The following is a 57,671-nucleotide window of genomic DNA, read 5'->3' on the forward strand; positions in this document are numbered from 1 at the left end:
ATTTTTACGCCTACACCATCCTCACTACGCATTTCTTCTGCCTGCCACACTCTTTTATCGAAACCCTTCAGGCCACCATGCAGTGTGTTTGGGCCGTTGTTTTGGGCAAGGGTGTACTCCTGCCCGTCGAGGCTAAATTTTCCACCGGCAATGCGGTTACCATAGCGGCCTATTATGGCACCGAAATAGGGCACATCATCCTGCAGGTAGCCCGACAGGGAATCGAAGCCCAGCACCACATCTTCCATCTTTCCATTTTTGTCTGGCAGGATGAGTGAGGTTACAATGCCGCCATAGTTTGTAATTTTTGCAACAACTCCATGACTGTTGGTCAGCACGTATAAATCTACCGGAGTACCTTCTTTAGTAGTGCCAAAATCTACTTTTTCAATTTTCATATTTCTATGTTCTGTTATGCCTTGTGTTTACGCTTTTCCTGCTGGGGATTGCCGGTGCAGCACCAGCCCGCAACCAGCCTGCCCACCATCTGTAAGCTGCTTAGCCTCTTTTTCCTGCAGCTTTAGTCTTGTAATTTACTGCAGCTGTACTGATGTGTGGTTGATCCTTTCAACCGAAAGGACAAAAAAATGAAAGACCATTTTTTAAAGACCGGCATCAATAAACGAAACAAATCTGTTTCATCAAATCCCTCACCTGCTTTTCTTAAATACCTCCTTACTGCTTTCTCTACAGCCGTTTTTATGTGTACATTTCTGCATGAGTATCTCATGATGCCTTTATCAAGTCACCAGCTTTTAGTTTAACCAGCAATACCTTAAAGTAAGGCTGAAGAATCATTTACCTGGCAAACCTATGAAAACTGAAAAGGAAAAAATGTTAAGCGGGGCACTTTACAATGCACTGGACCCCCAGCTTATGGAAGAGCGCCGCAAGGCCAGGCTTCTTTTTAAGCAACTGAACGACACCCGTGACGATGAAGAAGAACTTAGGCTACGGATCCTGAAAGACCTGATTGGTAAAGCTGGTGAAGGTTTGTGGATAGAGCCTCCTTTTTACTGCGACTATGGCAGCAACATTACTGTTGGCGACAAGGTCTTCTTCAACTTTAACTGTGTGGTGCTGGATGTAATGCCTGTAACCATTGGCAGCCATGTGCTCTTTGGCCCGAATGTGCAGATATATACTGCCACCCATCCCATGGACTGGGAGGAACGTGCCGGGGGCCTGGAATCTGCCAAACCTATCACCATAGGCTCTAATGTATGGGTTGGCGGTAGCTGCATTATTTGTCCCGGCGTATCTATTGGCGACAGATCAGTGATTGGGGCAGGCTCTGTCGTGACAAAATCCATCCCTGAAGATGTATTTGCAGCAGGAAACCCCTGCCGTGTAATACGCTCCCTTAAGCAATAGACTAATGGAGGGCTACAGTTCCAGTACCCTCCTGATCTCTGGAGTATAGGCAGGCAGGGGTCCTCTGGATGAAGCTACAAAAGCACCCAGACGATTGGCAATATCGGCTGCCACCAGCGCATCTCCTTTCTTGAGGTAGTGATATACAAAAGCAGCACTAAAAGAATCGCCGGCGCCTACAGTATCTACTACTTTGGCCGGGTAGCCATTTACAAAGTAAAGCTCAAGGCCCTCCAGAATATAGCAGCCTTTTGCCCCGGCAGTTACTACAATTACCTCCAGGTTATACTCAAGGGCCATCCTGGCACAGAAATCCTGCAACTCCAGCGATTTATCAAAGAACATCCCGGACAATACCTCCACCTCTTCATCATTTAGCTTCAGCATGCTGCAGTGCTGTAGCGATTCATGAATAAGTTCTTTGTTGAAGCAGTCTTTCCGCAGGTTTATATCATAAAACACCTGCTTAAAGCTGTTATTCTCCAGTAACTGCTTTAGTGTATTGCGCGATTCTTCATTGCGCTGCGCCAGCGTACCATAATAAAGCACATCAAAACCTGCTTTTGCCACTGCTTTCGCATTGCCGTTCAGCGCTATATAATCATAGGCAACATCTCTCACAATGGTATAATCGGGCTGTCCGTTCTGGAAGACTACCGGCACCGTACCGGTAGAGTATTCATCTTTTACCTGAACAAATTCTGTATTAACACCCAGATCCTCTATCTGCCGCAGGGCCTCAGAGCCGAGCGCATCTTTACCAACTGCAGAGAAAATGTATGACTGCACCCCCAGCTGGGCCAGGTGGGCTGCAAAGTTCAAAGGGGCTCCACCCAGGTAGGGCTCTCCTTCGATGATATCGAACAGGATCTCACCAAACGATAATACTTTCATATGTTCAGGTATTTAATGCCGCTGCGCTATTCGCACAAAATAAAATTAGCCCCGTGTATATTTTAAATATACCTCACTACCTTTCGCTACACATCTGTACACATAACATACCTTTTTATACCTCAGCCGCTTTGGTTTTCTGCCCCAGTTCCTCCAGCGATACCCCTTTGGTTTCTGGCATTAACAACCACACAAACAGCAGTTGTAACACCATCATTACGGTAAATATCATAAAGGTGTTGCCTCCGCCCAGTGTAGCTGTAATGTATGGAAATATATTGGCGATAACTGCAGCCATAATCCAGTGGGTAAAGCTGCCCAACGCCATACCCGAAGCCCGAACCTTATTAGGAAAAATTTCTGAGATAAACACCCAGATCACGGCTCCTTGTGAAAAGGCAAAAAAAGCAATGTAGATAAACAGGTATACAGCTACCATGGTTCCATCTGCACTTTGGCTCAGCTCACCGCCCTGCATGTAAAAGAACCGGGCAACCATTGCCAGTGTAAAAATAAGCCCGAATGAACCCACCAGCATAAGCTTTCTCCTGCCAAAACGATCAATGATATTTACCGCCAGCAGTGTAAATATTAAGTTAACGAGGCCTACACCTGCTGAAGATAGCAGTGCTGAATCTCTGCCCAGGCCAGCCATTTCAAAAATACGGGGCGCATAATAAATAATAGCATTGATGCCTGATACCTGGTTAAAAAAGGCAAACAAGACCGCCAGCATTACCGGAATCCGGTATTTGGGTGAAAAAAGATTGCTTTTATCTACCTGCCGAAGGTCAGACTCCTTAGAATCCATAATTGCCTTGAGCTCTGTATCGGCCATGGCAGGATTTATCTGCCGGAGCACCTTTCGAGCCTCTTCGATGGCTCCCTTCTTCACCACCAGCCAGCGCGGGCTCTTTGGTACCAGCAGTACCAGCAGCACAAATACCAGGGCCGGTACTGCTTCTACCCCCAGCATCCAGCGCCATGCCCCCTCTCCCACATTCTGCAAGAGGTAGTTCGAGAGGTACGCAATCAGGATGCCCAGTACTATGTTAAACTGGAACATTGCCACCATTTTACCACGGTCTTTGGCCGGGGATACTTCGCTGATGTAAATGGGTGCGGCAATGGAAGAAGCACCAACCCCAATGCCACCAATAAACCTGAAGAAAAGAAAGAGGTACCAGTTTGTGGAAACAGCCGAACCCAGGGCAGATACCAGGTAAAGCACGCCAATCCAGAAAAGCGTATTTTTTCGGCCTATGGCATCTGAGGGTATTCCGCCCAGCAGGGCACCCAGCACTGTACCATATAAAGCAACGGCTACTGTAAAACCAAGCCATGCCTCACTCAGCTGCCACACCTCCTGTATGGCCTGCTCGGCCCCGGATATAACTGCTGTATCGAAGCCAAATAAAAACCCGCCAAGGGCCACAGTAAGAGACCAAAAAAAGACTTTTCTGTTTTTCATGCTAAAAGTTTGCTATGAATATAAAAATTTAGAGGTTCGAACACACACTGTGCCGCTAAACCTTTTGAGCGCATACTTGAATATTGCTTTCGCAAGCTGCAATTACCAGGGCGGTGCTGCAGTGCCAAGGGTGAAGTTTAAACACGCCCGGAAGCAAAAAAAACAGAATTGTGTAACGGTAGAAGTAATGCTTGGCGCTAAAGGAGGCTTAAGCATTCCTGCAAAGTCAAATGTTTCAAACCCGCTAAACCACAAGAGTAAAAGCCGAGAGCCAGGTGCAGCAATTATTCCATAACTATTTAAGCCTGCCGTAAGGCCTGGTTGCATTGGCTATAAAAAGAAAAGGGAGCTTACGCTCCCCTTTACTGCAAAATATATGGGCTTGTACTTATTGAACGCTTACGGTAGTTTGCTGTCCGTGCATACCACTCATCATGTTTTCAATGCCTGTTACGCCCAATCCCTGGGCCACACGCATGCCTAATTCAATATCAGCCCTGAAGAAGTGGCAAAGCTGACGATTGATGATCTCTGCACGCTTTGGACCTGTGATACCGCTCATGGCACCAACAATGTTGCTTACTGTTTCAAGACGTTGCTCTTCGGTCATTACCTCGCGGAACAGTTTGCCAGGCTGCGAATAGTGATCATCTTCACCCGGTGCATTGCGGTCGTACCAGTCTGCAATAATGCTGTCGAGCTCCTGTGCAGGCTCTTTGTATGAAGGATCAGGCTTGATGTTATCGAAGCTGTTCGGGAAGTAGTTAGGATTGCGGCCACCATTGCCATCCACACGCATGGCACCGTCGCGCTGGTAGTTGTTTACTGCAAACGGACAGCGGTTTACCGGAATCTGTTCGTAGTTGGCACCCAGGCGGTAGCGGTGTGCATCAGGGTAAGAAAGCAGGCGCCCCTGCAGCATTTTATCAGGCGAGTAACCAATGCCATCTACTACGTGGGCAGGTGCAAAGGCCGACTGCTCTACATCAGCAAAGTAGTTATCAGGGTTCTGGTTCAGTTCCAGCACACCAACGTCATGCAGCGGATAATCGCCATGAGGCCATACTTTGGTCAGGTCGAAGGGATTGATGTGGTAGGTTTTTGCCTCAGCCTCTGGCATAATCTGCACCTTTACATTCCACTTAGGGAATTCGCCGCGGTCGATGGCTTCAAGCAGGTCGCGCTGGGCATGATCCATATCTTTGCTCTTCATTTCTGCTGCTTCGGCATCGGTAAAGTTTTTAATGCCCTGTGCAGTCTTGAAGTGGAATTTCACCCAGAAACGCTCACCATCTTTATTGATGAACGACATGGTGTGGCTACCATAGCCATTCATGTGGCGGTAGCTGAAAGGAGTACCACGGCCACTCATCAGGATCATTACCTGGTGCAGCGACTCGGGGTTCAGCGACCAGAAATCCCACACCATGGTGGCTGATTTCAGGTTGGTGTAAGGGTCCCGCTTCTGGGTATGAATGAAGTCGGGGAATTTTTTAGGATCTTTGATGAAGAAAATAGGTGTGTTATTACCTACCAGGTCAAAGTTACCATCTTCGGTATAGAACTTAACGGCAAAGCCGCGGGGGTCCCTTTCGGAATCAGCAGAGCCCTTTTCGCCACCTACAGTCGAAAATCGCAGGAATACCCTGGTTTGCTTGCCAATTTCATTGAATAGTTTTGCACGGGTATATTTGCTGATATCATGGGTAACGGTAAACGTACCAAAAGCACCTGAACCCTTGGCATGCACCACCCGCTCCGGAATACGCTCGCGGTTAAAGTGCGCCAGTTTCTCATGCAGGATGTAGTCTTGCAGCAACAGAGGACCTCTAGGGCCTGCAGATTGGGTGTTTTCATGCTCGACATAGGGTCGGCCGGATGCTGTGGTAAGCTTTTTGTTTTCCATAGTCTTTGGCTTTAATTGTTGAACAAACTTAAAAATGATGGCTCCATAATGAAAATTGATTATTTTTATATCTTCATAAGCAACATCTATATATGTATATCAGTATTGTTCAGCTTGAATATGTACTTGCTTTAAGTACCTATGGCAGCTTTGTAGCAGCAGCCGAGCACTGCCATGTTACCCAGCCTACCCTGAGCATGCAGCTGAAAAAGCTGGAAGAAGAGCTGGGGGTGCTGCTTTTCGACCGTTCCAAACAACCCCTGATGCCTACCGATGTGGGGGCCCGTATTGTAGAGCAGGCCCGTGTTGTTTTGCATGAAGTTAGTAAAATAGGGGAAATTGTGCATGAGTCGAAAGGCATCATCAAGGGGGAGCTAAACATTGGCATCATCCCTACTTTATCGCCCTTTTTGCTCCCGCTTTTCATAGGGGAATTTAACAGAAAATACCCGGGCATTCAGCTGCATATACAAGATCTGCAGACCGAAGAAATCCTTGGTAAGATCAAGAAAGACCAGCTCGATGTTGGAATTCTGGTAACACCTACCCGCGATCCGGCAGTACAGGAAAAGCCAGTGTTTTACGAAGAGTTCTATGCCTATCTCGACGAATCGCTGGTAAAGGAAAGAAAGGGCAATTCCATAGAAATGGAAGAAATGCTGCAGAACCGGCTGTGGATGCTGGAAGAAGGCAACTGTTTCCGCAACCAGACTTTCAACCTCTGTGGCCTTAACCAGCTGCAGTTTAAAGACCTGAAGTTCCGCTACGAGAGCGGCAACCTGCATACCCTCATCAAAATGGTAGACCGTGAGGGTGGCATTACCCTTATTCCGCAGCTAGCTTCTTTTGACTTGCATGAAAAAAGAAGGGAGCAGTTGCGCTTTATAGGCCGTAACCACCCGGTGCGTGAGGTAAGCCTTGTGTACTCCAGGAAGTTTGCCAAAATTGGCCTGATCAGAAAGCTGGAAGAGGAGATACTTAAGAATTTACCCCAGGAGGTGCTGGGCAACTCAGCTGATAATATCGTGGAGATATATGCTGTAAAATAGTAAGCAACACCCTGAAATGAAAAGAGCCGGCAGCCTTTACAGGCCCCGGCTCTTGTATGTTTAAGCCTTGAATTAACGCAGGAAAGTTTTTCTCAACTGGAGGTTAAGCCCCAGGGTGTAGGGACGCAGACCAAATGGTTCCCTCGATTTAAAAGTAGAGCCCATGTAGTAGTTTACCATGGGTGTTGCCGAAACTTCATAACTGCCAAGTACTTTCAAATTGTAGCCAATGCCCAGGAGCACATTATAATTTAACTGCTCCAGCGGGTTATCATCTGCCGGAAACTCCACAGTTTCGAGCCATTCGCCGTTGCTGTACACTTTTGTACTGCCTTTTATCAGCAGGTTAAGCCCTCCCCCCACGCTGATGTTAAACCTGCGGAGGCTATTTTGCCAGAAGTAATAGTTTGCCCCTACCCGCCAGCTGCCATAAGCATAGTTGCTCACCAGCTGCCTGTCTGCAGTGGCTAAAACTGGCTTCAAGGCTATCTGTCCATCGGCAATTACCTCGCGTAAGAGTGTGTCTACCTCACCATTGGTATAGGTATAAGATACATTTTCTTTTAACTGCATAAAGCCCAAGCTGGTCTCCAGTTGCAAACGAGGGGTTACCGCCTTAGCCACACTAAAGCCAAACTCATAGCCCATACGGTCTTTTGCAGAACCGCCGCCATTGTTAAAGCTGGTGATCAGCACCTCGTCTTCCCCGTTAGGCTTATAAGTTTTGTAGGCATAACGGGGGGCAAAAAACACCGCTACAGACCAGGCTCCTTCCTGCTTTTTATCCTTGTTCACAACAGTGGCCTCCCCAAGCTGTGTTGCAGAATCAGCAACAGCAAGCACACTATCAGCAATAAAATAAGCAGTTGCTGTATCCAGCAGATAGCCCTGAGGCGCAATGACAGGCAACAGTTCAGCTGCTGGAGCAACATCAACTTTATTACCATCCAGGCTTTCCTCCTTAGCTACACTCATAGGTACCTGCTGCTGGTTTACAGAGGTATTCACTATCTGCACAGGCAAGCCTGCATCTCCTGCAGTTACTTCCTCCCTCTGCCCTGCAGGCGCCCCTGCTTTCAAAGTACTGATGGCTGCATCTATACTGCTTATCGATCCAGCCCCTGCCTTTTCGGTAACTTCTGCAGCTTTTTCAGCATCTTCAGTATTTTTAGCTTCTGTTTTATGCTGTTCTGCAGCAACAACACTCTGCTCTTCAGCAGGCTTTTGCTTATCGGTAGTGGCAGCGGCAGGCTGCAACACCAATCCCGCTTCAGCTTGCCGGTTATTTGCCATAGCAGGACTAGTGCTGGTGCCAGCCTCAGCAGCTTTGTCTGAGGAGGCAGTTTTGTCTCCAACTGTACTGCTCATAGCGGCTTTAACGGCATTTCTAGCATCAGCAGCTGCTGCATTAACCGCGGCACCTTTATACTGATTTGCGGCCTTTTCATCCGCTTTATCTGATCCTGTAGCAGGTTGGGCAGTCAAGGCCGGCTGTACCTGTGTTCTATTTTCTAAATGAGGCTGCCTGGCAACTACAGCATTAGTACCTGAAGCTGCTTCATTAGCTCCGGCTGTAGTGCGGATATCCCTTGCTCCATTAGCATTTTGCTGCGGCGCCACAGAAGTATTAGGCAGCAAGTCTCCTTCGGCAGCAATGTTGTTTTCCTGTACCTGGCCTATGTTCTCTTTGCTACCCGCTACCTGTACTGTTGCTGTTGCGGGGCTGTTCAGCACTTCTGATGATGGACCAGCAGCATGTAAATCAGCTTCATCCGGGGCAGGTTCAGGCAGTACCACCTCCGGCAGTTTAGCCACATCCGTTGCAGCTTGTTTCTCAAACAGGGTATTAGAGATCCGGCTTAGTGATGCCGGCTCATATACCATAAGACCGGAAAACACACCTACCAACAGCAGCCCCCCGGTCAACCACCAGCGGAGACGTATCCACCATGCCGGCCGGATATCAGGCTGAATCCTGCTCCAGGCTCCAGCCGGAGGCTCTTCCTCGAGCTCCAGCATTTTTCGCCGGATATCTTCCAGTTCTTTGTCGCTTAGCATTTTGCAGAGATTGAGTGTTTCTGGAGTATGTTTTTCAGGTAAGCCTTTGCCTTGGCCAGCTGCGATTTAGAGGTGCCCTCTGCAATCTGCAGCATATCAGCTATTTCGGCATGGTTGTAGCCCTCCATCACATAGAGGTTAAAAACCAGCTTATAGCCCTCGGGCAGCTGGTCAATAAAGGTCAGCAATTCTTTGCCGGAAAGGTCACTGACAATATCTTCTGAGGTAGGCGTCATTTCCTCTACGGCACTGTAGTCGACCTGCTTCTGATATTTGCGGTTTTTGTTGTAGTGGTTAATGGCTGTATTTACAAAGATGCGCCTTACCCAACCCTCAAAGGATCCCTCTCCTTTGTACTTGCTGATGTTGTTAAAAACCTTTACAAAAGCCTCGTGGAAAATATCTTCGGCCTCAAAACGTGATTTGGTGTAGCGCACACATACGGCCATCATGCGCCTGGAGTATAAATTGTAAAGTTTCTCCTGTGCCGATGGCTTTCCCTGCCTGCAGCCTTCAATGATTTCCTCTTCAGTAGGTTCTTTTGCTTTGGCTGCAGATTTACCTCCCAGCAGCCCCGACAGGATTAACCGAATAGCAGGGAGGGGCTGCCAAAGCTGTACCTCACCCAGGTATGCCTGTAGCAGGTAAACCAGGTGCAGCAATGACTGAGGCATGAACCCGCACTTTTTTATATGATGGGCAAGTACTAACATTTATCTGAGGCGCTCATGCCTGCAATTGTTTTATTTGATATTGATAGTTACTGTGGCTTCCAGCATGTTGGAACAATCAGTAGGGCAGTAACCATACGTTATAGTTTCCTGGCCTACAAAGTTTTTATCAGGGTAATACCTGAGCACTACATTATTTGGGTGGGAACCATGCCCCCAGATCACCTCATGATGTCCTGTACCCACATGAGAAGTTACCACCCCTATTCCATTACTTGAGCAGATCCTGTCATTTCTAAAAATCTGTACATCAACCCATTGATCATTAGTAGTTTCTGCAAAATCATCTGCTAAGGCATCTACACAGGTATTGGGATCCGGCAACTCATCAATGTATACCAGCACCTCCTCAGTTTTGCAGGTTTTTGCACTGCATACGGTATACGTAAACCTGTCTACTCCCGCAAATCCATCCTGAGGCAAATAATAGGTATCGGTACCATCCACAAAAAAGCTGCCATGCTGTGGCTGGTTAAATTTCACAGTTACCTCTACTTTTATGCTGTCATTTAACAGAGGATCGAGGTTGATTGAACTTGGACCATCGGGATATCGGTAGTCCCAGATTTCATCGGGCACTAGCCTGAATTCTTCAATAGTCCTGGGTACAACATCCTCGCCGGCAATATCACAACCTCCCAGCACTGCGGTACAGGCAATGGCCAGATGTAACTGGTTTTTTATCCTTCTAAAATAAGGGTTCATCTCTATGCTTGTTTCTACCGGTCAGACCAAAGCCAGGACAAAAGCGTTGCCTGGCTCCTAATTATTTTTCGGCAGAAACGGTTATCGGGTATCTGGTACAGCAATTCTTTAGGAAAAGCTACAAAACAAAGCTCATATTTCAATGCACAAAATTATAATATTCTGCATTTTATTTGCACCTGTTTTAGTCCCATTTCAACACTTACTGTCTGAAATCCATTATATTTTCTGTCCCGGCAACTGGCAGCTACACCAGATACAGATATTACTCACCGGGTAAAAAGAAAAAAAACTGCATACCAATGGCACACAGTTTTATCTTAAGAAAGGTGTTGAAATGATTCGGATTGATGTAGAACTCAGACTGGCTTATAGTACTCAAAGAAAGTATTATCCGGGTTGATTATTTTCAGCACCCAGCAATCAACACCAGCATAGTTCATGCGGCTTATCTGATATTTCAGGGCCAACTCTCCAGGAGTAACTTCCCAGTCAACATTCTGGCTTGTATCGCAGGCATTGTAGAAAAAGTCCCTCCAGTAGCTTTCCCTGAAGTGTAGTTCTCTTACACCATAGCTTTGCCTGATACTCACTTTCCCTAAAAGATATTCTGCAGAATAAGAGGTGCCGCAGCCAGTCATGGGGTGGCTTTCTGCAATTATCCAGGTGTAGCTGCCATCAGCCGCTATCTTGATACCAAAGCCGGTTTTGGGGTTCATGCTCCACGGGTCGCCTGCGCCACGGAACCATTGGCCGGCTGCCCTGTCATAGAACTTCTCATCGATGCTATAAGCCTTGGCTGCCATGCTGCGGCCATCCACCCACTCTCCGGCCAGCACCTCTATTGAAGGCACTTCAGGATCTGTAGTAGTCTGGTTTAGCTTTAACCTAAGCGGGTTCTGCTCAAAGCCATGAAAGCTGTTTGTGCTGGCCACATCTGCATTTAGCTGCGCGCCCTTGTCTGTAAAGGCCAGCAAGCCTAATCCCTGGCCAGCCCACATGCTGGTGTTTTGCATGTAGAGCTTTCCTGCTGTACCTACCGCTACGTTTGACTTCAGGTCATCAAAACCGGGCAGGGCTTTACCCCCGGCATAAGATACCTCTGCATACTCCAGCCTGTTTGCGCTACTGGCTGTATTGAACAGGATGCCTCCCCAGTAGCGGTAAGGATTATCTGAGCTGGTGGTAAAAATAGTTTTGTTACTGGCCGTACCTACGGCTGTTAAATAACCGTTTTCCACTACCTGCATCATTATGCCTTCCATGAATTTGAACGCAGCACCTTCAGCGATTTTCAGCCCTGATTCAACACTGATATCGCTGCTAACCAGGTAAGTAGAACCGTCGTTAAAATCGGGCCAGGTCACCTCCCCGCTTAGCTGCAAGGTACCGCCAGTTACTACACCATCGTAGCCGTTGTAGCCGGTAAAGTTAGATTCAGCATCGAGCTTGTGCAGCTGACGGGCCGGTACATACATAGCCGCAGAAGCATTGGTGTAAAAACTGTTATTGTTGAAAGCTTTGAGCTCCGACACACCCTGCACAAACATGCCGTAGCCCCCATTATCCACAAATTCAGAATTACTTACTTTTAGAGCCGCACCGGGTGCCGCAGTACCTAAAAGTGCTACCCCTGCTTTAACATCTATGCCGGGCATTTCTGAAAAGGGGCTGCTTCCGGCATGTGTTAACAGCACATGCTCCAGCTCGTTATAGGTACTGCTGCTGGAAATCAGGATACCTTTCCAGAATCCGCTGGCCCGGGTTTTTCCCATGAATATTATCTTATTATCTGCGGTTCCTCTGGCAACTAGAGCACCACCGTCCACTACTTTCAGGCTTTTGTCCTGCTCAAAGGCTACCACCACTCCGGGCTCCAGCACTAGCTTTGCACTTACTGTGATATCGCCGACTACAATGTAATCTGCTACTGCCGGATCCTCAAAGATGTTCTCCAGCACCACATCGTGGCTAACAGCTTCGCTCAGCATGATGGCTTCAGGGTCAGCCGTACCTCCGTCTGTACCAGTTGCTGTGGCGGTAATGCTTACTTCATCTGTATTAAACCAGATTTTATTGCTGATTTTAAGCTCCACCACATAAGTACCTGCAACATCAGGCGTAAACCTGGGGGCAGCAGTAGCAGCCTCATTCAAGCTGGCAGTACTGCCGGCAGGCCTGCTTTTGAGAATCCAGTAGTAGTCAAAGGTTTTCCCGTTACCATCGAGCGATGCAGACCCGTTTAGTGTTACCAGCGTGTTCACTGCAACTGTCTGGTCGGCACCAGCAACGGCTTTCAGTTTGTTTACAGGCGCAGGAATTGTTTCGTCTTCTTCGCAGGCTGCAATTCCTATCATCAGGAAGAGGAATGGCAGCAGCAGGTTGATGAGCTTTTTCATTTTCTTATTCGTTAATGGTTCTTATTGAATTTTAAGGACAAAAGTGTAGCAGTACAGCAAATGGTATTTTGCTGAAGCTGGTAATAGGTTGCTCTTTAAAATCTGCCCCTATTGGTACTAGTGAGCAGATAAGCAGGGCATGAAATAAGTTTTATTATTGTTGTGCAGCCAGTGTGCCTGCCATTTTACAGGCCAGCTTTTTGTGCTGATGTGCTTTTATGTTAGTGATCTATTACTGGCATAAACAGACGGGGCAATAGTGGCTGCGCCATTCAAACTTTGATCTTTGGGTTTTAAACTTTGTGCTTTGTTCATTTACCCGTCAGACCAGGCCTGTTCCAAAAGCGTTGCCTGACTTAAGAAATATTTTGAGATTTTTTTTAAGCTAGCCGAGCCTGCACCCTGCTTTACTGATACTCGTAAGTATTGGTGATTGCAGGCACATGCTCATAGCCTTCAACTTTATCAAAGCGCTGATAAGGAAGTCCGGACTCGTGGTAAGTGTAGGAGAACAGTTCTTTGGAACCAGCATTTCTGAAACCCGGATTATTCACAAACATTGTTACACCAGGCAGGTAAAGATCACTTTCTGCAGCAGGCCTGGGATTGATCTTATCATCATAATCTCCCCATGTGATGATGGATGGCTGCCCCAGGTCTTCAAATTTATCGCTTTGGGCATGGCGGATCGTTGCCTGAGACAGGTTCCCTTTTTCATCATAGTTATATTCAGAAACTGTTAACCAACCCCTGATGTAGTTGGGGTACCAGCTTGATTTTATTTTCTTCACCAATTTATCGCCACTGTATTCAAAGCGAAACCAATTGATCTCCAAACCATCCTGTGCGTAGGTTCTGGCAGCTGTAACTTTACCGCCTTCCCATTCATACACCAGGTAATGACCAGTTGCAAATTCCATCCTAACAGCCTGATTGCCCTCGTAGATCACCCTGTAATCATCATTGGCGTTATAGGAGTCATAAAAGTTTAAGCGTTTCTGTGCATCGTAACCCCATGCTGTCATTCCAACGCTGGTAAGCCTGGCATCTGCCGCAGGCGAATTAACCCAGGGGGGTACGCTGCCGCCATTGCCGGGAGTACCGCCGCCATTATTAGGTGGGGTTGTAGTACCACCTCCGTTGTTAGCATTGTCTTCGTCGTCTGTTGTACCGGGTTCGGGAGTCTCTGTTCTTACCGGCTCTACTTCTTCTTTCTCGCAGGAGGTAAAAATTACTGAAAAGCTAAGCACTGCTACTAAAAATAGATTTACAGTTTTCATGATTTTAGATAATAAGTGAGATTTACCAGGCAGACCAGGCATCTCTAAAAAGCGTTGCCTGGGATCTGAAAAAGTTTTAAATATTTTTTTAAGCACCCCGTAAACCCCTCCTGCACCCTATACCCGCTGTGCTAATGCTAAAACCCTACTACTCCAGCTAGTACACCTGCCATACACCCTCCCGTAGTGGCAAGGCATTCCATTCAGGCTGTTTTGATCACTGGTACCTAAGCCCCTAGAGCTTTTTTCCGGCATTTCATACTATATAAAGAGAGAACAGCACTGCTGCGTTTCTGCAAATTTTATTTCAGTAAACCTTGGGAAATCAGAAAACCTTTCATAGGTTTGTAGTGTACTAGTTACATAGTACACTAACATAGAGGCAGAGCAGCGAAAATTCCAGACTGGAAAATTCACAGAAACGGCACTGGCTTAGGATCAAAACAGATAAAACTTATTCCAACTACTAACAAAAAGATCATGGCACATTTTTTCAGGTACGTAGCAATGGCCATTATGGCTCTTTTAGCCCAGGCAGCATTTGCACAAGATGGCGGCCTTAGCGGCAACATCACTGATGATAAAGGTGAGGCTCTTCCTTTTGCCAGCGTTGCTGTTATGCAAATAACAGACTCTGCACTGGTAACCGGTGCAGTGGCAGATATGGATGGAAAATTCATGATCAAGTCTCCGGCAGAAGGCAGGTATTTCCTTAAGCTTAGTGCTGTTGGGTACAAAGGCAAAACCACTCCAGCCTTTACTGTATCAGGCCCTGCTTTTTCTAAAGATTTTGGCAGCTTAAGCCTGCTGGAAGATGTGGAAATGCTACAGGCCGTTTCCGTAGAAGCGCTGCGCCCAAAGGTAATTACCGAAGCCGATAAGATGATTGTTAGTGTGGAAGGTACGGCGCTGGCCGCCGGCAGCACTGCCATGGATGTTCTTGCAAAATCGCCGGGCGTATGGGTAGACCAGGATGGCAACATACAGCTTAATGGCAAGGGAGGCGTAAAAATAATGATTGATGGCCGCCCCACTTACCTTTCATCGAAAGAACTGCAAAACCTGTTACAGGGCATGTCAGCCGAAAACATCAAAGACATCGAGATTATCTCCAACCCATCTGCTAAGCACGATGCCGAGGGTACTGCCGGTGTGCTTAACATCAACCTGAAGAAAAACACCATCCGCGGCATGAATGGCAGTGTATATGCCGGTTACCAGTACAACAATCTGCATGGCTACAACGGTGGTGCCAAAATCAACTACAAAAACGAACGCTGGAACTCCTCCATCAGCTTGGATATGGCCGATCGTAACACCTTCCGCACACTGAATATGGTGCGTGAATTTAACCAGCCCGGTGACTATGCAAAGTTTGACCAGAAAACCTACGAAGACAGAACTGACTATACGCCTTCCATCAAACTGAACACCGACTACGACTTTAATGCAAACCACAGCGTGGGTGCCTCTGCCAGCCTATCGCAGCACGATACCTACCAGGGCCTTACCTCAGACATGGAGCTGATCCGTACAGATGCTAGCCAGAACATGAGGACAGTATCTGCGGCCCCGGTAGATGAAAAATCAAAAAGTACTACTGTTAACCTGCACTATGTTGGCAAGCTGGATACCCTGGGCACCCGTTTAACCGCCGATGTGGACTATGTACGCCTCTCCAGCATGACTACATCTGACTTTATAAACAGCTTTACCTATGCCTCTGATGCTCCTGCAGAAAAACAGGTGCTGGGCAACACCAACCCATCTTCCTACAACATATATGCGGCCAGGGTAGATTTCTCCAAAGCTATCTTCGGCAAGAGCAAGATAGAGGCCGGTGTAAAAGCAAGCCATGTGGTATCTGATAACGAGCTAAGCTTCTTTTCTCTCGAGGATAATACTAAACAGCCCATTGACAGCATGAGCAACCACTTCATCTACCGCGAAAACATACTGGCTGCCTATGGCAACTTCAGCACCAAGCTGGGCGATAAGTGGAGTGTGCAGGCAGGCCTGCGGGCAGAACAGACCTATTCCGAAGGCGAATCTGTAACCCTGGGCGAAACAATCAAAAGAAACTACCTGAACCTGTTTCCAAGCGTGTTTGTACAGCAAAAAGTAAGCGACAATTACCAGATCAGCTACAACTATAGCCGCCGCATCAGCAGGCCACGCTACGAATCACTGAACCCGTTCCTGGTATACCTCGATCCTTACACCATTGCACAAGGCAATCCTAACCTGCGCCCGGAGTATACTAACTCATTTGAGGTAACACAAACCTTTAAACAGACTTACAACCTGGTGCTTGGCTATTCTGTCTCAAAAGACTTCTTTACCGAAGTACCCATGCAGAATAACAGTACAAAAACTACCGTATTCGGACAGCAGAACATAGATCGCTTCCAGAACTTCAGGGCAACCCTGGTGGCTCCGGTAGAGGTAACGCCCAAATGGAGCATCTTCAACAACGTAATGCTGGCTTACCAGAGCTTCGAAACTTCTTTTAACGATCTGCAGCAGGTTAACGAAGCGCTCTTTTTTATGACACAGGTAAACAACACCATTAAACTACCCCTGGGCATTACTGCAGAGCTAAGCGGCATTTACCGTGGTCCGCTGGCACACGGCCTCTACCAGATCGATGGTGCCTGGTGGGTGAATGCAGGTGTTAAACGCTCCTTTATGGCCGATAAGCTGGATGTAAGCCTGAACGTATCCGATATTTTCAAATCACTAATAGAGACCGGCAGCGCAGACATTGGCGCAAACCGCAACAACTTTGACCAGTACAGGGGCACCCGCGGCTTAAAGCTTAACCTGCGCTACCGCTTCAGCAAAGGCGAAAAGTTTGAAAGCAAAAACAGAAACAGCAACCTCGAAGAACTGAACAGGGCTGGTGGCAACTAAAACCACCACCTTTTATACCCCTCGGGGGCTTGAAGATACTTTGATTTTGTATTACATTTATAGCGTACTAACATAGTAACACACCTTAATTTCGAACTTATGGTTGAGCTGCAAAATATCAACTTCCGGTATAAAAAGAATAAGCCCTTATTCAGGGAGCTTAACCTTAGCCTTACAAGTGGCTACATCTACGGACTGCTGGGTAAAAATGGTGCAGGCAAAACCACCCTGCTCAAGCATATGTCTGGCTTGTTATATCCACAAGAAGGCCAGGCCAGGGTGTTTGGGCACGATGTAAGCAAGCGGGAGCCGCAGATGCTGGACAATGTTTTTGTGGTGCCAGAAGAGTTTGAGCTGCCCGCACAGAGCATTGACACATTTGTGAAGTACAATGCTGTTTTTTACAGCAGGTTTAGCCGCGAGCAGCTGGACTTTTACCTGCAGGAGTTTGAGCTGGACCGCAATGAAAAGCTCTCCAGCATGTCGTACGGGCAGAAGAAAAAATTTCTGATTGCCTTTGGCCTCTCTACCAATGCCCGCCTGCTGATCCTGGATGAACCTACCAACGGCCTGGACATTCCATCCAAAAGCCAGTTCAGAAAAATCATGGCCTCCTCCCTGGACGAAGAAAAGATCATCGTGATCTCCACCCACCAGGTACGCGACCTGGAGAACCTGATTGATGTAGTGCTGGTACTGGAAAACGGCCGCATTATCTTCAACCACGGCATAGGAGAAATTTCAGAAAAACTGCGCTTTGAGCAGGACCTCAGAAAAGCAATGCCGGAGGATATCCTCTACAGCGAAGATGCAGCAGGCAGAAAAGCCGGTATCACCAAAAATACCTCCGGAATGGAATCAAGGGTAGACCTTGAGATACTTTTCAACGGAGTAGTAAAAAACCAGCAGGCAGTAGAAGCTCACTTAACTAACCCATCAGATTATGTACTCTAATTTATATAGCACCCCAAGGCAGTATAATTTTATATTACGCCAGCTGTCGTTGTTCAGGCAGAGCTGGTCGGTTGCCGCTGCCGCTATTTTCGGCCTGCTTTTCATAATATCAGTATTCATTGGTTACTTTAAATCCACGGGGCTGTACCAGCTTCCAGCTGGTCTTTACTATGGATTCCTGACACTGATCGGCCTGATCTTTACCAGCCAGATTTTCCAGGAGCTACATACCCCTAACCGCAGCTATGCTTTTCTTACGCTGCCGGTTTCCACCCTGGAGAAACTGATAGCTTCCTGGCTGCTGTCGTCGCCAATCTTTATCCTGGCATATACAGCCGCAACTTTTCTTATTTACCTGATCAGCACACTGGTTGCAGGCATGCCCGAGATGGCTTTAGAATACTTCACTGATGAATACTGGAGCACTATTGCCAATTACATGGTAATTCAGACCATATTCCTCTGGGGAGCCTGCTATTTCAGAAAAAATAATTTCCTGAAAACGGTGCTGGTGCTGGTAGTGCTGCCAATGGTAATAGGGTTATATGCACTGTTGCTCATCCTGCTATTCTTTGGTGGCGCAAGCAATATTAATATCAATCCGGATACTGTTACAATCAATGATACAGTGCTCCCCAACTTAGGCCTTTTTATGAAAATTTTATGGTACGCTGTGCTGGGCCCCTATATGCTGTTAACCACATATTTCACCTTAAAGGAGAGACAGCTATGATGGAGTTTAAGGAAAATCAGGCCATCTACCTGCAGATAGCCGACCAGTTCGTGGAGAACATTCTTCAGCGAAAATGGACAGTAGGAGAAAAGATACCCTCCATACGTGATACCGCCGTAGAGTTTGAGGTTAACCCCAACACCACCATGCGTACTTTTAACTACCTGCAGGATAAGGGGATCATCTTCAACAAACGGGGCCTGGGCTACTTTGTAGCAGACGATGGCTACGAAAAAACCCGGGCACTAAAAAAAGAGCAGTTCCTGGAAGAAGACCTGCCCGCCCTGTTCCGCAATATGGAAATGCTGGGCATTACCTTTTCCGATCTGCAAACCTATTATAGTAAGTATAACCAAAACGGACACGACAAATGAAAACCAGCAATAAACTACTGTTAGGCCTTCTGGCTGCAATCTTCCTGATCGTTACCATAGCGGTAGGGGTACTCAAATATTACCACCATTTGTCTGTAAGCTAAACAGATGCCTTACAGAGAGCAGCGGCATGCTGCAGCTGCAGCGAGGTATTGAACCTGACTTTTAGATCAACGCACACGTATTTGAAGCAGCCCGGGAAGCATCTCCCGGGCTGTTTTGCATTTACCCAACTCCTTAGAAGAGTCCGGAAGTATTTTATTTTTAAAGCAGTTTATAATCACACAAATCACAGGCAGCTGCCGAACCATAGAAGGTAAATTGAGTTAAACTTTCAGCATACGGCAGCTGTGCGTCAAATATTCCATTTGAAAAGCCGGTTTCGGTACAGCCAGACTGCACAAGCAGCACACCAACCAGTAACAAACTTCTGTCGCCCCTGACATTAACCATCATAGCGCTCCACTTAAAGCTGAACCTTTTTTTAACTATGGCAAACAAGCAAGAAGTCTCCCCCTCCAACAGAGGTTTTTCAATTGGAAAAGGGCCAATTAAAACAAGCAGAACAACTGCTGATGCACTCCGGAATTTATCGGTACCAGCAAGACCGCAGGTAGATGCCAGTGATGTAGTGGTACCCGATGGCTATACTGTTGAAGCGGTAATGGCTGGTTTTTCCTTTCCCACCGATATTGCCTTTGCCGATGACGGGACAATATTTGTGAGTGAAGGCGGCAGCTCATGGCCTACCCGCCCCTATATGCCTGCCAGGGTAGTAATAGTAAAGCCTAATGGCGAAACAGAAGCCATTACCATGAATATACAGGCAGGCCCACGCGGTATAACCTGGCGCGATGGCATGCTGTACATGTGCATCAAGGGAGGTTATCATATGCAGGTGGCCAGGTACAACCTTGAGACAGGTGAACTTAAAATACTAATAGACAAGCTGCCAAGTGGCGGTTGGCACGAACCGGGCGGGCCGCTCTTTGGCCCTGATGGACTTATGTATTTTGGTAACGGATCTGTATCTCAGCAGGGTGTTATATTGCCTGCAGGCTTTACCGTTGACATGGCCAAGCACCCCCTGGCACATGATGTGCCGGGGCAGGATGTTACCCTTACCGGCAACAACGTCTGGAGCCGCGACCCGCGCATGCCCTACCCCTTCCTGACCGAAACCGGGCCTTTTAAACCTTTTGGAACTCCTGCACAAAAAGGAGAAGTAATCAAAGGAGCGCTTTTTTGCAACTCTGCTGTGTGGCGCTCCAAACCCGATGGCACAGATATAGAGCTGCTTGCCTGGGGCATCCGCAACCCTTTTGGCATGGCTATCAACGAAGAAGGCGAGTTGTATGTATCAGACAATGACTTTGAAGAAAAAGGCGAGCGTGCCATTGCCAACGATCCGGACAGAATCTGGCACATTAAAAACGCCAGGCAACCATATGGAACCGTAAAAACACCCGACTGGTATGGCTTTCCCGATATCTGCGGCGATGGCCTGCCGGTAAACCACCCCAGCCACCTGCCTGCCAAAGGCAAAGCCGCCGAGCTGTTCCTGCAGGATCCGCCACCCTGGGCAGGTCCCGCAGCATTTCTTGAGCAGCCTCACTCCTGCATGTGCAGGATGGATTTTTCCAAATCAGACTTTTTTGGGCACAGGGGCGAATTGTTTGTAGCCGAATGGGGTACCATGGCGCCACTTAATTCTCCCCGTCCCGAAGATCTTGATCATGGCTTCAGGGTAATCAGGGTAGATGTAAAAAATGGAACAGGGGTCCCTTTTATGCATAATAAAAAAATGGGCCCTGCCTCTGCCTGGGGGACCGGCGGCATAGAGCGGCCTGTTTCCTGCAAATTCAGCCCCGACGGCAGGAGTTTGTATGTACTGGATTTTGGCCACGCCCGCCTTACCAAAGGGGGTATGTTTGCCTTTGCTCATACAGGTGTTTTATGGAAAATCAGCAAAAATGCGTAGTAGTCATGGAAAATAACTTATCAAAACAACCCATACTCATTGAACTGGACCTGGAATGCCGTGAGGAACATTATAGCCGGGCCGAGGCCTGGTTTAAGAATGTTCAGTTCACGCAGGCTTCCTTCCGGCAACTACTGGAAGATACAGTACCAAAAATAGAAGAGCCCCATATAAAGGATTACCTCAGCACCATGCTTGCCGAAGCCATAGAACACGAAAGCAAGGCAGAGGATCTATTCCGGATTATTGGCCGGAAACCTTCTGCGATAAGAACCACGCTGGGTGATTTTTTAGGTAAGAGCCGGGAGGTATGGGCAGATGTAATTGCACTTGCTGGTGGCGCCAAGGGGCCCTGGCAGGACCTGCAGCAGCTTTATGTTTCCAACCTCAACTCCATGAGTGCCTTTGCCGTTGCAGAGCAGCTGGGCCTGGCATTGGGCATTCCCAGGATTCTGGATGTTACCTTTGGTGTGGTAGCAGAAAAATCTACAAGTCAGCTCCTGCTGCAGGAATGTGCCCTGGAAATGTGCTCCAAGTCTATCCTGTACAAGCAACCTTTTTAAGCATACAGGAAATATTTCAAAGGCAGCAGGGCTTTGCTAGCAATCGCTGGTTAAGTGCATTTGGTAGCAAAGCCCTGCTGTACCTACTCCCCCTGCCTTACCGGCAAAAGAAATATTGCCCACTTTAGGCATACACTTAAGGACCATAAACATCCCGCCAAATGTTAACTTGGGGCCCAGGCCATTCCCTCTCACCCATTTGAATATTTCAGACATTTAGCTGTAGTTACCGGAGACGCTTCCAAAACCCTCCTGAAGCACAAAATATTTTTTTTTCAGCAGCCTGCTGGCAGCACCAACTATGCATTTATAATCATAAGTTTACCGGCAAATTCAGTAATATTATTTAGCCCAAAACACTGAACAACTAAAGACAATAGCGCGTTGAGGAGGAGAATAAGTGTGCAGATGATAAAAGACAAAGATCCTATCGCATCTCCAGTGAATATCAGGCTGGAAGAGCTAAATAAACTCCGGCAACAGGCCCGCGAACAACAGGAAGAGTTGCGTAAACTCCAGACTGAGCTTTTGCTGATTCTGGAGGAAAATGTGCTGGAAATGGAAAAGTATTTTGAGAAATCGGCAGAGGGCACTGTAACCGATCAGGAGCTGGAAACATTAAGCGTACGTGTGCTGCTGAACAAGCACATGGCCCGTTACTATAAACTTGCCTCCCAGCAACAACAGCTCATTAAAGAAAAGACTTTTTTACTGGGCAAAGCTTCTTCCGGCAGAGAATAAGGCCTATTCCTGCTTTTCAGAATTTTTATGATTTTATTATTAAAAGGCTAAAGCTGGGCTTCTCTCCTTTCTTTAAACTTGTTTTCAAGGATGCGCTGTATTCTTGCAGTTACCCCTGTCTGGAGGGGATTGATTTATCACAGGATTCGTAGAGGTCGGTATTTGGTGCTTTTCAGGCTAATGATCAGTTAATCGGTTATTCGAAAACCTCTCCCCTGTTAACTTCCATGTGCATGGATATAATGGCTGCACATATGGCTTGTTGCTGCTGTTCAGTCAGGCTGGATACGGTGCCCTCAACCTCCTCTTCACTGAAGAATTCACCCTTCAATCCAAGCTCCTTTAATAAAAGATCGTACCTGGAGGTAAGGCTACTGGAAGGAAAAACCCTGGTATTTATATCGTTAAGCGTTAAGGCTGCAAATACCAGCCTGTCTTTCAAAGACCCGCTGCTGTTCAGGCAAATGATAGCCCTTGCTAATTGATTACTTATTTCTATATGACACATCGGCTGTTCTCATTAATTGATAACTACCAACGTATTCGAGATAGAAAATAATATGTTACATCAGATTTTGTTCAAAAGTAAATGATCGGGCAGGCTGGCAGGAGGCGCAAAAAAATGCAAACGGTGTAAATCTCAAACAACACATAAAACCCTATATTACAGATATTTAAAAATAAACAAAACTATTTCTAAATCACTGGATTCCTGTAGAAACTCACCCCATCATATGCCTGCAGCCAGTGTGGCAAGCAGAAGTATTGCTGGCAAAAGCAAACCAAATATCAGTATTCTTAACTTCTTTTGTTTCTGCCTCATTGAGTCTCTCCATTGCGCAGCTTCTTTACTTACAGAAGCATCTCTGCCTGCATCTACATCCTTTACATTTGTATAAGGATTATCCTTCATAGATGGCCTGATGTGGCTTAACTTCCTGTTATGCCTGAAGGAATCATGCCCCTGCCTGGAAAAACCTACGCCGCCTGTCATATCTACTTTAGTTTAAGAGCAACATAATCATGCAGCTTTAAAGATGGAAGTATTGGCCGGGCCTTTGATGTAGCTGCTATTACTGCTGATGAATAAAACACCCCTCCCGCTTTTGAGTTAGTCATACCATAAAGGAATGGCTTGAGGAACAGATATAAATTTAGCACAAACAGCTTTACTCAAGTGATTTCCATTGATCTTTGTCGTCTGAAAAACAGATTTAAGTCATATTTTTTCTGCTTTTTAATGGCGGACTTTGCGGACACTAAACCATGTAGAATTGTATGACCAAAGCCATTTTCATAGCCACTGCAGAACCCTATAGCGGCAAGTCCATTATTGCGCTGGGCCTGGTAGATATGTTGCTGAGCAAAGCACAGAAAATAGGCTATTTTAAACCAATCATCAACCACGATCCTGCTGTTGCCAAAGATGTGCATATAGAAACGATCGTTAGTCACTTTGGCCTGCAGGTAGCCTATGAAGATACCTACGCTTACACCCGTCCGCAGGCACTGCGCCTGATAGAAGCAGGCAACCAGGGCGAAATCATAGATACCATTCTTAATAAGTTTAAGCAACTGGAGGAATACTACGATTTTACCGTGGTTGAGGGCAGCGACTTCCTGGGAGAGGGAACTGTATTTGAATTTGATGCTAACGTATCGATAGCCAAAAACCTGGCTGCCCCGGTGATCATTGTGGTTTCAGGAGAAAACAAAACCACTACACAAATCACCACCAACATTCTTACCATTATGCGCAACTTCCAGTCGCGCGATATACAGGTATTAACAGTGGTAGCCAACAAGGTTCATCCCGATCAGGTAGATGAGGTACGCAATGAACTGCTGCCCCAGCTGCGAGAACAGGTCAGCCTTGCGGTAATTCCCGACCGCCCCGCCCTAAAAAGCCCTACCATTAAGGAAGTGCAGCAGATTCTCGGCGCCAGGCTTATGTTTGGTGAACAGCAGCTTGCTAACCAGGCCGATCATTTTATTATGGGCGCCATGCAGGTACCTAACTTCCTGAACCACATCAAGCAAAATGTACTGATCATCACACCCGGCGACCGGAGCGATATCCTCATCAGTGCCCTGCAGGCAAGCCTTTCTGTTAACTACCCAAAAATATCGGGCATCGTGCTTACCGGCGGCTTTGTTCCCGACGAACCGGTGATCAGGCTTATTGAAGGCCTGCAGTCTGTGGTTCCGATCCTGTCTGTTAAATCGGGCTCCTTCCAGACTGCCACCCAGATTGGCAACATTAAATCCAGGATCACACCCGATAATACTAAAAAGATACAACTGGCCATCTCTACCTTTAAAAAGTATGTGGATGTGCCTGCCCTGGAACAAAGCATTGTTACCTACAAACCCGAGGGCATGACCCCTCATATGTTCCAGTACCAGCTGGTGAAGTGGGCAAAGAGCAAAAAGAAGCATATTGTACTGCCGGAAGGCAGTGATGAGCGGATCTTAAGAGCAGCTGCACGCCTCATAGCACAGGATATTGTTGACCTTACCCTGCTGGGCGATCCGGAAAAGATCATTCCAGCCATTAAGCAAATGGGCCTGAACCTGGATCCGGAGCGTATTCATATTGTAAACCCGCAGCAGTCGGAGCATTACGAAGCGTACGTAAACACCCTTTACGAGCTCAGGAAAGACAAGAATGTAGCCCTTGAAATGGCCCGCGACCTGATGACGGATGTATCTTACTTCGGTACCATGATGGTGTACAAGGGCCATGCCGATGGTATGGTATCCGGAGCGGTACACACCACCCAGCATACCATCAGGCCTGCCCTGCAGTTTGTGAAAACCAAGCCGGGCTTTTCCGTGGTATCATCGGTTTTCTTTATGTGCCTGCCCGACCGGGTATCGGTTTTTGGCGATTGTGCCGTAAACCCCAACCCTACCGCAGAACAGCTGGCCGAAATTGCCATCTCCTCTGCCGACAGCAGCAGCCGCTTTGGCATAGAGCCTAAGGTAGCCATGCTCTCCTACTCCTCGGGCTCCTCAGGCGAGGGTGCCGATGTGGAAAAGGTGCGCCGGGCAACTGAAATAGTAAAACAGAAACGCCCCGACCTGAAGGTAGAAGGCCCCATTCAGTACGATGCAGCCGTAGACCATCAGGTGGGCCGGCAGAAACTACCCAATTCAGAAGTGGCCGGCCAGGCAAGCGTGCTTATCTTCCCCGACCTCAACACAGGCAACAACACCTACAAAGCCGTTCAGCGCGAAACCGGCGCACTGGCCATAGGACCAATGCTGCAGGGCCTGAACAAACCTGTTAATGACCTTAGCCGCGGCTGTACGGTAGAAGATATTTTCAATACAGTTATCATCACCGCCATTCAAAGTCAGGAATAGTATTGAGTATTGGGTAGTAAGTATTGAGTAGGCCAATAGTTGCCTCATATAACTTCCAATACCCAATACACAATACCAGATACCCAATACCTATAGTATGAACATATTCGTAGTTAACTCCGGCAGCAGCTCTATCAAATACCAGCTCTTCAGAATGCCTTCTCAAAAGCCGGTTTGCAGCGGCCTTGTAGAGCGCATTGGCCTTGGCAACTCAGTGATTACACATAAAATAATCAATGGGGAGGAGGAAAGGGTTATTGAACGCACACTCGACCTGCCGGACCACGAGGCAGGCCTGCAGGAAGTGGGTAACCTGCTCACCCACCCCGAACTGGGCGTAATCAAAGATCCTGCAGAAATAGAAGCAGTAGGGCACCGGGTGGTGCATGGCGGCGAAACCTTTGCTGCCACTACCACCATCACACAGGAGGTTAAAGACAAAATAAAGCAGCTTTTTGCCCTTGCACCCCTGCACAACCCTTCCAATTACCTGGGCATAGAGGTAGCAGAGCGTATTTTCTCTAAGGCAAAACAGGTAGCAGTATTTGATACGGCCTTTCACCAGAGCATGCCCCCACAGGCCTACCGCTACGCCATTCCTAACGAACTATACAGCAAACAGGGCATCAGGGCCTATGGCTTCCATGGCACCAGCCACAAATATGTAGCGGCAAAGGCTGCAGATTACCTGAACAACCCACAGGCAAAGCTCATCACCATACACCTGGGCAACGGCTGTAGCATGGCAGCTGTAAACGGCGGCAAATCTGTTGACACCAGCATGGGCTTCGGACCACTCAGCGGCCTGGTAATGGGTACCCGCTCAGGTGATATTGATCCTTCCGTGATCTTTCACCTGATAAACCAGGAAGGCTACAGTGCAGAAGAGGTAAGCACACTGCTGAACAGGCAAAGTGGTATGAAAGGCCTCACCGGCTACAGCGATATGCGTGACATTACCAAAGCCATAAACGAGGGTAATTCCAGCGCAGATGTGGCCTATGAGCTATATGCGTACCGTATCAAAAAATATATCGGCGCCTATGCAGCTGTACTAAATGGACTGGATGCCATTATATTTACGGCGGGTGTAGGTGAAAATGATGCGATGGTACGTGAGCGTGTGTGCAGCCAGCTTAACTTCCTGGGCATTGAGCTGGATAGCGAAAAGAACAAAGTACGATCTAAGGAACTACGGGAAATCAGTAAAGAAGGTGCTCCTGTAAAGATCCTGGTGATCCCAACCAACGAAGAGCTCGAAATTGCCAACCAATGCTTTGAGTTGCTGGGAGCATAAAGCAGCAAACATATTTCAACCCTAATGAGCAGGCTCACCTACAAGGGGATGGGATGGGGGTGACTACACTATTTTTGAAATATCATTCAATCTTGTTTGCGTGCGAAACCTTATATAGCTGCGGAAAGAGGTTCTCTTCTGAAGATTATCGAAAACCTTGAGGTATTTATGAGATAGCTTTTAATGATCCCTGTTTAATGCTATTACTCCCCCCCCCACAGGCTGCAGGTCCAGACCTGATTGGGAGGCCAGGGCCTGCAGGATCTGCTGGCCACTATTGTTGCAGAGCGGACATCTGTCTTTCAAAAACTGCTGAATAGATGGCTGTGTGCTTAGCCCTGCCTCTGCCGGCACACACACCACAGGAACTGATTCTGACAGCAGCATTACACCGGCCACCTTTCCCATGGTACCGCTGAGCTGTAAATTTGAGCCCTGGATACCCATTACCACCAGGTCTGCCCGAAGCCTCCGGGCAAATACAGGTATTTCATCTGCAGCAAAGCCCGGCTTTAGCAGGCGGGTAACAGACACACCAAAGGCTGTGTGCAGCTCGTAGGCCAGCAGATCCAGCTGTTCCTGTGCCGCAGCCTGCGGATCATCGCTCGGAAGCAGGGAATCAATCTTTTCAGGGGTACCAGTTCCCTGCCCCATGGGAATGGCCAGTGGATAGAAGGCATGAAAAATGATGAGCCGGGCGCCGGTAAGACGGGCAAAAGCTGCCGCATAGTAAGCAGAAACCTGTGCGTTGTGGGAAAAATCTGTGGGCACCAGTATATTTTTCATTATCTGAAGGATTTCCTGCGCTTCTACCTGCACGCCAGCAAACACCAATCAAGAAGCGCTGTTTATCAATGCTGAATACAATAATATCTTATGCTGGAGTTGTAAAATTACAGAGGCAAGTCTTCTGATAAGATGATGTGCCGCACCTGAAAAAATGATATATATCATAGACTATCAGGCTTTAATATCTTTGATTTGAAGATATAACCAAGCTTTTAAACTGTCAGTTGTACATTGTCTAATCACTTAAGTATCTTTAAGCGTTGATCCTAAACAAATACCCTTGGAAGAAAATAAATACACCCCTGAGCAGAATCTGGAAACCAGATCAAGGCTAAAGGCTATTATCGATACTGCCATCGATGGCATTATCACCATAGATCACCAGGGCATTATTGAAACCGTTAACCCTGCTGCTGCACGCATCTTTGGCTATCAGCCGGAGGAGATCATTGGCCAGAATATTAAAATCCTGATGCCGGAACCCGACCGCAGCCAGCACGATGGGTACATCGAAAACTATTTGCGCACCGGGGAGGCAAAAATCATAGGCAAAGGCCGTGAGGTGCTGGGCAAAAGAAAAGATGGCTCTGTATTCCCATTTCTGCTTAGCATCAGTGAGGTACAGCTGCAGGATAAGCTTATTTTTACGGGTATTGTTCACGACATCAGCAACCTTAAGAAGGCCGAAGCAGCCCTGCTGGAGAGCGAGAATAAGATCAACTCTATCATAGAAGCAGCTGTAGATGGCATCATCACCATCGATAAGCGGGGCATCATTGAAATGGTGAATCCAGCAGCAGCAAGGCAGTTTGGTTATGCCCCGGCAGAACTGCTGGGTAAAAGCATTAATGTACTGATGCCGGAGCCCGATAAAAGCAGGCACGACGGCTATATGCGGCACTACCACGAAACAGGCGAAAAACGCATCATTGGCATAGGCCGTGAGGTTACCGGCCTGCGCCGGGATGGTTCTACCTTTCCCCTGTACCTAAGCGTGAGTGAGGTGTTGCTGCAGGACCGGAAGGTGTACACTGGCTTTATACACGATATTACCCGCCAAAAATTAAGCGAAGAAAGGTTAAGGCGCTATGCTGCAGAGCTGGAGCGTAGTAACCGCGAGTTGCAGGACTTTGCCTATGTTTCCTCGCACGACCTGCAGGAGCCGCTGCGTAAAATACAGGCTTTCGGCGACAGGCTCCTGAGCAAAGAGTACGACAACCTTAGCGATCAGGGAAAAGATTATGTAGACAGGATGCTGAATGCTGCCTCGCGCATGCAAACGCTTATTAACGATCTGCTTTCCTTCTCCCGCGTAACCTCTAAGGCCAAACCCTTTGTGAAAGTAAACCTGGATCATGTACTTACAGAGGTACTCTCCGACCTGGAGGTATCCATTGAGCAGACCGGTGCAGAAATAATCCGTACTCCCCTGCCCGAAATTGAGGCAGAGCCAACACAGATGCGGCAGCTGTTCCAGAACCTGGTGAGCAATGCCATCAAATTCAGGAAAGAGGGCGAAAATCCGATCATCAACATATATGCAAAGAACCTGCAGCGCGTAGCACATTTAACGGCCACACCCGGCGATGAAGTAACAGAAATATATGTGGAAGACAACGGCATAGGCTTTGACGAAAAGTACCTTGACCGGATCTTTAACATATTTCAGCGGCTGGAGGGCCAGAAATACGAAGGCTCCGGGGTTGGGCTGGCCATCTGCCGTAAAATTGCCATACGCCACGGGGGCGATATTACTGCCCACAGCAAGCCCGGCGTGGGGTCACGTTTTGTAGTTACCCTGGCAACAAAACAACCGCAGGAGTCCTAAACCCGACTTTAATTATACTTAGATGCCAAATAAGAGACCCATCATTATACTCATAGCCGACGACGACGCCGAGGACCGTATGCTGATACAGGAGGCCCTGGAGGAAAGCAGGCTTAAAAACACGATTCAGTTTGTAGAGAATGGCGAAGAGCTTATGGACTACCTCCACAATAAAGGTAAGTTCACCAACAAAGAACAGCACCCAACCCCGGGCCTTATACTGCTGGACCTGAACATGCCCAAGAAAGATGGCCGGGAGGCGCTAAAGGAAATAAAATCCGATGAGCACCTGCGCCTGATTCCTATTGTGGTGCTTACCACTTCTAAAGCAGAAGAAGACATTATCCGTACTTACGACCTGGGCGTTAGCTCCTTTATTACCAAGCCTGTAACATTTGCCGCACTGGTAGATGTGATGAAAACTGTTAGTAAATACTGGTTCCAGATTGTAGAATTACCACCAAACTTATAAGCCGGAAAGTACCTGATCAATGGCAGAAAAAATTAGAGTATTGCTAATTGATGATGATGAGGACGATTTCATCATCACCCGGGAGATCATCAACGATATTCCGGGCAGAAATTACCTGCTCGACTGGACAAGCTCTTTCAATGAAGCACTGTCGCTCATCAGGCAGCAGCAGCACGATGTTTACCTGGTAGATTACCGCTTAGGTGCCCACGACGGCCTGGAACTGATTACCCAGGCCATAGAGGAAGGCAGCACGGCACCCTTTATTTTACTCACCGGCCAGAGCGACCGGGAAACTGACGAAAAAGCCATGCGTATTGGTGCCCTGGATTACCTGGTAAAAGGCACCATTAACCCCTTTGAGCTGGAGCGCTCTATCCGCTACAGCATTGAGCATGCCAAGAGCCTTGCCGAAATCCAGAAGCTTAATACAGAACTGGAGCAAAGGGTAGAGCTGCGCACCCAGGAGCTGGCAGAGGCCATCCGTAAGCTGGAGCACACCAACCGCAGCCTTTACGAAGCAGAGCAGGAAGTGCGCAAGGCCCTGAAAAAAGAAAAGGAGCTGCACGAGCTAAAATCAAGGTTTGTAACCATAGCCTCGCATGAATTCCGCACACCTTTAAGCACGGTACTCTCTTCCGTGTCGCTCATCAGCAAGTATACTACTACCGAAGATGATGAAAAAAGGCAGAAGCACGTTGACCGAATCAAATCTGCGGTAAACAACCTTACCAATATCCTGAACGACTTCCTGTCCATCAGCCGCATAGAAGAAGGCAAAATTTACAATGTGCCCGCCACCTTTAACCTGCAGAACCTGGCCACCGAGGTAACCGATGAGCTGCAGGGCTTCTTAAAAAAGGGGCAGAAAATACACTACAGCCATGCCGGCGACAGCAGCACCGTTCACCTGGATAAGCAGCTGATCAAAAACATCATGATCAACCTGCTTTCCAATGCCAGCAAGTATTCCGGCGAGGGCAAGGCTATCCATTTCAATACTGAAATAACTGGCAGCACCACCAGCATCGTAATCAGGGATGAGGGAATAGGCATACCAGAGGCCGATCAGGCCCACCTGTTCACCCCTTTCTTCAGGGCACAGAACGTTACAAATATTCAGGGCACCGGCCTTGGATTGAACATTGTAAAAAAATATGTCGATATTATGAATGGCAGCTTACAATACGAAAGTAAGCTGGATGAGGGAACTACTTTTTCAGTTTCTATCCCAGAAAACGCACAGTCATGAAAAAAATACTTTTGATAGAAGATAACCTGGAGATCCGGGAGAACATAGCAGAAATTCTATCCCTGGCGAATTACGAGGTTGCCCAGGCAGAAAATGGTAAGGTTGGGGTTGAAATGGCTAAATCCCAGAAACCTGATCTCATTATCTGTGATATAATGATGCCCCAGCTGGATGGTTACGGTGTGCTGCACCTGCTAAGCAAGAACCCCGATACCGCCGGCATTCCTTTTATATTCCTGACGGCTAAGTCAGAGAAGGAAGACTTCAGAAAGGGCATGAACCTGGGTGCCGACGATTATCTCATCAAACCCTTTGACGACCTGGAGCTGCTCGATGCCATTGAAATGCGCCTGAAAAAAAACGAGATCCTGAAATCTGACTTTAACAAAAGCGCAGAAGGCTTTAACAACTTTTTACAGGAGGCCAGGGGGCTGGAAAACCTCGATAACCTTATCTCAAAAGACCAGAAAACCATTGTACTGAAGAAAAAGCAATACCTGTTCTCCGAAGGCAGCTATCCCAATGCGCTTTACTTTCTGAACAAGGGCAGGGTTAAAACCTCCAAATCGAACGAAGAAGGGCGTGAGTATATTACTAACCTTTACAAGGCAGGAGATTTTATTGGGTACATTGATTTGCTGGAAGAGCAGCGCTACCGCGAATCTGCCGTTGCCCTGGAGGAGTCGGAAGTAACCATTGTACCCAGGGAAGACTTCTTTACCCTCATCCACAACAACCGCGACGTTGCTAATAAATTCATCAAGATCCTGTCGGATAACCTGGTAGAAAAAGAAGAACGTCTCCTAAAACTGGCCTACAACTCCGTGCGGAAGCGGGTGGCAGAAGCGCTGCTGTTTGTGGAGAACCAGTACAACAAGGAGGAAAAGCAGGGCTCAAAACTAACGATCTCTCGCGAAGACCTGGCAAACATTGTAGGAGCCTCTTCAGAAACTGTAATCCGCACACTGGCAGACCTGAAGGATGAAAAGCTTATCGATATCAGCGGAGGAAAAATAACCATCATAAACCGCGATAAACTTGCCAGGCTAAGGGGTTAGTGCCTGTTATTCGTATACGCTCGTCATAAACCTTTTTTAAAAGCCAAAGCCTTCTAATACTGATTAGAGGGCTTTGTGCCTCAGAAGAGGCTTAAGTTATTATAAAATAAGCAGGCATTTAAAAAAGATGGCAGATTGTGATACCCGCTTACTACCAGCTCGTTTGCTCCATGTGAATGCCCGTTTCCAGGTTGCTTTGCACTGAACTCATAACAAAGTAGGTTTTACCCTCTTTAACCATTTTGGTGTAGTAGTAGCTTTTAGTAAGCTCCTGTAGCTCCTGGGCAGTAGCTGCTCTGTTAAAGTTACTCCCGGGTGTGCAGCTGTAAAAGCCACGGTAATTTCCTTCGGTAGGTGTCAGGGTAAAGGTACCCTCGGCCTCATTAAAATCTACCGCTCCTTTTAAAAATGTAAAGGCTTCAGTCTTGCAGTTGTAGGAGGTGGTAGCATTTATAACGTACTCCTCAAACTCGCCATTTGCTTTAAAAACCAGCACCAGTGCCTGTTCCCAGGGCTTACCTGCATACTGACCGTCATAGCTCCAGAAGTTACTGTAGGAGAATGACCCCCACATCCACTTACCTACTACTTCGCCTGGCACATGGCCTCCATCAATTGCCGGAGCCACATCTTCCGTTTCACAGGCTGTTGCCAGCATCATGATTGCCAGAAGGCTAAAAAGGTACTTTTTCATGATTGCCGTTATTGAAAAAAATGATTTAAGATTCAAAAAATTAAACAGAGAGTGGTTTGGATACTTTTGCAGAGGAAGCCGAGGATTCCAGATCTTGGCTTCCCCTGTAAACAGGGCTTGCCGGCTGCACTGCTGTTGTCATTACAATAAGGGCAAGCACAGACCAGGCAATAGCAGAGTAGAAGATGTAGACATTGAAGGTTACAGGTCCCATGCCGAAGTTCAGCAGCTCCGAAATGGAAACAACAATGGGTAACCATAAACCAACCACCAGCGGCACATAGCGCTTCCAGCCCGGCAGCCCTTTGGATACTATCACCATAGTGCCAACCACCAGCATCAGAATGTTGCTGATGGGCCAGCAGAAATCGAAGAAGTAAAAGTAGCCGGGATATTCAGGTACTAAAAAGAAGCGCATTACATTGGAAACATTGGCAAGGGTTAAGGAGGCTAATACTACCCTAAGTATCACTTTACCAAACAGGCTGTTCCCGGTTGCCTTTATACGCTGCAGGCCAAGCATGCTGAACATCCAGCCACTAATGTACATGATACCCCACACCCCCGACCACCAGGAGTCTTTAAGTTCCAGGGCGGGGAACTGATCTTCTACTACTGTGCCAATTAATAGCCATGGAGCACCCACAAGGGCTAGCGTGCCCAACATTTTGTTGTTCATAACTGTATAAATTAAGATTGGAAAAAAATGAGATTGATCAGGAAAGAAAAGAAGCAGTAACCGGGAGTTGAATGAATATGCCTGCTGCCAGCCTCAGGAGCAGACAGCTGTGGAACGTTTCAAGTTATTACCACAATGGCCAGCACACTCCGGGCAATGGCAAAGTGTAGCGTGTAGGTGGCAAAAGTTACCGTAAAAAAAGGAGCCGCCCGGGCTTAGGCGCCCAGCCATTTTTTGAACTCCGCTCCACGATCGCGGCTTACAAATATCTCCTCTGAGGTGGCTGGTTTCAGTGTTAGCTTATATTTGCCGTTAAAATGTATGTAGATATTGCCAATGGCCTGCCTGTCTACTATAAATTGCCGGCTGGCCCTGAAAAACTGCCTGGGATCAACCTGCTGTTCTACCTCCTCCAGGGTATAGTCAAGGGGAAAAAAGCGGTTATCATGGGTTTTCAGAAAAGTAACCCTGTCTTCGCTGTAGAAATAGGCAATTTCGTCGATACTGATGGAGAGCAGGCGCTGCCCCTGCTTCACAAGAAAATGCTCCCGCCAGGTATTGTTTACCGGTGCTGTGGAGCGCCTCAATTCCTGCACCAGCTCACTATAATCAGGCCGGTTTCCGCCACCATACACCTTCTGCAGCTGCCTGAATTTATCAATGCTCTTTTGCAGCTCTTCACGCTGAATGGGTTTCAGCAGGTAATCGATGCTGTGCACCTTAAACGCCTGCAGGGCAAACTCATCGTAGGCTGTGGTAAAAATTACCGGGCAGCTTACCTCCACTTCCTTAAAAATTTCAAAGCTCTGCCCGTCCACAAGCTCTATATCCATCAGGATCAGGTCGGGCATTGGATTGTTCTGCAAATACTGAACGCTGTCTTCAATGCTGTCTGCCAGGCCAATAATCTCTGCATCGGGACTGGTTTGCCGAACCAGCTCCTGCATGCGTTCAGCCGCCACTACTTCATCTTCAATAATGTAAAGTCTCATGTACCTGTGCTGATAAAATTAATGGAATCTTTACTGTAAAGCAGCCCCCGCCATGGCTAATGAACACTTCCGGCTGATTGAGCAGCTTATATTTGTTAATGATATGCTGCAGACTATTTGCATCTACACCTGGCTCTCCCCGCTTGGGCTGCAGGTTATTGATCACGACCAGCCATGTATCATCTTCAACTTTTATATCGATGAGCAACGGATTGCGGGCACCCACCTGGTTTTGCTGTATGGCGTGCTCTACCAGAACCTGCAGGGTAAGTGGTGCAATCAGGTGGTTAAGGAACCTCTCCTCCACCCTCACTTTCAGGTCTACGCCCTCTCTAAACCTGGTCTGGATCAGAAAAAAATAAGAGCGGGTAAACTGCAGCTCCTGTGCCAGCGGCACCAGTTCCTTTTCGTTGCTCTGGAGCAGGTAGCGGTACACTTTGGATAGTTCTGCGATAAACTTAACTGCCAGCCCTTTATCCTTTTCTACCAGCCCGGTGAGCGTGTTAAAGTTATTGAACATAAAGTGGGGCTTCACCTGGCTTTTAAGCGAATCCAGCTGCGACATCAGGTTTAGCTGCTTTAGCTCCTCGGCCTCCTGGGTAGCCTTTTTCCAGGCTTCCATAAAAATGAGCAGCTCATACAGTGCCGCAATCAGGCCTCCGTAAATAAAGCGGTCCAGCAGCCCGAACAATAAGAAAATCTTGTGCGTAGGCGGTGGTACAGCGGTAAAAAAGAAGTACCATGCTATTGTTAATGCATAGCCAACGGCATTTACACCCAATACCAGCAGGGCTTCTTTGCCAAACCGTTTGGCAGACAACTGTTTTAAGGGGTAACGCCTGTTAAAAGCAACCACCGCCCAGCGTGTGATCTCCCAGATTAAGGCCGACAATACCAGGGAAACACCAGCATTTTCCAGAAAGCTGATAAAGCTAAGTGAATCCGGCGATTCTATTTCATCGCTGATCATTAACGCAAGCCGCATCAGGGTAATGATTAATATACCTGTTATTCTGATGCGGTAGCTTTTTGCCAGTTTCACGTCTTTATTTTTCCCTCATAAAGTATATCACAAAGTAAACAGAACAGAATGGCCTGTAAAACACCTGCCCTGCTCACTGCTCTGAATTGGTGCCTCAGCCGTAGAAAATATTTACTGAGTCGTATCTAATTGCCGGGTATTTACCTGGCTGATCAGCGGGATTGTTACGGTATAAAATCCCCCGCTATCATCCAGCTCAATTTCTCTCTGCCCTAACAGCCTGTATTTTGCAGCAATATTGGAAAGGCCCACCTGGTGCGATACCTGCTGTGTGGTTTTAGGCTGCAGATTATTGCGCACCATCAGCCTTCCATCCGGAGTCGATTTAATCTCAATCTGCAGGGGCCTGCTAACACGGGCAACGTTATGTTTAACAGCATTCTCCAGCAGCAACTGCAGGCTAAGCGGTGGCAGCTGCATGTTTAGCAGTTCATCGGCAACGGCAATTTCAAGACTGATGGCCTGCCCAAACCTGATTTTTAAAAGATGAAAATACGATGCTGCAAAGTCCAGCTCTGCCTTAAGCCTGGTGATGTCCTGCTTGTTATTTTCCAACAGGTAGCGGTATACGCTGGAGAGTTCCTGCACATATTGCTCTGCCCGGGCTGCATCGGTTATGATCAGCGAAGAAAGGGAATTTAAACTGTTGAAAAGAAAGTGTGGATCTACCTGGCTTCGCAAACTTTCGAACTGGTTTTGCAGGTTAATCTTCTGCAGGGCCTCCCGCTCCTGCATACCGGCTTTCCATTCTGTGATGGAATACACCCCTTCATACACCCCCACTGATACCAGGTTACCGAGCAGGTTAAGCAGCAGAATGTGCTTAACCGTTTGCAGCTTAAGGGTGTAGTTCAGAATACTGAAGTGGGTGTACAGCCAGAAACCAGCCAGGATCACCAGTGTGGTAATAACTACAAAGGCAGCCGACATCCATAACACCCTTGGCAGGGTTTGCCCCAGCTTCGGATATTTGCTGGTGATGCCCAGTACCACTACATCCATTGCAAAAAAGCAAAGGGTAGCAATGCTTAGGTTAATGCTCGTAACAATTAGAAAAACAGGCAGCTCACTGATGTAGCGCATGCCAAACAGAAAATAGCCAGTAAGCGGTATAAACCACGGAAACAGCAATCCATACACCCATTTGCTGTGTGCACTAAACCGAATTTGAGGCAGGCGGCTACGGTAGGAACTCATAAATGGACAGTAAGAGAAGCTTGTTGCGAGAGCAAAGGCAGTTCTGCCAATAAATTACCTCCATGCTCCAGTTTTACTACAGGAGCATTGCCAAACAGCTCATAGCCCTTTTGCAAACAACTCAAATCCCTGGAGTCTGCAGGCTGTAGCCCTGGAAGCGGACTGAACTTTGCCCCATACACCAATCTTTCAGCATCTTTAAGCTGAATGGAAATGGTCAGTGGTCTTTCCATGCTTATTTCAGCAAGCTGCAGAGTAAAATCCAGCAGGCGTTGCAGGCTTAGCGAAGGCAAACACTTTTGCTGCTGCCCCTGCAATCCGTTTACCTCTACTAAGATTGCATGCTCGTAGCGATTTGAAAGCAGGTAGAGGTATGAGTCAAGAAAGTTTAGTTCGGCCTCCAGGCTGGAAAGCTTTTCTTTGTTAGCCCGTAACACATAGCGGTACACCTTAGCCAGCTCGTCTACAAATTTTTCTGCCTCCGGGGTGTTTTTGCCTATGAGGGTAGTGAGCGATTCAAGAGAACCAAACAGAAAGCCCGGGTTTACCTGGTCTTTAAGCGTATTGAACTGTAACTGCAGACTTTGCTTTTTTAACTGCTCCTGCTCCTGCTGGTTATTCTGCCACTGTTTATAGAGATAGGATACTCCCAGCACTGTGCAAAAAATAACATCAAAAGTAATTGCTACCACCACCATAGCACCTATTGTAGCCAAATCGGCTTTTGTACCGAAAAGCGGGAACAGCCCATAAATGTAAGTGGCAGCCGTAACAATAAAAATGGAGAGAATGCTTACAACAATCAGCATCACCAGCATTCTTTGTTTGGTATGCTGCACCTCCGGGTACAGCGCAATAATGTGGTTAATCACCAGCTTAAGGCCTGCAACAGCTAAAGCATAAATAAGAACAGAAAGCAGTGATCCCAGCAGAAAAACCTTTAGGCTGTTAAAGTACCGCTCGCCAATGTAGATGTAGTTAGTAATGGGTAAGAATACAGGTACAGCCATAGCATGATACCAGTAGTCTAAACTGGTAAACAGAGGCCGGCCATCCAGCCTCCCGCTTGTACTAAGAGGTTTGTTTTTGAGATTCATACGGCAACCTCAGGCACTGGCTGCCCTTGGCAGGTCATCGTAGCAAAACTAATAAAAATATAACTGAAATAATATAGCTTATCATTAATATAAGCACAAAGCCCATCAGCAGCTTTATCAGCATATTAAAGCCCGGCTCAGCAATGCATAAGTTATTCCATGTTGCCTGCCACATTTCTCTGCTAAGCTGCTGTTAATTAATGTTGGCACAAGAGAATTCTAAAAATCATTTAATACATTAAAGAAAAAGTAGAGCCGGTCTGATGGGATAACAGGTGTAACTCTACGATCAATCTGAACTTAAGACCCACAAATAGCTTCTATAACCAAGCAATTTTCAGGAAAATAATTTTTATGAAACCTACCAACCTACTCAAACTGCTGCCGGGCATAATTCTTTTTACATCATTCTGTTTTACTGTAATGGCACAACAGAAGCCAATTGGCATTTTTGAAGGCAGTACCGACATTGGCAATGTACAAAAGCCTGGTACTGCTACCTATAACCCACAGAACCAGCAGTACGAAATAGCAGGCTCCGGCTATAATATCTGGTTCGACCACGACGAATTCCACTATCTCTGGAAGCGCATGAAGGGTGATTTTATTCTCTATACCCGTGCCAGCTTTGTGGGAGAAGGCGTTGACCCGCACCGCAAGGTAGGCTGGATGGTGCGCAAAAACCTGGAGGGTAATTCACCACATGTAAATGCAGTAGTGCATGGCGATGGCCTTACCTCTCTCCAGTTTCGCGAAACAGCTGGTGCCGAAACCAGCGAGCAACGGGCTGCGGTTACCGGTACAGACGTAATTCAGCTGGAGCGCAAAGGCAATACCTACACCATGCGCGTGGCTAAATTTGGCGAACCCTTTGTAACTAAACAAGTCTCCAAGCTGGACCTGGGAGATGAGGTGTATGTAGGCCTGTTTGTAAACGCACACAACCCTGAGGTAATGGAGCGGGGTATTTTCAAGGATGTGCGCATATCCATACCCGCCCCCGATAGCCTGGTGCAATACCGCGACTACCTCGGCAGCAACCTGGAAGTACTGGATGTTTTTAGCGGTGATCGTGAAATTATATACAGCGCACCCAATTCAATTCAGGCACCCAACTGGACCCCAGATGGTAAAACTCTTATTTACAACAGCGATGGCCTGATGTACTCCTTTGACCTGGCCACCCGCACCCCAGAACTGCTCAACACCGGTGAGGTTAAAAACAACAACAACGACCATGTGCTTTCCTTCAATGGAAAGATGCTGGGCCTAAGCAGTGGCGTAGAGGAACTTGGTGGTTCTATTATCTACACCGTACCTGTAAGTGGTGGCACACCAAAGCAAATTACCCCAAGAGGTCCCTCCTACCTGCACGGATGGTCGCCCGATGGCAAAAACCTGATCTACACCGCCGAACGCAATGGTGAGTATGATATATACAGAGTGCCTGCAACAGGTGGCAAAGAGGTAAGACTAACCACTGCCAAAGGCCTGGACGATGGCTCTGAATATACCCCCGATGGCAGGTACATCTACTTTAACTCAAACCGCGGCGGCACCATGCAGATCTGGCGCATGAAAGCCGATGGCAGCGAGCAGCAGGCCGTAACCAACAGCGACTTTCACGATTGGTTTCCCCACGTTTCTCCTGATGGCAGGTGGCTGGTATTTATTTCTTTTCTGAAAGAAGAAGTAGCAGCCGGTGACCACCCCTTCTACAAACATGTGTACCTGCGCATGATACCACTTCAGAAGGGATTGCCTACAGGCGAAGAGCCCAGGGTAATCGCTTATGTATATGGCGGGCAGGGCACCATCAACACCCCCTCCTGGTCGCCCGACAGCAAAAAAGTAGCCTTTGTGAGCAACAGTGATATGAGTATGGAAGAGGTAGAATAAACTAAAACAGAGAAGGCCCTGAAGCAAGCAGCACCCCGGATTAAAACCCGGGGCTGATTAATAGCGCTGCTAACTATCTACTATCTGGTACAGACTGGAGATCTGCTGCTGGATTATTTGAATCCGGTCCATCCAGACCGGGTCTGGCGAGACCCGGCTTGTACACGCACAGCCTTTATCAGATCCGTACTTGCTGCTAAATATCAGAATAATCCGTTGCCCGTAGCAGGTAAATATCTGCACGCTTGAAGTTGCCTTCATACTGGGGCTCACTGCTAAGCTTTTTCCAGGCCGGGTCATCGCCAAAGGCTTTCCATTTGGCATCACGCTCCTGCATATTCTCAAAAGAGGTCATGTACATCAGGCTTGGCATAAAGGTACCTGCCAATACCCGGCCATAGAAAACAGCGTTGAAGCCCAGGCGGTCAAAAATCTGGATTTCGCCGTTGTTGAACATCGACACCTTGTTCAGGTGCAGCTTTTCTGTGGCAGCCTCGTAATTGCGCAATTCATATATCCTATCTCCTTTTGGTGATTTCAGCCTGGGCACATCCACGCCAGGCATACCGGTAAAAGCCTCCATCAGCACCGATTCAAAACCGATATATGGAGCATTTTGTGGCGAAGCATCGGTATAATCCCTGGCTGCCGCTGCAAACTGTTTGTCCTTCATCAGTGCTTCATCCAGTTTAAAGAAAGCTTCAGGGGCTTTAAAGGGAATGAACACATAAACCAGCTGCACCGTATCGGCCTGCGGGTTTCCGCTATCTTCAACAGGTTTAAAAACCCCCACTTTGCTAATGCCTGCACGGTGCAGGGCTGGCAGGTAAGCATTTTGCAGATACTGATCGAGCCGCGCCTCCTGCTCATTACTGTTGAGGTGGTAGATCTTCAGCTGGTAAAACGAAGGTTTAGCCGACTGGCTAAAGCCGGGCACAGCACTCCCCACCCATAGCAGGAGGAGGCAAAGTGAAAAAAGAATAAGTTTCCGTTGATTAGTCGACATACTGAAAATTAGAGGTACAAAAATCCAATTTACAGCAGTGGCCGCTGATTCCATAGCGGTTTCAGTAATTTGATTAGCACAAGCTTATTCTGCTTACCAGTAAGGAGCCTTGCAACAGCAACTATACCAGTTTTTTCAAAGCCATGGCATAGCCCAGATGCAGGCTTTCATGCTGTGCATTGTAGGCAACAGCCTCCCCGATAGATGTAAGCACCAGCCCATAACTGGTGAGATATTCGTTAAAATTCTGAAATACCCCTTCCTTTAGGTCTTTCTCCAGCTGATCGGCAGTGGAAACAGCATAGTTTTTTAGCTGCTCCAGTTCTGCTTCACCCACTGGTGCTTCCGGTTTACTGCCTTTCCTGTAACGCCTGATCAGCTCCGGATCCAGCTGCATTCTCAAACCGCTTAGGTGGTAGCAAAGAATTTGCTGCGACACCAGGATATGACCAAAGTTCCAGACAATGTTGTTGTTAAACCCCTCGGGTACCTTGTTTAGGCTGTCGATCGAAAGCCCATCCATGAGCTTAAAAAAATTCTCCCTGGTTTTTCTGATCAGGTGTAGCTGAAAATCCATTGCCATTAATTTATGCCGTACAGGCAAAGCTAAAAAACATGCCGATAGCACCCTATCTGTAAAAAGAAAACTGATGAATTTTTAATGCTTTAGAATAAACCCAGCCTTAAAAAGAGTAAGCGGCAACATCTTGCCTGATGCTGCCGCTACTGCTCCTCTGTGTATTCCTAACCAACAAACACAGTTTATATCTAGCTATTTAACTTTTCTGAAAATACATTCCCAAAACGATCGGTCACTTCTACCACCACCTGTTTTGTAGCATCTTCGGTTTTAAAGAAAAACATATGATCGCTTAGCTGCGGCTCCACCCACTTGCGCAGGGCTGGCAGCTCTGGCCCGCTATGCAGCTCCACGCTCAGTGGGTCGTGGGCCACAATGCGCTGCATTTCTCCCTTGCGGATGCCATCTTCATACCAGTGCACCTTCCAGTCGGGATCCCAGTTCCAGACGTTAACCGAACGGAATTCGGGCTGCTCCGGATGAGCTCCTTTGTTGTAAGTTCTGAACTGATAGTCCTGGTGCAGGCCTGTTGATTTGTAGCGCCAGCTCAGGGAAGAGCCATTTACCTCGTACACACCATAGCCGCTGGGGGTACCATCGTAACAGATGGGGCCACTCCACCAGGCCCCGCATACTGTGCCGTGGTTGTGCTCAAACACCTTACCCTGCACGGTATTATCGTTAAAGTGGGTGTGCCCCGACATTACATGCGCCGTAAAGGGGCTTAACATCTCATAGAGCTTTTCCCGGTTGCTTACGGTGCCACCCAGCTGGTTGCGGTCGGGGTAACGTTTTACGGCACCGGTAATCAGCGGAATATGCACCGAAACAATCACCATGCTGCCTGGGGCAACAAACTTAAGATCCTGCTCCAGCCATGCCAGCTGCTCTTCGGTAATATAGCCTACATAGGTTTTATTTTTACCCAGGCTAAAAACATCATCCAGCACCACATAATGCACCTCGCCCCTGTTGAAGGAGTAGTAGGTAGGACCGTAGTGGGAATTAAAAGTACTGGCAGTTAACTCATCGCTGCGCACATCCAGGTCCATATCGTGGTTGCCAATTACCTGGAAGAAAGGTATACCGGTTTTCAACACAGCCTCATTATACTCCTTCAGGAGATGCAGCTGATCGAACACCAGGTCGCCGCAGCCTATGCCAAAGGTATTGGGATCGCCTATTGACTGTATGGTCTGGTACACATCAGGCGCCGCTACCGTAAGCAGCTGGTTTGCTTCGTAATCGTTTTGTATCTGGGTATCGGCCAGCACCAGAAAATGGTGCTTATCATCCTTATTTTCCAGCGGTGTTAGCTCAAAAGGCAGGCTTACTTCTTTTTTCTGCCTATCGAGCTTTTTGAAAAAAGCCGCAGAGCCATTAGTCTGAACCGGAATGCTGTAGCCCGAAGGCACACTCATATATACATAAGAACGCTGGTTATTGCTTATAAAGCTGTAGTAGCCCTGCTGGTCGGTTTGTACAACAGAGAGCCCGTCGGTCATTACCACATTGGATATGCCTTTGCCCCTGGCGGTAACACGGCCTTTTACCCGGATGGCTTTGAGAGGCTCCTGCAGCAGGGGCACTGCCGCTGTTAAATCGCCGGGCATTAGGCCCAGGGTGCTTAAGCCCGCACCCAGCAGGCCCAGCTGTTTAAGAAAATATCTTCGGTTTTGCATGTTAAAGGAGGAAAGAGGTTAAAGAACAAGGCATATGAGATAGTTTCACTAAAAAGATTGCTGCAACAGCTGTTGTAAACTACTGCTGTGCACTTCTATCCATCTGCTCACGCAGCCAGCCGGGCCTGTCGGTGGTAATGCCTTTAACACCCAGCACCGCCAGCTCTTTGGCTGCTTTAGGGTCGTTTACGGTATACACATACGTCTCCAGCCCCTGCTCCTGCATTTTCTGCATAAAGCCTTTATCCACAAGCTTGTAGTGCACATCCAGCCCGTTGAGTTTGCTTTCTTTGGCGATTTGGGTTGCCTGCTCGAGTGAATAATCCTTATAGTTATGCAGCAGCCAGTAAGCAGGTACCTCAGGCATTTGCTGTTTGGCCTGCACTATAGCATCTTTGCTAAAGCTGATAAAAATGAGCCTGTCCCGGATGCCGCTTTCCGCTACCACCTGCTGAAGGCGGGGCAGTGCTTCAGGACCGGTCTTTATCTCGATCACCAGCTTTTTATCTGCCGGCACCAGTGCCAGCACTTCCTGCAGCAGGGGTATTTTTTCTCCCTTGTACTTTTGGTCTTTCCAGCTACCTACCTCCAGTTTTCGCAGCTCTTCCGAAGGTGTATCTTTGATCAGCAGGTTTTTGCCCCCTGCCGTGCGGCGGGTATCCTTATCGTGGATTACCATCAGCTGGTTGTCCTGGGAGAGGTGGATATCGATCTCAACAGCTTCGGCTCCCTGCTCGTAGCCCTGCTTTACGGAGGCAAGCGTGTTTTCCGGTGCCAGATAAGAGGCGCCGCGGTGGGCAATTATTTCCTGTGCCTGGAGGGTCATGCTCAACAGTAGGTTAGCTGTAAACATAACTGCAAAAAGGTGACTTTTTCTTTTCATGTGCTTAGAGTTTTACAAAGTGAAGAAAAGAGGGAAGTAAGACCTCCCCCTTTAATCAATTAACCAACCAACCAGTATTATTCTTTTTCCCACCATACTTTGGTGTTAATATTATCTGCACCCATAGACTCCAGGGCTTTCTGATAATTCGCGCTGTTGTTGCTCTGCACTGTAGTGGGGTAACGGAAACGCACCGGCATTACACCACCGTTCAGCAGTCCGCTTTCTTTAGGCAGTACGGGGTAGCCTGTTCTGCGGTACTCAAACCACTGCTGATAATCGTTAAAGTACAGGGCATAATATTTCTGCAGCATGATGCGCTCCAGCGTACCATTATAAACGGTGGCCTCATTTTCAAAATAAGTTTCAGGCACTGTAGCGCCCCATTGTTCTATGGCTGCTTTTACACCCTGCTCATAATGCTGCTGTGCATCTGCCTCAATCACGCCTTTCTGTGCCAGTTCTGCCTTAATAAACTCCACCTCGGCATAGGTCATGATCACAGAAACCATAGGAGCTGTTACCAGGGCAATGTTTACATTGGAGGGCAGGTAATCGAACTGCGAGTCGCTGCCATCATAACCACTGGGTATACCCTTGTAGCCAATGGTGGTGGTACCATCCAGAGAACGTGCCTTGGTAGCAAATAGTGGCAGGCGTGGGTCTTCGAAAGCATTGAGGTTATCTACAAAAAACTTGGAAACAGAACGGAAAGTGGTAAAGTCGATGGCGCGGCCCCAGGGCGATACATTTGGCGCAACGCCGGTAATCTCCAGAATTGCCGCTTCCTCATTGCTGCTAAACACGGGGTAGGTTGCAGGATCGCTGATCATCCTGGCCAGCTCTGCATGGGCATTCATTTCAGCCCTTTTCGATACCCTCAGCAACAACCTTAGCCTAAGGGAGTTGCAGAACTTTTGCCAGTTCTCTACTTTATTGCCATACAGAATATCGGTGCCATAGATCATGGGTTTTGAAGTATCAAATAAGCCATTAGCCGTTTCCAGCTCCTGAAGAATGGTGGTGTACACCTCCTGCTGGGTGTTGAAAGCCGGCTGGAAAATCTTTTCTTCGCCACGGCTGGCTTCCTCCATTGGCACATCGCCAAAGCAATCAGTAAGCAGCGAGTAAGTCCAGGCATTGAGCGTAAGGGCTATGGCCTCGTAGTTAGGATCTCCGGCCGCTACAGCAGCCTCCCGCATTTCCTTGATGTTGGCCAGCCAGCGGTAGTAGGTGTTCCAGGTAGAGTTGCCGGCACTTTCGCTCACATCGTAGCGGTGCACCCCGCCCGATGCACTGGGGTAAGGCAGCGCCACCTGCATAATATCGAAGGTAAAACCATCGCTGCGGCGGGTGTTAAAGCTGGCCATTTCGTAAATGATTGGGTTCAGCAGTGTACCCGGGCTGATCTTATCGATCCGGTTTGGATCTGTATTGATTTCTTCAAACTCATCTGTACAGGCAAAGCAGAAGATGCACAGAGAGAAAAAGAAGAGAGAGAATTTATTAAGGCTTGTCATGTTCTAAAGAATTTAGGATAAAACAGAAGTTCCTGTTCTGCTCATGGCTTTTATTGCAGACAAATTTCCGTTTGCTTAAAAAGTGAGTGATATGTTGGCACCAAAGGTTCTGGGAGTTGGCAGCTGCCCCATTTCCACGCCTGGCAGAATGGTGGAGCCGTTAAGGGCTGCCGTTTCCGGATCAAAAATCGGGAACTTGGTGATCATGGCCAGATCGCGGCCATAGAGCGCTACACTTGCCCGGCTAATGCCCACCCTGGATAATAAACTGGCCGGTATGTTATACTCCAGGCGTACTTCACGCAGCTTAATGAAAGATGCATCGAAAGAGTTAGCCTCAACATTGGCGCGGCGGTAATATTCGCGATAATAATCTACCGGAAGTACCTTTGTTGTGTTGGGCGAGTAGCTGCCATCTTCGTTCTGCACCACACCCTCGCCTATAATAAATCCTTCCTCCCGGCCACGCAGTGTATGGATAAGCTTGCCCATCTCCGACATTTTATGGTGTGTTTGGGAGTAGATGGTACCGCCATACTGTCCATCGAGCAGCACACTCAGGCGCAGGTTCTTGTAGGAGAATTCATTCATAAAGCCGCCCTTCCAGTCGGCATAGGCATTGCCGATGTACTGGATCTCATCTGGCCGCTCGGGCAAGCCATCCTGGTTGTATACGATCTGGCCATCGGGGCTTCTTACAAAGCCAAAGCCGTAAATATCGCCGGTGCTGCCACCTACACGGGCCTGGATGGTGGCATTGCCGCCATAGCCGATATCCTGTTTGCCATCCATGCCCTCGGCCAGCTCCAGCACTTCGTTGTCGTTCTTAGACCAGGTAATAGTGGTGTTCCATTTAAAATGATTGCCGTTGATGGGTCTGCCGTTCAGCATCAGCTCTACACCCTGGTTGCGTACATTGCCTGCGTTTAGTACTGCGCTGCTGTAACCGGTGGTAGGGTCCAGGGGCACCTCCAGAATCTGGTTGCGGGTAAAGCTACGGTACACGGTTACATCAAAACCAATGCGGCGGTTAAACATGATGTACTCCAGGCCGGCTTCGTAGCTGCTGGTGATCTCTGGCTTAAAGTCTGCATTGTGCAGCAGTGTTGGCATAGAGCCGGAACCCGGAAATTCACTTTGTCCGTAGTACTTTCTGGTTTTATAAGGATCGGTATCGTTACCTACCTGGGCTGCCGATAAGCGCAGCTTGGCAAAGGAGATCTGCCTGGGCAGGGTAAACAACTCATTTAAAATAAAGCTTGAGCTTACCGATGGATAAAAGAAGGAGTTGTTTTGCACAGGCAGGGTGCTGGACCAGTCGTTACGGCCTGTTACATCCACAAAAATCTTCTCATCGAAAGAGAGCGAGGCCAGGGCATACAAGCTGTTTACCCTTTTGTTGATGCTGCTGGTGCTCATCATAGGGTTATTAATGCCGTTGGAAAGTTTGAACACACCCGGGATCACCAGGCCTTCCACCTGTCCGTTTACCAGGCGGTAGCGGCTGTTCATGGCATTGGCACCCACAGAGGCACTGAGGTTGAACCTGCTGCCTAAGCTCTCTTTATAGGTAAGCAGTGCATCGGTGTTGATCTCGTAGGCAGAAATATCCTGCTGCTTAAAAAAGCCCTTCTGAAAGTTAGCCGTGCTGTAGGGGCGTCGCTGCTCGCGCTGCTCCTGGCTCATGGCAATACCGGAACGAACCATTACCTCCAGCTTTGGAGAGATTTCGTAGGTAGCAGAAATGTTACCAACCGTGCTGTGGTTGTTTACAGCATTGGTCATTTCGTAGGCAATCAGGTAAGGATTATCGATAAAGCCACTGAAAGGGTGCAGCTGGTCTATTTGTTCCTGCCCCTTTTTCCAGCGGCCCTCATAGGCAGCCAGGGGAATGCTGGGGTTCTGGAAAATCATGAAGTAGGCAATCGACTGGTTGTTATAACCGGTAGCCGGCAGGTTGTCGCTCTTTTTATTCGTATAGTTTACTTTAGAGTTTATCCTGATGCGATCAGAAATTTTAGAATTAACACTTAGAGCGGCGGCAATGCGGTCGAAGCCGGTATTTGGCATAATCCACTCATTGGTGGTGTAGGTAAGAGAGGCACGGGCCGAAGAATGCTCATTGGCACCCTCCAGTGCAATGTTGTTGCTGATGGTAGAACCTGTTCTCCAGAAGCCTTTGATGTTATCTTCGTAAGGTCTCCACAACACACGTTCTGCCGACTGGCCTTCTGTGGCCGGATCGTACTGGTAATAGTACTGGCCCTCGAACTTTGGCCCGTATGCACTGCTGGTACCGCCGGTGCTGGCACCATCTTCAGAAGCGCCATAGGAGTAGTATAGTTCGCCATCCTTATTAAAGGCTCTGCCGGTTCCCTGGCCGTACTCGTACTGGTAATCAGGCCACTTCAGCACATCGTTAAAGCTGATGTTGGAGTTAATGGAGACGCCCAGCCCTTTGCCTTTTCTGGAGCCTGATTTGGTGGTAATGATAAGCGCACCATTCGCCGCTCGGCTGCCATACAGCGCTGTTGCACTGGCACCTTTCAGCACGGTAATACTTTCAATATCATCGGGGTTTATGTCGGCAATGCCATTACCAAAGTCTACAGGCACATCGTTGCCCGAACCCGCCCCATAGGCATTGCTTACACCAGAGCTGGTAAGGCCGCTGTTCATGGGCACACCGTCCAGTACAATCAGGGCGTTGTTGCCATTGGGGTTAAGGGAGTTGTCGCCCCGCAGCGAAACCCTTACTGAGTTAACCGGACCCGAGCCTGCAGAGATCATGTTAAGGCCGGCCACTTTACCTGAAAGAGCGCTTACAAAGTTGTTTGGGCGGGTTTCGCTGATCTGCTTGCTGTTGATGGTCTGGGTAGCATAGCCCAGTGCTTTTTCTTCGCGTTTGATCCCCAGGGCAGTTACCACTACCTCTTCCAGAATCTCATTATCTTCTTTGAGCGTTACGTTAATAGTGGTGTTGTTTGTGTAAGGCACCTCCTGCTTTACAAAGCCCACAAAGCTAAAAACCAGTGTATCGGTATTCGTTAGCCCCCCCGGAACCGCCAGGCTGTAGGCGCCATCGGTATTGGTAACAGTGCCGGTGGCAGTACCTTTTAAAAGAACGGTAACCCCGGGCAGCGGCAGGTTTGCTGCATCAGTTACCACACCTTTAATCGTATGAGTTTGTGCTAAGGCACTGCAGATGCTCAGCAAGAGCGCAAGAACAAGGGCGGAAAAATGCCTTGTTGAAGTTGTAAAAGTTTTAAGCTCCATATCTTTCCTGGACTTTGTTTTAGATGCTGCAAAGAAAGAGTGGGCTTGTTAGCTAATGATGAAGGGGATTTTGAGGATAGGTTACCATTTCGGGGTGCAACAATAGCTATTTTTAAACAATCTTCATGTTTTTGTTAAGCTGCCGTGAGCATGGGTTCAGTTACACACTTATAACCAGATGCTTATCTTATATTTAGACAAGCTTACAAATTGCCAGGCAAATCGGCGTTCTGCCGCTACCTTACATAACTCATATTTAGTCGCCAGAATTTTCTGCGCTGCCAGTACACTGCCACGGATCAATCATTCGCTTCTGAAGGCAAAACCCTTGTGTTGTCCATCTCTACTCTACCAGATCTGTCATCAGTGCACTGATAACAATAGGTTCACATTGGCAACCGAAACTTAATGCAGTTTTTTTGCTGCGATCTGCCGCAGTGCAGACCTTTACCCGGCCAATTTTCATGGCTCAGCCAAATACAACCTAAAACAAATCCTATGAGTACTGCCCTGATTCTGATTTCCATTCAGAGCACCTATTTTAAAGGTGGCAGCCACCCTTTGAAAGGAACCAAGCGTAGTGCTAAAGCAGCTGCAAAACTGCTTTGGCATTTCAGGCAAAAGAAACTACCTGTGTTTCACGTATTATATAGTGCACCACAGCAGGAGGAACCTGCTACTGCTGCAAGAGCCGAAGCCCATGAACTTGTGGCACCTGCTGCAGAAGAAACAGTGATATATACAGCAAGTGCCAACGCATTTGCAGAAGAAAAACTTATCGGGGAGCTGCAGGCACTGGGGGTTAAAGAACTGGTCATAGCTGGTTTCACTGCCGATCACCAGGTTAATGCCACCGTAAGAGCTGCAACAGAGAAAGGCTTTGCCTGTACACTTATTCAGGATGCATGTGTGGCAAACAGCTTTTTGTTTGAAGGAAACCACCTGAAGGCAGACCTGGTGCTCCAGGTATTTCTTGCCAGCCTTTACCACACCTATGCAGAGGTATGCACTGCCAAAGAATTTCTGAAAAGGGAAGAAAAGAAGGAGAGGAAAAAATATAAGAAATCCAGGAATTCATCTACTGAAACAGGTAAAAAAACAAAAGCTGCTAATCTGTTAGCTTAGGTTGATTGGTAATTCTACTTCTCCTCTCTCTATATGCATTTTCTTAAAACAAACATCAGAGCCAGACTCCAGCTGGCCTTTTTTGCCATTATAGGAATGGCCGCCCTTGCCGGAGTACTTTCCTACAAACTGCTTAAACAGGTAATTGCGCATCAGCAAACACAGGCACAGGTAGACGACCTGGCCGGGCTCCTGGCAGATACCCGCATTCAGGAAAAGGATTTTCTGTTGTGGGGGCGCAAAACCGAAGCCTTTTATACCAACCCCACTATTCCTGAACTGGATGCTTACGCAGAAACACGCGAAAAAATAGCAACACTGCTGAAAAACCTGAATACTAACCCTGTGGTACAAAGTGCCGGACTGGAGCAGGACCTCAGGGCCCTTGATCAGCATTTTCATAAATACCACCAGCTGTTCGGGGAGCTCATAACCTTATACAAACAGCGCGGTTTTAAAGACTGGGGGCTTGAGGGTGAAATGCGCGCCTACATTCATGCCATCGAAAAATCAAGATCGAAAGATGAGCAGTGGTTTGTGCTCATGCTGCGCAGGCACGAGAAAGACTTTTTTATTCGGCAGGACCTTAAATACCGGGAGCAGGTAAATAAAAGGTCAGAAGAATTTATTGCTTACCTGGAGCAGGCGCCCCTAGCACAAACAGATCCTGCCTATACCAGTAACATGATCAGGGCGGTAAAAGTCTACCGGTCGCACTTCAACAAAATTGCCGGCCTGGAAGAGCAGATCGGCTTGAACCATGAAAGCGGACTTCAGGGAAAATTACTGGAGCAGGCCAGGCTGATTGAAGAAAATGCCGGTAACATTCAGCTGCGCATAGGAGCCAAAAGCCAGGAGCTGGAAGGAAATGCAATCTGGGTGATGATTTGCAGCTGCATTCTGCTGATTGCTTCGGGCATACTCATTAGCCTGGCTGTGGCCCGCAATATGGCGAAACCCCTGATGATGCTCAGCAATGTAATGCAGCAGGTGCGTAATGGAAAAGAAGAAGCCATAGATCAGCTATCGGGTATCCGGAGGCAGGACGAAATCGGAATGCTTATCAACAGCTTTAATAGCATGCTGGATGATGTAAACACTAAGGTTGCGGAGATCCAGGAAAAGAACAAAGCCCTGGAGGCCTCCTCTGCCCGGGAACAGGAGCGCCTTTGGCTTGGCCAGGGCGTGAACCGCTTTGAGCGTATACTCATGGAAAAACAGGGTGAGGTTGAACATCTTACAGACTGTTTTCTGCGGGAGCTGGTAAAATATGTAGGAGCCGTGCAGGGAGCCGTTTTTGTGAAGCACGAACAGGCATCTGAAAGCTGTATGCGCTTAAGCAGCTGTTATGCCCTTGACAAAAAGCGGTATCAGCATGCCAGCTTTTTACCTGGCGAGGGCATTGTAGGTGCTGTATGGCAGGAAAAAGAAGCTGTATTTATGAACGACATACCCGAAGATTACAGCAAAGTGAGGAGCGGGCTTGGAGCTTCCAAACCCAGGTCAATCCTGGTGGTACCGGTGCTTAACGATGATGCCGTAGAAGGGGTGCTTGAGCTGGCTTCGCTTAGTGAGTTTAGCCCTTTGCAACAGGAGCTGGTGCAACAGGTTTGTAAAGGCCTTGCCACAACACTGGCAACGGCAAAAATGCAGCACCACACCCGGCAGTTACTGGAACAGGCCCAGCGTATGGCACAGGAGCTAAGGGAAAGCGAAGAGGTGCTGAGGCAGAACATGGAAGAAATGCAGGCCACGCAGGAAAAGATGCGCAGGGAACACACCCGGACCAATCCGCTACAGGAATAAACGCTGATAGTACGAAGGCAAATAGCTACTACAGCATTATCAAATAAACACCCTGCTTGTATACGGTCCGGTACACAAGCAGGGTGTTTTTTTGGTAACATCTTTAACCTGGCTTTACCCAAAAATCAGCTTATTGGCCAGGTCCACTTCTTCCTGAAGAATGGTGTGCGGGCGGCCTTTATATACCTTCAACGTTACACTGGCACCCATACTTTCCAGAATCTGCCTGCTTTCCTCTACTCTTGCAAGGGGCACATGCGGATCGGGATCGCCTGTGCTGATGAGCACTGGCGTTTGCTCAAACCTGCCCTTATAATTGCCTGTATCGAGGCTGTCTCCGATGAGCCCACCGGTAAAAGCTGCAATGCCGCCCCAGCGCTGTGCATGGCGTGTGCTATACTCCAGGGTTAGGCAGGCACCTTGCGAAAAGCCGGCAAAGTAGATGTTCGTAGCCTCCACCCCCTGCTCCATAATTTCTTTCACGGCCCCATCCAGCAGCTGCAGGGCCGAATCCAGGGCAGGCTGGTTCTGGATGGTGGGCGCCATAAAGCTGTAGGGATACCAGCTGTTATTGGTCGCTTCGGGTGCAAAAAGGGTAAAATCCTCAACCTCCAGGGCCTGCCCCAGGGAAAGAATATCCCGGGCAGATGCTCCCCTGCCATGTATCAGGATCAGCGCTTTTTTGGTTTCCGCCAGGGGCCTGCCCAGGGCAAGTATGGGTTTAGAAGTATGTGTGTACATATATTAGTTTATGGTAATGTGCTTACGGAATGGCAGGCAGGCGTTGCAGGAGCTTTTCCCGCAGCGGCTCATGCTGTGGCGGCAGCTTCAGCTGTTGTCCCAGCGCCTCCTGCTGCTCGTCGATGGCAAAGCCGGGATTGTCTGTGGCAATCTCAAACAATACACCCCCTGGCTCCCTGAAATAGAGCGAATAAAAGTAGTTTCTGTCAATTTTAGGCGTAATGCTTAAACCAAACCCGCGCACCCTCTCCTGGTATTCCATCAGTACCTCCTCGTTCTTTACCCTAAAAGCAATATGATGGATAGCCCCACCGGCAACAAATCCCGGCTGTTCTCCCTTAGCCTCCACCAGGTCAATAATGGCTGCCGTACTACCGGCTTCACAAACATAGCGGTAGCGGTTAACGTGCTGCTCTGCCAGCCGGTAGCCTAGTACCTCGGTCAGCACCCGTGCAGTAGGCTTAACATCCTCCAGGGTAATGGTGGTATGATGAAAGCCCCTGGTAGCATAAGCCTCCCCTACCTCATCGGTTGTCCAGGGCTTGCGTGCATCGGGGGCTTTAGAAACAGTAAGCTCCAGCTTCAGCCCATCCGGATCCAGAAAGGTAAGGTACTTTTCTCCGAACTTTTCAGCAGGCTTGTTGTAAATAACCCCATTCCTGTCAAAATGGTCTATCCAGAAATCAAAGCTATCAGCCGGTACAGCATAGCCTATCTCTGTAGCCATGCCCGTACCCCTGCGTCCGGGATTAACCTGCTCATAAGGAAAAAAAGTAAGAATGGTGCCCGGGGAGCCCTGCTCATCTCCATAATAGAGGTGATAGGTATAGGGATCATCGAAGTTAACAGTCTTTTTTAGGAGCCTTAAACCCAGCACCCGAGTATAAAAATCGTAATTGCGCTTAGCGCTACCGGCAATGGCCGTGATGTGATGAATACCCAGGATCTTGTTTTCCATTGGTGGTAAGTTTAGATCGTAAGTCTGAAGCAGAACAGCTTCTTGTTAAAATATAAAAAATGTAAGGTTTTGCTGGTGCAGCAATGTTGATTTCATCAATTCACAGCTGCACACCTGGCTTAATATACGGTAGTAATTATGCCCTCATTGTTAAGTATTTAAAAGACTCGCATACATTACAATACAGCCAGGCATGAACAACTTTTTATATCTTTGCCACAACATAAGCATATTTTGATCTCCATTTACCCCTCAAGCCCAAGAAAAATGAATGCACTTTTTTCAGTAACTGACAAAGTAATAGTTGTAACAGGCGCTACCGGTGTGCTGGGTAAAGAAATGACTACCTTCCTGGCGCAGGCTGGTGCCAGGGTAGGTATACTGAGCAGGAACGAAAATAAGGTTGCAGACTTTGTAAAGGAACTGAAAGATCAGGGACTGCAGGCATTTGGCCTGGTAGCAGATGTGCTGCACAAAGCCTCCCTGGCAGAAGCCTGCAAAAGTGTAGCGCAGCAGTGGGGCAAGCTGGATGTGCTGCTGAACGTGGCCGGCGGCAACATGCCCGGGGCCGTCATTCGGCCCGATCAGTCTGTCATCGATCTTTCTACCGATGATTTGAAAAAGGTAATGGAGCTGAATTACCTGGGCACCGTATTACCCACGCAGGCATTTCTCCCCCTGATGCTTCAGCACAACAAAGGAAATATCATCAACATTTCTTCAGTCTCTGCCCAAAAGCCACTCACACGGGTAATGGGCTACTCATCTGCCAAGGCCGCAATCGACAACTACACCCAGTGGATGGCCGTTGAGCTGGCACGTAAACATGGCGAAGGCTTCCGGGTAAATGCCATTACTCCCGGCTTTTTCCTCACAGAACAAAACCGCACCCTGCTTACCAACAGCGATGGCAACCTAACAGACCGTGGCAAGACCATCAAAGAACATACCCCTATGGCCCGTTTTGGAGAGCCATCCGATCTGAATGGTACATTGCTCTGGCTCTGCAGCGATGCTTCCCGCTTTGTAACCGGTGCTTGTGTACCTGTTGATGGAGGCTTCAGCGCATTTTCAGGTGTATAAACAGATAGTACTGGCTAAGATGCGCTTGTTGCACACACTGTTGTACACGTGCAGCATTGTGCTGCACGTGTACAACAGGCATGGTCATGAAAAATATTTCAGCTCAGTAAGCTAATCGGAGATCCGGTTCGTCCAGACTTTACGTATATCGGTTGTGCGATTCAGGCAGCATATAAAACTGCCGCCACAAACAAAAAGATAACAGATTAACTCCTCCTCCTCATGATGATGCAAAAAGACACCATTGCCCCTGCCTTCAATTTAAAAGATGTGTACGGCAGAATGATCAACCTCCATGACTATAGCGACAAAAAAGTATTGATAGCTTTTTTCAGACATGCTGGCTGTCCCTTCTGCAACCTAAGAGTCCATACCCTTTCCAAAGCTCACCAGGAGCTTAAGGAAAAAGGTTTGGAGATGATTTTCTTTTTTGAATCAAAGGAGAACATCATTTTAAGAAGCAGCTTTCACCAGGGTGTTTCTCCCATCCCCATTATTTCTGATCCGGAAAAAGTATGGTACAATACCTACGGACTGGAGCACTCCGGCTATAAGTCTGCTGTTAGCCACCTGACCAGCTTTGTGCAAACAGCCATCAAGGCTAAAATAAAAGGCGTACCCATGCACCCCATGGCCGACGGAGAATCCATCAGCACCATGCCGGCAGAGTTCCTGCTGGATCCAGGGCTAGTAATCAGGGATTTTCATTATTCCCAGCGGCTCAACGACCGCATGCGCCTCAACGATATCAAAACCTTCGCGGAAGGATCACTGCAACCTGCTTAACACATGCAATCACGGTAAATAAAGCATCAACTTTTATTCTTCCCGTGATCAGAGTTCCACACACAGCTGCGTGCGCTTAATAGAGGCGTTTAAATATGCTAACAGCTCCTGATCCCTGCTGCTTTCAAAACATCTCGCAAAAAAAATACTTTCAGGCTGTAGCCCTATTAAAAAAATAACCGTAATAGAGGTAGCTGTTCTTCTGCCAGGGCAACTGCACCTGGCATTGAAGCTGTTACAGCCATTTGAGAATAGATTAAGAAGAAGCAGGGATCAGGAGCTGATTTTTACATGAAAAAATTAAATAATATTTTATTGATAGATGATGATGCTATTTGCAGCTGGATAAACCGGGTGATGCTGGAAGAGATGCAGGTAGCGGAAAATGTTGAATGTATCAACGATGGTAAATCGGCCATTGAATATTTACAGAAAAACTGCTCCAGTGAGGCAGGATCAGATAAGTCCTGTCCGGACCTGATTCTGCTTGACTTAAACATGCCCGGTATTGATGGATTTGATATATTGGAAAAACTTAAGCACACAGCCGGCTGTGAATCTTTAAGCAGTGAAAGAGTAGTGATTCTTACCACCTCCATGCACCAGAAAGACCTGGAAAAAGCAAGGAGCTACAATGTGTACAGTTACCTCACAAAGCCACTCACAGAGGTTAAAATAAACGGAATTCTGGAAAGCCTGGTGAGCCGGCAGGACAAAGTAGCTACCGAACAGAAGGAAAAACAGGGGGCCTCCCTGCCGGCAGACCGTAAATCGACTGACAGGCCTGCTGGCGCTGCCAATACCTTCAAAAAAAACAAATTGAATTAAACATACTGATGAAGGTTTACCCACAGATAAAGTAAATGGGGCATTATTTTTTAAACTATCAGCATGAAAAAAATAAACAATATTATATTCATTGAAGACGATGAGATCACCTGCTTCCTGAATAAAGCAATTGTTGAAGAGATGGAAGTAGCTGAAAATGTTCACTGTCTCGATGATGAAGAAGCGGCACTTGAATATTTAAAGGAACAGTGCTCCAACCGCAGCGCCGGTGCTGATCCATGTCCGGAGCTGATTTTCCTTGACCTGAACCTGCCATTTCTGAATGCCTTTGAGTTTCTGGAACGGCTGGAGCGTATGCCGGAAATTGAGGTGGAACGCCTCTTTATTGTATTGCTCACCGCCTCATGGGATGTTCGTGATATGGAAAAGGCCAAGCAATACAATATCCAGGGCTTTCTGAACAAGCCCCTCACCCATGAAAAGATACAGCAGGTGATCCTGACCTTCAATAACAGTATTTATGCCAGGGGATAGTCTGTTTTTTAATCTTATTAAACTACTTCCAATTGAATGATTATTTATCCCTGGGAGTACCGTGAGGGATAAAACTGCGCAGCTGCAAAAAGAAACACCGGCTAAACCCCTGAACCTCAACAAAAAATAGTTAAATCTACTGATGAAATAACTAAGCCGCCTGTACATGATGCTTAGGGGATCAGCCCCCTAATTACGATCAGCAAAAGTCAGTTAGCAGCTTAAACTTCTTTTTCACTGCTAAAAACCATGCATTAGGCTTAGTAAATACTAATATTAATACTTGCCAGAATTATATATATTAAGCCTGTTTTATCCTCAATTATTAGCTGGCCTCTATGCACAACAAGAACATTGATGCTATTGACACTGGTGATTTAAGAAGCAGAATTGATTCAAAGATCGCTGAAATTGCAGTAGTAGCTGATTGTTTGCCTGCCGTGGTGATCATTCATAATATAAGAACCCTCTCTGTTGAATATATGTCTCCCAAAGGCCTTAAACAGCTGGGGCTAAGTCTGGAAGAGGTAAAAGCAATGGGAACCGAGTACCATACGAAGTTCTTCAATCCCGAAGACAATAAGGAGTATGTTCCTAAAATAGTAGGCCTGCTGGAGCGAAACAATGGTGACGAATCTATTTCCTTTTTTCAACAGGTAAGGGCTGCTGAAGCACATGCCTGGGAATGGCATTTCAGTTCTGTAAAAATATTGATGCGCGACGATGAAGACCGCCCCCTGCTTACTATTACACTGGCCTCCCCGGTAGATCCAAGCCAGCATGAAACAAGCAAGGTGGAGCGCCTGCTGGAGGAGAAGAACTTTTTCAGAATCAACCTCCAGCGCTTTATGCAGCTCTCCAAGAGAGAACTGGATATTTTACGGCTGCTGGCCTTAGGCAAAAGTGCACTGGAAACCGCCAAAGAACTATCCATAGCCGATGCAACCGTGGAAACCCACCGGAAAAACATCAGGAAAAAGTTAGGCGTCAGCTCCTTCTACGAGCTGGGGCAATACGCCCGTGCCTTTGACCTGATCTGAGCTTTCAGCCAGCCATTCAATACCCACTATATACTTGAGCCCTCTGAAGGGTGATTATAGAAGTCAAAAGC

Annotated in this window: 49 protein-coding genes (1 of these 49 cut by a window edge); 23 read left to right on the forward strand and 26 right to left on the reverse strand. The window is 47.7% G+C overall.

Annotated features, from left to right (window positions below; translation table 11 throughout):
- Positions 1-398, reverse strand: partial view of an aldose epimerase family protein gene (locus KWJ01_RS18450; RefSeq protein ID WP_224998462.1) — the 5' portion only. The gene continues 661 nt to the left of window position 1, outside the view; 398 of the gene's 1,059 nt are visible here — the first part of the coding sequence; the start codon lies at positions 396-398; the stop codon falls past the left edge of the window.
- Positions 399-813: 415 nt separating this feature from the next.
- Here KWJ01_RS18450 and KWJ01_RS18455 point away from each other — a divergent pair, with 415 nt between their 5' ends.
- Complete coding sequence (locus KWJ01_RS18455) at positions 814-1,374, forward strand: sugar O-acetyltransferase (protein WP_224998464.1); 561 nt, start codon at positions 814-816, stop codon at positions 1,372-1,374.
- Between the two features lie 12 nt (positions 1,375-1,386).
- On the opposite strand, the gene KWJ01_RS18460 is transcribed toward KWJ01_RS18455, so the two are convergent.
- The 3 genes from KWJ01_RS18460 to KWJ01_RS18470 form a co-directional block, all read right to left on the reverse strand.
- Positions 1,387-2,268, reverse strand: coding sequence for a carbohydrate kinase (locus KWJ01_RS18460; RefSeq protein ID WP_224998465.1), 882 nt, complete (start codon positions 2,266-2,268; stop codon positions 1,387-1,389).
- A 115-nt stretch (positions 2,269-2,383) separates the two neighbouring features.
- A complete protein-coding gene (locus tag KWJ01_RS18465; protein ID WP_224998466.1) occupies positions 2,384-3,739 on the reverse strand; it encodes a sugar porter family MFS transporter in 1,356 nt (451 codons plus the stop codon).
- 388 nt (positions 3,740-4,127) lie between these two features.
- On the reverse strand, positions 4,128-5,645 hold the full coding sequence (locus tag KWJ01_RS18470) for a catalase (protein ID WP_224998467.1): 1,518 nt from the start codon (positions 5,643-5,645) through the stop codon (positions 4,128-4,130).
- Between the two features lie 92 nt (positions 5,646-5,737).
- Between KWJ01_RS18470 and KWJ01_RS18475 the strand changes: the two genes are divergently transcribed.
- Positions 5,738-6,694: a hydrogen peroxide-inducible genes activator gene (locus tag KWJ01_RS18475; protein WP_224998468.1), complete on the forward strand. Its 957-nt coding sequence runs from the start codon at positions 5,738-5,740 to the stop codon at positions 6,692-6,694.
- A gap of 72 nt (positions 6,695-6,766) precedes the next feature.
- On the opposite strand, the gene KWJ01_RS18480 is transcribed toward KWJ01_RS18475, so the two are convergent.
- The 5 genes from KWJ01_RS18480 to KWJ01_RS18500 form a co-directional block, all read right to left on the reverse strand.
- Positions 6,767-8,752 (reverse strand): hypothetical protein, encoded by a 1,986-nt coding sequence (locus tag KWJ01_RS18480; protein WP_224998469.1) that lies wholly within the window; start codon positions 8,750-8,752, stop codon positions 6,767-6,769.
- Entirely contained in the window at positions 8,746-9,426 is a 681-nt protein-coding gene (locus KWJ01_RS18485) for an RNA polymerase sigma factor (RefSeq protein WP_224998470.1), read from the reverse strand. Before KWJ01_RS18485 ends, KWJ01_RS18480 begins: the two co-directional genes overlap by 7 nt.
- A gap of 69 nt (positions 9,427-9,495) precedes the next feature.
- On the reverse strand, positions 9,496-10,188 hold the full coding sequence (locus tag KWJ01_RS18490) for an Ig-like domain-containing protein (protein ID WP_224998471.1): 693 nt from the start codon (positions 10,186-10,188) through the stop codon (positions 9,496-9,498).
- A gap of 359 nt (positions 10,189-10,547) precedes the next feature.
- On the reverse strand, positions 10,548-12,587 hold the full coding sequence (locus tag KWJ01_RS18495; RefSeq protein ID WP_224998472.1) for a hypothetical protein: 2,040 nt from the start codon (positions 12,585-12,587) through the stop codon (positions 10,548-10,550).
- Between the two features lie 407 nt (positions 12,588-12,994).
- Positions 12,995-13,867 carry a hypothetical protein gene (locus tag KWJ01_RS18500; RefSeq protein WP_224998474.1) on the reverse strand — a complete coding sequence of 291 codons (873 nt, stop codon included), beginning with the start codon at positions 13,865-13,867 and terminating at the stop codon, positions 12,995-12,997.
- A 480-nt stretch (positions 13,868-14,347) separates the two neighbouring features.
- On the opposite strand from KWJ01_RS18500, the gene KWJ01_RS18505 reads away from it, so the two are divergent.
- The 7 genes from KWJ01_RS18505 to KWJ01_RS18535 all read left to right on the forward strand — a co-directional run bounded on the left by KWJ01_RS18505 (position 14,348) and on the right by KWJ01_RS18535 (position 22,126).
- Positions 14,348-16,780: a TonB-dependent receptor domain-containing protein gene (locus KWJ01_RS18505; RefSeq protein WP_224998475.1), complete on the forward strand. Its 2,433-nt coding sequence runs from the start codon at positions 14,348-14,350 to the stop codon at positions 16,778-16,780.
- A gap of 99 nt (positions 16,781-16,879) precedes the next feature.
- Positions 16,880-17,734: an ATP-binding cassette domain-containing protein gene (locus KWJ01_RS18510; protein WP_224998477.1), complete on the forward strand. Its 855-nt coding sequence runs from the start codon at positions 16,880-16,882 to the stop codon at positions 17,732-17,734.
- Positions 17,724-18,467, forward strand: coding sequence for a hypothetical protein (locus tag KWJ01_RS18515; protein WP_224998479.1), 744 nt, complete (start codon positions 17,724-17,726; stop codon positions 18,465-18,467). Before KWJ01_RS18510 ends, KWJ01_RS18515 begins: the two co-directional genes overlap by 11 nt.
- Positions 18,464-18,841, forward strand: coding sequence for a GntR family transcriptional regulator (locus KWJ01_RS18520; protein WP_224998481.1), 378 nt, complete (start codon positions 18,464-18,466; stop codon positions 18,839-18,841). The genes KWJ01_RS18515 and KWJ01_RS18520 overlap by 4 nt, the downstream gene beginning before the upstream one ends.
- A 490-nt stretch (positions 18,842-19,331) precedes the next feature.
- A complete protein-coding gene (locus KWJ01_RS18525) occupies positions 19,332-20,822 on the forward strand; it encodes a sorbosone dehydrogenase family protein (RefSeq protein WP_224998483.1) in 1,491 nt (496 codons plus the stop codon).
- Between the two features lie 5 nt (positions 20,823-20,827).
- On the forward strand, positions 20,828-21,385 hold the full coding sequence (locus tag KWJ01_RS18530) for a hypothetical protein (RefSeq protein ID WP_224998484.1): 558 nt from the start codon (positions 20,828-20,830) through the stop codon (positions 21,383-21,385).
- A gap of 408 nt (positions 21,386-21,793) precedes the next feature.
- Positions 21,794-22,126, forward strand: coding sequence for a hypothetical protein (locus KWJ01_RS18535; RefSeq protein ID WP_224998485.1), 333 nt, complete (start codon positions 21,794-21,796; stop codon positions 22,124-22,126).
- A 196-nt stretch (positions 22,127-22,322) separates the two neighbouring features.
- Here KWJ01_RS18535 and KWJ01_RS18540 read toward each other — a convergent pair whose 3' ends face one another.
- The gene (locus KWJ01_RS18540; RefSeq protein ID WP_224998486.1) at positions 22,323-22,634 is read right to left on the reverse strand and encodes a hypothetical protein; all 312 of its coding nucleotides are present in this window, start codon (positions 22,632-22,634) and stop codon (positions 22,323-22,325) included.
- 222 nt (positions 22,635-22,856) lie between these two features.
- Positions 22,857-23,120: a hypothetical protein gene (locus KWJ01_RS18545; protein ID WP_224998487.1), complete on the reverse strand. Its 264-nt coding sequence runs from the start codon at positions 23,118-23,120 to the stop codon at positions 22,857-22,859.
- A 284-nt stretch (positions 23,121-23,404) separates the two neighbouring features.
- On the opposite strand from KWJ01_RS18545, the gene pta reads away from it, so the two are divergent.
- Positions 23,405-25,495: a phosphate acetyltransferase gene (pta, locus tag KWJ01_RS18550; protein WP_224998488.1), complete on the forward strand. Its 2,091-nt coding sequence runs from the start codon at positions 23,405-23,407 to the stop codon at positions 25,493-25,495.
- 97 nt (positions 25,496-25,592) lie between these two features.
- The gene (locus KWJ01_RS18555; protein ID WP_224998489.1) at positions 25,593-26,792 is read left to right on the forward strand and encodes an acetate/propionate family kinase; all 1,200 of its coding nucleotides are present in this window, start codon (positions 25,593-25,595) and stop codon (positions 26,790-26,792) included.
- Positions 26,793-26,972: 180 nt separating this feature from the next.
- Here the strand turns inward: KWJ01_RS18555 and KWJ01_RS18560 are convergent, their stop codons facing one another.
- Entirely contained in the window at positions 26,973-27,578 is a 606-nt protein-coding gene (locus KWJ01_RS18560; protein WP_224998490.1) for a universal stress protein, read from the reverse strand.
- 283 nt (positions 27,579-27,861) lie between these two features.
- Between KWJ01_RS18560 and KWJ01_RS18565 the strand changes: the two genes are divergently transcribed.
- From KWJ01_RS18565 to KWJ01_RS18580, 4 genes are read left to right on the forward strand one after another with little or no spacing between them, the layout of a single operon-like run.
- Positions 27,862-29,409, forward strand: a complete 1,548-nt coding sequence (locus KWJ01_RS18565) for a PAS domain S-box protein (protein WP_224998491.1) — start codon at positions 27,862-27,864, stop codon at positions 29,407-29,409.
- Between the two features lie 22 nt (positions 29,410-29,431).
- Positions 29,432-29,881, forward strand: coding sequence for a response regulator (locus tag KWJ01_RS18570; protein WP_224998492.1), 450 nt, complete (start codon positions 29,432-29,434; stop codon positions 29,879-29,881).
- A gap of 19 nt (positions 29,882-29,900) precedes the next feature.
- Entirely contained in the window at positions 29,901-31,133 is a 1,233-nt protein-coding gene (locus KWJ01_RS18575) for a hybrid sensor histidine kinase/response regulator (protein WP_224998493.1), read from the forward strand.
- Complete coding sequence (locus KWJ01_RS18580) at positions 31,130-32,191, forward strand: response regulator (protein ID WP_224998494.1); 1,062 nt, start codon at positions 31,130-31,132, stop codon at positions 32,189-32,191. Before KWJ01_RS18575 ends, KWJ01_RS18580 begins: the two co-directional genes overlap by 4 nt.
- A 151-nt stretch (positions 32,192-32,342) precedes the next feature.
- Here the strand turns inward: KWJ01_RS18580 and KWJ01_RS18585 are convergent, their stop codons facing one another.
- The 6 genes from KWJ01_RS18585 to KWJ01_RS18610 all read right to left on the reverse strand — a co-directional run bounded on the left by KWJ01_RS18585 (position 32,343) and on the right by KWJ01_RS18610 (position 37,805).
- A complete protein-coding gene (locus tag KWJ01_RS18585) occupies positions 32,343-32,885 on the reverse strand; it encodes a hypothetical protein (RefSeq protein ID WP_224998495.1) in 543 nt (180 codons plus the stop codon).
- Between the two features lie 40 nt (positions 32,886-32,925).
- Positions 32,926-33,564, reverse strand: a complete 639-nt coding sequence (locus KWJ01_RS18590) for a hypothetical protein (RefSeq protein ID WP_224998496.1) — start codon at positions 33,562-33,564, stop codon at positions 32,926-32,928.
- A gap of 215 nt (positions 33,565-33,779) precedes the next feature.
- Entirely contained in the window at positions 33,780-34,556 is a 777-nt protein-coding gene (locus KWJ01_RS18595) for a LytTR family DNA-binding domain-containing protein (RefSeq protein ID WP_224998497.1), read from the reverse strand.
- Entirely contained in the window at positions 34,537-35,598 is a 1,062-nt protein-coding gene (locus tag KWJ01_RS18600; RefSeq protein ID WP_224998498.1) for a sensor histidine kinase, read from the reverse strand. The genes KWJ01_RS18595 and KWJ01_RS18600 overlap by 20 nt, the downstream gene beginning before the upstream one ends.
- A 111-nt stretch (positions 35,599-35,709) precedes the next feature.
- The gene (locus KWJ01_RS18605; protein ID WP_224998499.1) at positions 35,710-36,795 is read right to left on the reverse strand and encodes a sensor histidine kinase; all 1,086 of its coding nucleotides are present in this window, start codon (positions 36,793-36,795) and stop codon (positions 35,710-35,712) included.
- A complete protein-coding gene (locus KWJ01_RS18610; protein ID WP_224998501.1) occupies positions 36,792-37,805 on the reverse strand; it encodes a histidine kinase in 1,014 nt (337 codons plus the stop codon). Before KWJ01_RS18610 ends, KWJ01_RS18605 begins: the two co-directional genes overlap by 4 nt.
- 441 nt (positions 37,806-38,246) lie before the next feature.
- Here KWJ01_RS18610 and KWJ01_RS18615 point away from each other — a divergent pair, with 441 nt between their 5' ends.
- Complete coding sequence (locus KWJ01_RS18615; RefSeq protein WP_224998503.1) at positions 38,247-39,791, forward strand: biopolymer transporter TolR; 1,545 nt, start codon at positions 38,247-38,249, stop codon at positions 39,789-39,791.
- 196 nt (positions 39,792-39,987) lie between these two features.
- Here KWJ01_RS18615 and KWJ01_RS18620 read toward each other — a convergent pair whose 3' ends face one another.
- From KWJ01_RS18620 to KWJ01_RS18645, 6 genes are all read right to left on the reverse strand, one after another.
- Positions 39,988-40,797: an NIPSNAP family protein gene (locus KWJ01_RS18620; RefSeq protein ID WP_224998505.1), complete on the reverse strand. Its 810-nt coding sequence runs from the start codon at positions 40,795-40,797 to the stop codon at positions 39,988-39,990.
- A 121-nt stretch (positions 40,798-40,918) separates the two neighbouring features.
- Entirely contained in the window at positions 40,919-41,374 is a 456-nt protein-coding gene (locus tag KWJ01_RS18625) for a DinB family protein (protein WP_224998507.1), read from the reverse strand.
- Positions 41,375-41,565: 191 nt separating this feature from the next.
- Entirely contained in the window at positions 41,566-43,059 is a 1,494-nt protein-coding gene (locus tag KWJ01_RS18630; protein WP_224998509.1) for a calcineurin-like phosphoesterase family protein, read from the reverse strand.
- A 79-nt stretch (positions 43,060-43,138) separates the two neighbouring features.
- Positions 43,139-43,942, reverse strand: coding sequence for a glycerophosphodiester phosphodiesterase (locus KWJ01_RS18635; protein ID WP_224998510.1), 804 nt, complete (start codon positions 43,940-43,942; stop codon positions 43,139-43,141).
- Positions 43,943-44,019: 77 nt separating this feature from the next.
- The gene (locus KWJ01_RS18640; RefSeq protein WP_224998512.1) at positions 44,020-45,462 is read right to left on the reverse strand and encodes a SusD/RagB family nutrient-binding outer membrane lipoprotein; all 1,443 of its coding nucleotides are present in this window, start codon (positions 45,460-45,462) and stop codon (positions 44,020-44,022) included.
- Positions 45,463-45,537: 75 nt separating this feature from the next.
- Positions 45,538-48,630, reverse strand: coding sequence for a SusC/RagA family TonB-linked outer membrane protein (locus KWJ01_RS18645; protein ID WP_370634733.1), 3,093 nt, complete (start codon positions 48,628-48,630; stop codon positions 45,538-45,540).
- 606 nt (positions 48,631-49,236) lie between these two features.
- Here KWJ01_RS18645 and KWJ01_RS18650 point away from each other — a divergent pair.
- Positions 49,237-49,863 carry an isochorismatase family protein gene (locus KWJ01_RS18650; RefSeq protein ID WP_224998516.1) on the forward strand — a complete coding sequence of 209 codons (627 nt, stop codon included), beginning with the start codon at positions 49,237-49,239 and terminating at the stop codon, positions 49,861-49,863.
- A gap of 33 nt (positions 49,864-49,896) precedes the next feature.
- Positions 49,897-51,669, forward strand: coding sequence for a GAF domain-containing protein (locus KWJ01_RS18655; protein ID WP_224998518.1), 1,773 nt, complete (start codon positions 49,897-49,899; stop codon positions 51,667-51,669).
- Between the two features lie 114 nt (positions 51,670-51,783).
- On the opposite strand, the gene KWJ01_RS18660 is transcribed toward KWJ01_RS18655, so the two are convergent.
- Both KWJ01_RS18660 and KWJ01_RS18665 read right to left on the reverse strand, forming a co-directional pair.
- Positions 51,784-52,410, reverse strand: coding sequence for an alpha/beta hydrolase (locus KWJ01_RS18660; RefSeq protein WP_224998520.1), 627 nt, complete (start codon positions 52,408-52,410; stop codon positions 51,784-51,786).
- 22 nt (positions 52,411-52,432) lie between these two features.
- On the reverse strand, positions 52,433-53,368 hold the full coding sequence (locus KWJ01_RS18665) for a ring-cleaving dioxygenase (protein WP_224998522.1): 936 nt from the start codon (positions 53,366-53,368) through the stop codon (positions 52,433-52,435).
- A 267-nt stretch (positions 53,369-53,635) separates the two neighbouring features.
- Between KWJ01_RS18665 and KWJ01_RS18670 the strand changes: the two genes are divergently transcribed.
- The 5 genes from KWJ01_RS18670 (at position 53,636) to KWJ01_RS18690 (ending at position 57,600) form a co-directional block, all read left to right on the forward strand.
- Entirely contained in the window at positions 53,636-54,451 is an 816-nt protein-coding gene (locus tag KWJ01_RS18670) for an SDR family oxidoreductase (protein WP_224998524.1), read from the forward strand.
- 222 nt (positions 54,452-54,673) lie between these two features.
- On the forward strand, positions 54,674-55,237 hold the full coding sequence (locus KWJ01_RS18675; protein ID WP_224998526.1) for a peroxiredoxin-like family protein: 564 nt from the start codon (positions 54,674-54,676) through the stop codon (positions 55,235-55,237).
- A 291-nt stretch (positions 55,238-55,528) separates the two neighbouring features.
- A complete protein-coding gene (locus tag KWJ01_RS18680) occupies positions 55,529-56,065 on the forward strand; it encodes a response regulator (protein ID WP_224998528.1) in 537 nt (178 codons plus the stop codon).
- A gap of 63 nt (positions 56,066-56,128) precedes the next feature.
- Complete coding sequence (locus tag KWJ01_RS18685; protein ID WP_224998530.1) at positions 56,129-56,560, forward strand: response regulator; 432 nt, start codon at positions 56,129-56,131, stop codon at positions 56,558-56,560.
- Positions 56,561-56,898: 338 nt separating this feature from the next.
- The gene (locus KWJ01_RS18690) at positions 56,899-57,600 is read left to right on the forward strand and encodes a helix-turn-helix transcriptional regulator (protein ID WP_224998532.1); all 702 of its coding nucleotides are present in this window, start codon (positions 56,899-56,901) and stop codon (positions 57,598-57,600) included.
- The last annotated feature ends 71 nt before the right edge of the window (positions 57,601-57,671 follow it).

Origin of the sequence: Cesiribacter sp. SM1 (genome assembly GCF_020178975.1) — a bacterium.
Classification (GTDB): Bacteria; Bacteroidota; Bacteroidia; order Cytophagales; family Cyclobacteriaceae; genus Cesiribacter.

What these genes read in the sequence shown, in the direction of transcription:
- KWJ01_RS18460 (WP_224998465.1), bottom strand. Translation starts at nt 2,268, where the DNA reads ATGAAAGTATTATCGTTTGGTGAGATCCTGTTCGATATCATCGAAGGA.
- KWJ01_RS18655 (WP_224998518.1), top strand. Translation starts at nt 49,897, where the DNA reads ATGCATTTTCTTAAAACAAACATCAGAGCCAGACTCCAGCTGGCCTTT.
- KWJ01_RS18540 (WP_224998486.1), bottom strand. Translation starts at nt 22,634, where the DNA reads ATGTGTCATATAGAAATAAGTAATCAATTAGCAAGGGCTATCATTTGC.
- KWJ01_RS18555 (WP_224998489.1), top strand. Translation starts at nt 25,593, where the DNA reads ATGAACATATTCGTAGTTAACTCCGGCAGCAGCTCTATCAAATACCAG.
- KWJ01_RS18570 (WP_224998492.1), top strand. Translation starts at nt 29,432, where the DNA reads ATGCCAAATAAGAGACCCATCATTATACTCATAGCCGACGACGACGCC.
- KWJ01_RS18615 (WP_224998503.1), top strand. Translation starts at nt 38,247, where the DNA reads ATGAAACCTACCAACCTACTCAAACTGCTGCCGGGCATAATTCTTTTT.
- KWJ01_RS18675 (WP_224998526.1), top strand. Translation starts at nt 54,674, where the DNA reads ATGATGATGCAAAAAGACACCATTGCCCCTGCCTTCAATTTAAAAGAT.
- KWJ01_RS18610 (WP_224998501.1), bottom strand. Translation starts at nt 37,805, where the DNA reads ATGGCTGTACCTGTATTCTTACCCATTACTAACTACATCTACATTGGC.
- KWJ01_RS18490 (WP_224998471.1), bottom strand. Translation starts at nt 10,188, where the DNA reads ATGAACCCTTATTTTAGAAGGATAAAAAACCAGTTACATCTGGCCATT.
- KWJ01_RS18495 (WP_224998472.1), bottom strand. Translation starts at nt 12,587, where the DNA reads ATGAAAAAGCTCATCAACCTGCTGCTGCCATTCCTCTTCCTGATGATA.
- KWJ01_RS18545 (WP_224998487.1), bottom strand. Translation starts at nt 23,120, where the DNA reads ATGACAGGCGGCGTAGGTTTTTCCAGGCAGGGGCATGATTCCTTCAGG.
- KWJ01_RS18485 (WP_224998470.1), bottom strand. Translation starts at nt 9,426, where the DNA reads ATGCCTCAGTCATTGCTGCACCTGGTTTACCTGCTACAGGCATACCTG.
- KWJ01_RS18690 (WP_224998532.1), top strand. Translation starts at nt 56,899, where the DNA reads ATGCACAACAAGAACATTGATGCTATTGACACTGGTGATTTAAGAAGC.
- KWJ01_RS18665 (WP_224998522.1), bottom strand. Translation starts at nt 53,368, where the DNA reads ATGGAAAACAAGATCCTGGGTATTCATCACATCACGGCCATTGCCGGT.
- KWJ01_RS18480 (WP_224998469.1), bottom strand. Translation starts at nt 8,752, where the DNA reads ATGCTAAGCGACAAAGAACTGGAAGATATCCGGCGAAAAATGCTGGAG.
- KWJ01_RS18525 (WP_224998483.1), top strand. Translation starts at nt 19,332, where the DNA reads ATGGCAAACAAGCAAGAAGTCTCCCCCTCCAACAGAGGTTTTTCAATT.
- KWJ01_RS18650 (WP_224998516.1), top strand. Translation starts at nt 49,237, where the DNA reads ATGAGTACTGCCCTGATTCTGATTTCCATTCAGAGCACCTATTTTAAA.
- KWJ01_RS18605 (WP_224998499.1), bottom strand. Translation starts at nt 36,795, where the DNA reads ATGAGTTCCTACCGTAGCCGCCTGCCTCAAATTCGGTTTAGTGCACAC.
- KWJ01_RS18590 (WP_224998496.1), bottom strand. Translation starts at nt 33,564, where the DNA reads ATGAACAACAAAATGTTGGGCACGCTAGCCCTTGTGGGTGCTCCATGG.
- KWJ01_RS18535 (WP_224998485.1), top strand. Translation starts at nt 21,794, where the DNA reads ATGATAAAAGACAAAGATCCTATCGCATCTCCAGTGAATATCAGGCTG.
- pta (WP_224998488.1), top strand. Translation starts at nt 23,405, where the DNA reads ATGACCAAAGCCATTTTCATAGCCACTGCAGAACCCTATAGCGGCAAG.
- KWJ01_RS18660 (WP_224998520.1), bottom strand. Translation starts at nt 52,410, where the DNA reads ATGTACACACATACTTCTAAACCCATACTTGCCCTGGGCAGGCCCCTG.
- KWJ01_RS18475 (WP_224998468.1), top strand. Translation starts at nt 5,738, where the DNA reads ATGTATATCAGTATTGTTCAGCTTGAATATGTACTTGCTTTAAGTACC.
- KWJ01_RS18585 (WP_224998495.1), bottom strand. Translation starts at nt 32,885, where the DNA reads ATGAAAAAGTACCTTTTTAGCCTTCTGGCAATCATGATGCTGGCAACA.
- KWJ01_RS18465 (WP_224998466.1), bottom strand. Translation starts at nt 3,739, where the DNA reads ATGAAAAACAGAAAAGTCTTTTTTTGGTCTCTTACTGTGGCCCTTGGC.
- KWJ01_RS18470 (WP_224998467.1), bottom strand. Translation starts at nt 5,645, where the DNA reads ATGGAAAACAAAAAGCTTACCACAGCATCCGGCCGACCCTATGTCGAG.
- KWJ01_RS18625 (WP_224998507.1), bottom strand. Translation starts at nt 41,374, where the DNA reads ATGGATTTTCAGCTACACCTGATCAGAAAAACCAGGGAGAATTTTTTT.
- KWJ01_RS18530 (WP_224998484.1), top strand. Translation starts at nt 20,828, where the DNA reads ATGGAAAATAACTTATCAAAACAACCCATACTCATTGAACTGGACCTG.
- KWJ01_RS18595 (WP_224998497.1), bottom strand. Translation starts at nt 34,556, where the DNA reads ATGAGACTTTACATTATTGAAGATGAAGTAGTGGCGGCTGAACGCATG.
- KWJ01_RS18560 (WP_224998490.1), bottom strand. Translation starts at nt 27,578, where the DNA reads ATGAAAAATATACTGGTGCCCACAGATTTTTCCCACAACGCACAGGTT.
- KWJ01_RS18670 (WP_224998524.1), top strand. Translation starts at nt 53,636, where the DNA reads ATGAATGCACTTTTTTCAGTAACTGACAAAGTAATAGTTGTAACAGGC.
- KWJ01_RS18620 (WP_224998505.1), bottom strand. Translation starts at nt 40,797, where the DNA reads ATGTCGACTAATCAACGGAAACTTATTCTTTTTTCACTTTGCCTCCTC.
- KWJ01_RS18680 (WP_224998528.1), top strand. Translation starts at nt 55,529, where the DNA reads ATGAAAAAATTAAATAATATTTTATTGATAGATGATGATGCTATTTGC.
- KWJ01_RS18455 (WP_224998464.1), top strand. Translation starts at nt 814, where the DNA reads ATGAAAACTGAAAAGGAAAAAATGTTAAGCGGGGCACTTTACAATGCA.
- KWJ01_RS18510 (WP_224998477.1), top strand. Translation starts at nt 16,880, where the DNA reads ATGGTTGAGCTGCAAAATATCAACTTCCGGTATAAAAAGAATAAGCCC.
- KWJ01_RS18580 (WP_224998494.1), top strand. Translation starts at nt 31,130, where the DNA reads ATGAAAAAAATACTTTTGATAGAAGATAACCTGGAGATCCGGGAGAAC.
- KWJ01_RS18520 (WP_224998481.1), top strand. Translation starts at nt 18,464, where the DNA reads ATGATGGAGTTTAAGGAAAATCAGGCCATCTACCTGCAGATAGCCGAC.
- KWJ01_RS18685 (WP_224998530.1), top strand. Translation starts at nt 56,129, where the DNA reads ATGAAAAAAATAAACAATATTATATTCATTGAAGACGATGAGATCACC.
- KWJ01_RS18575 (WP_224998493.1), top strand. Translation starts at nt 29,901, where the DNA reads ATGGCAGAAAAAATTAGAGTATTGCTAATTGATGATGATGAGGACGAT.
- KWJ01_RS18500 (WP_224998474.1), bottom strand. Translation starts at nt 13,867, where the DNA reads ATGAAAACTGTAAATCTATTTTTAGTAGCAGTGCTTAGCTTTTCAGTA.
- KWJ01_RS18515 (WP_224998479.1), top strand. Translation starts at nt 17,724, where the DNA reads ATGTACTCTAATTTATATAGCACCCCAAGGCAGTATAATTTTATATTA.
- KWJ01_RS18630 (WP_224998509.1), bottom strand. Translation starts at nt 43,059, where the DNA reads ATGCAAAACCGAAGATATTTTCTTAAACAGCTGGGCCTGCTGGGTGCG.
- KWJ01_RS18640 (WP_224998512.1), bottom strand. Translation starts at nt 45,462, where the DNA reads ATGACAAGCCTTAATAAATTCTCTCTCTTCTTTTTCTCTCTGTGCATC.
- KWJ01_RS18505 (WP_224998475.1), top strand. Translation starts at nt 14,348, where the DNA reads ATGGCACATTTTTTCAGGTACGTAGCAATGGCCATTATGGCTCTTTTA.
- KWJ01_RS18635 (WP_224998510.1), bottom strand. Translation starts at nt 43,942, where the DNA reads ATGAAAAGAAAAAGTCACCTTTTTGCAGTTATGTTTACAGCTAACCTA.